A 55,594-nucleotide genomic window follows, 5' to 3' on the forward strand; every position below is an offset into this window, starting at 1 on the left:
ATTACCGTGGGACATCGAGGCCTCCTGGCGATGGTTGAACTGAACAGCTCCATCAAGCCAGGAGGCCTCTTCACACGCCCCGAAGTGTCACCAACGTCATGGCCGAGTACAGCTAGCGGCCGAGCTTGGGGGCGAAGATGCGGGCGATGAGCCGGGCGACGATGTTCAGCGCCATGACGATGAGGATCAGCACGAGCGCGCCGGTCCACGCGCGGTCCACGTAGGCGAACGCGTCGCTGCCCTGGTCGGCGTACTGCCGGAAGACGAACACCGGCAGGGTCATCATCTGGTCCTCGAAGGGGTTGTAGTTCATGCTCTGCGTGAACCCGGCGACGATGAGGAGCGGTGCGGTCTCGCCGATGACGCGGGCGATCGCGAGCATCACGCCCGTGACGATGCCGGCGAGCGACGTGGGCAGCACGATCTTCATGATCGTCAGCCACTTCGGCACGCCGAGCGCGTAGGACGCCTCGCGGAGCTCGTTCGGCACCAGCTTGAGCATCTCCTCGGCGCTGCGCACGACCACGGGGATCATCAGCACCGAGAGAGCCAGCGCACCGCCGAAGCCCAGGCGGACGCCCGGGCCGAGGAAGATGACCAGCAGCGCGTAGGCGAAGAGGCCCGCGACGATCGACGGGATGCCCGTCATCACGTCGACGAAGAACGTGATGGCGCGGGCCAGGCGGCCGCGGCCGTACTCGGCGAGGTAGATGGCCGCCATCAGGCCCACGGGGATGGAGATCACCGCGGCGATGGCCGTGACGATCAGCGTGCCGATGATGGCGTGGAGGCCGCCCCCGCCCTCGCCCACCACGTTGCGGAGGCTCGAGTTGAAGAAGAGCGGGTCGAAGCGGGCGGAGCCGTTGGTGACGGCCGTGAACACGAGCGAGATCAGCGGGATGAGCGCGAGCACGAACGCGACGGTGACGAGGATCGTGATGACCCGGTCCTTCGCCTTCCGCTCGCCCTCCACGGCGAGCGAGAAGAGGAACAGCGCGATGCCGAAGAGGATCGTGCCGAACACCGCCGTGCCGACGACGTTGAAGTCGTCCGCGGCACCCGAGAGCTCGAGCACCAGGAAGATGGCCGCCATGACGAGCCAGGACACGACGAAGATCGCGGGGGCCGTGAAGCGGTGCAGCTTCCCGGCGGTGAGGGAGTTGGGCAGGGTGCTCGCGACGGGCCGCGTGCGGGAGGGGGCTGTGGTGGCCATCAATTCGCTCTGGAGAAGGCCTTGCGGCGGCTGATGATGTAGCGGGCCAGCATGTTGACGGCCAGCGTGATGACGAAGAGCATGAGGCCGGATGCGATGAGCTCGTTGATCTTGAGGCCGTACGCCTCAGGGAAGCTCAGCGCGATGTTCGCGGCGATGGTGTTCGAGTTCGTCGACTGGAACCACGCGAAGTTCACGACCGCGGCGGGGGAGAGGACGATCGCGACCGCCATCGTCTCGCCGAGGGCGCGGCCGAGGCCGAGCATGGAGGCCGAGATGATGCCGGGGCGACCGAACGGCAGCACGGCGGTCTGGATCATCTCCCAGCGCGTGGCGCCGAGGGCGAGCGCGGCCTCCTCGTGCAGCTTCGGCGTCTGGAGGAAGACCTCGCGGGAGAGGGCGGTGACGATGGGCAGGATCATGACGGCGAGGACGACCGCGACCGTGAAGATCGTGCGGCCGGTGCCCGAGACGGGGCCGGCGAAGAGCGGGAACCACCCGAACGTGTCGGTGAGGAAGACGTAGAACGGCTGCAGGAACTTCGCCAGCACCGCGATGCCCCAGAGCCCGAAGACGACCGAAGGCACGGCGGCCAGCAGGTCGATGATGTACCCCAGGCCCTGCGCCAGGCGGCGGGGCGCGTAGTGCGAGATGAAGAGCGCGATGCCGATGGCGACGGGCACGGCCATGAGCATGGCGAGCGCCGCGGCGTAGACGGTGCCGAACATGAGCGGCCCGACGTAGGCCCAGAAGCCCCCGCCGCCGGAGACCTCGGCAGGGGGCGCCGTGAGGGCGGGGATGCTCTGCACGATGAGGAACAGCGCCACGGCCGCGAGGATCACGAGGATCAGCGTCCCGGACCCCCGGGAGAGGCCGGAGAAGACGCGGTCGCCGACGCGGGCCTTGGGCTTCGCGTCCTGGGAGCTGCGGCGAGCTGCGGGGGCGGCGGCGACGTCGCGCGGCCGATCGGACTCGGGAGCCTGGGGAGGCTGCGGGGCGGCGGTCGTCATGGGGCGGGTTCCCTACGGTCTGGATGGTGGGGCTTCGGGCGGCGGGCCGCCCGTGGGGACGCCCCCTGACCCGCGCTGGCGCGGATCAGGGGGCGGACGGGGAGTGCTACTTGATCGACTCGACCGCGGTCTTCACCTGAGCGGCGACCGTGTCGGAGAGCGGCGCGGCGCCGGCCTTCTCGGCGGCGAGCGCCTGGCCCTCGGTGCTGGTCACGTAGCCGAGGTAGGCCTTGACGAGCTCGCCGACTGCCGGCTCCTTGTACTCCTGGCAGGCGATGAGGTAGCTGACGAGGACGATCGGGTAGACACCCGACTCGGTGGTGGAGTAGTCGATGTCGAAGACGACGTCGTTCGCCTCGCGGCCCTCGGCCTCGGGCGACGCCTCGACGACGGCGGCTGCGGCCTCGGGCGAGTAGCCGACGAACTCGTCGCCGACCTTGATCTTCGCGACGCCGAGGGTGCCGGCCTTGGACGCGTCGGCGTAGCCGATGATGTTGCTTCCACCCTTGACGGCGTCGACGACGCCGGTCGTGCCCTGGGCCGCCTCGCCGCCCTGGTAGGGCCAGACGCCCTTGGGCTCCGCGTCCCAGACGTCCTTCGCGGTGGTGTTGAGGTACTTCGCGAAGTTCTCGGTGGTGCCCGAGTCGTCCGAGCGGTGCACGGCGGTGATGCCGGCGTCGGGCAGCGTGGCGTCGGGGTTGAGCGCGACGATGGCCGGGTCGTTCCACTTCGTGATGGTGCCCTTGAAGATGCCCGCGGTGGTGGCGGCGTCGAGGTTCAGGTCCTTCACGCCCTCGACCTGGAAGATCAGCGCGATGGGGGAGATGTACGCGGGGAGGTCGATCGGCTTGACGCCGTCGGCGCACTGGCCGAACGTCTTCGTGAGCTCGTCGGTCTTGAGCGCGCGGTCGGAGCCGGCGAAGGCGGCGTTCTGGCCGCCGGCCATGAACGCCTCGCGCCCGGCGCCGGAACCCTCGCCCGCGTAGGTGACGGTGACGTCGGGGTTGGCGGTCTGGAACGCGGCGTTCCATGCCTCCTGGGCGGCGCCCTGGGAGGTGGCGCCGATGCCGTTGAGCGTGCCGGACAGGGTGGACGCGGATGCGTCGCCGCCCTCGGCGGGGGCCTCGTTGGAGGCGCAGGAGGAGAGTGCGAGTGCGGTGACGGCGGCGAGCGCTGCTGCGCTGCTGAGACGCGAGATCTTCACGTGATGGAGCCTTCCGGGTATTTCTTGCTGTGAGGAGGCAGGTGCATGCCCCTCGACGAAGCTATGTCGGGCCATTGACAGGATCGGCCGGAATCGGTGAACGGGAGGTGAACAGACCGCGCGGATGGGCTCGGGCTCAGGACTTCGGGCGCATATTGGTCGGTCGCGGGTCGTGCAGGGGCACGACGATCCGCGGCCCCCGTCAGGCCGACGGCCCGTACGTCTCCACGGCGAGGATCCCCGCCTCCGGATCCGACGCCGACAGGTGCACCACCGAGAACTCGGCGGGCGAGAGCATCCCCGCCCGCGGCATGCGGCTCGCGCTGGGCGTCGCGGTGGCGAGCGCGATCTCGTGCAGGATCTCCGGCAGGACCGGGCTGTGGCTGCAGAGCACCGCGCTGCGGGCCTTGCGCACGCGCTTCGCGACGGTCTCGCGCACGGATCCGCCGTCGATCTCGTACGCGTCCTGGCTGATCCCGGCGTTCTCCTTCACCCGGCGACCGAGGGCCTCCGCGAGGGGCGCGACCGTCTGCAGGCAGCGCTCGGCCGTGCTGCTCGTGACGACCCGCGGCCCGAAGGCGAGCAGCGTCGGGACGATCGCCCGTGCCTGGTCGCGCCCGCGGGCGCTGAGCGGCCGACCCCCGTCGGGACCGTCCCACTCGTACGGCTGCACGGCGTGCCCGTGGCGCAGGGCGATGAGGGCGAACGACCGGTGCGAGCCCGTCTCCACGAGCCCGGCGAAGAGGTCGAGGATCTGCACCTCGCCCGGGTAGTCGAGGCGCTTGCGCGCGTTGGGGATGGAGATCCACTCGACGCTCTCGACCTCGTCGTCCGGCTCGAACCGGCCGGCCTCGACCATGGCGTCCGTGGCCTCGGCGGCCCAGTAGCTGACCGACTTGCGGCGGCCGCCGGAGATGCCGTACTCGATGGCGCCGAGCGGCACGCCGAGCGCGACCCGGAGCCCCGTCTCCTCGTGCACCTCGCGGACGGCGGTCTGCGGGAGCGTCTCGCCGGGATCCACCTTGCCCTTGGGCAGGCTGGTGTCGCGGCGGCGCGTGCGGTGGATGATGAGCACCCGGATCCGCCCCTCGACCACGCGCCAGACGACGGCGCCGGCGGCGAAGACGGAGGGAGCGGGGGTCACGTCGTCCACGCTAGCGGGGACGCTGCGAGCGGTGCCGCGCTCAGCGGAGCACGCGTCGCTTGCGCTTGGTCACGATGCCCATGACCGCGGTCTGCAGGTCCTCCAGCGTGGTACCGTCCGCGCCCTTGTTGCGGCGCGTCCACTCGCCGTCGGAGTCGAGGATCCACGCGGAGGTCGTGTCGGCCATGGCGCGGTCGAACAGGTCCTCGATCTCCTGCAGGTGCGCGGGATCCACGAGCCGCACGAGCGCCTCGACGCGGCGGTCGAGGTTGCGGTGCATCATGTCGGCGCTGCCGATGAAGGCGGCCTGGTCGCCGTCGTTGACGAACGAGAACACGCGGCTGTGCTCGAGGTAGCGGCCGAGGATCGACCGCACCTCGATGTTCTCGCTGAGACCCGGCTGCCCCGGCGTGAGCGAGCAGATGCCGCGCACCCAGACCTGCACGGGCACGCCCGCGTTGCTGGCCCGGTACAGCGCGTCGATGATCTTCTCGTCGACGATGGAGTTGACCTTGATGCGGATGCCGCTCGGCTTGCCGTCGAGCGCGTTCTGCGTCTCCACGGCGATGCGCTTGAGAAGGCCCTTGCGCAGGTGCAGCGGCGCCACGAGCAGGCGCTTGAACTTCTTCTCGATGCCGTAGCCGGAGAGCTCGTTGAACAGGCGCGTGAGGTCCTTGCCCACGACGTCGTCCGCGGTGAGGAGCCCGAGGTCCTCGTAGATGCGGCTCGTCTTGGGGTTGTAGTTGCCCGTGCCGATGTGGCTGTAGTGCCGGAGCACGCCGCCCTTCTCCTGGCGGATGACGAGCGCGAGCTTGCAGTGCGTCTTGAGCCCGGCGACGCCGTAGACGACGTGCACGCCGGCCTTCTCGAGCTTGCGGGCCCACGTGATGTTGGCCTGCTCGTCGAAGCGGGCCTTGATCTCCACCAGGGCCAGCACCTGCTTGCCCGCCTCGGCCGCGTCGATGAGCGCCTCGACGATGGGGCTGTCGCCGCTCGTGCGGTAGAGCGTCTGCTTGATGGCGAGCACGTGCGGATCCGCCGCCGCCTGCTCGAGGAACGCCTGCACGCTCGTGGTGAAGGACTCGTAGGGGTGGTGCAGCAGGATGTCCTGCTGCGCGATGGAGCGGAAGATGTCGGCGCGCGAGTTGTCCTCGGCCGGCTTCAGGGCGACCGCCGTCGTGGGCACGTTGTTCGGGTAGTGCAGCGCCGGCCGGTCGAGCTTGGCGAGGTCGAACAGGCCGCCGAGGTCGAGCGGGGAGGGGAGCGTGAACACCTCCTGCTCGGTGATGTCGAGCTCGCGCATGAGGAGGTCGAGCGTGACCGCGTCCATGTCGTCCGAGATCTCGAGGCGGATGGGCGGGCCGAACCGGCGGCGCAGCAGCTCCTTCTCGAGGGCCTGGATGAGGTTCTCGGTCTCGTCCTCCTCGATCTGCACGTCCTCGTTGCGCGTGACGCGGAACACGTGGTGCTCGACGATCTCCATGCCGGGGAACAGCGTCTGCAGCTGGTTCGCGATGAGGTCCTCGAGCGCGATGAAGTCGATGGGGCCGGACCGCGTGTCGGGCGTGAGCGGCATGAAGCGCGGCAGCATCTGCGGCACCTTGATGCGCGCGAACTCCTGGCGGTTCGTCTTCGGGTTGCGGATGCGCACCGAGAGGTTGAGCGACAGGCCGGAGATGTAGGGGAACGGGTGGGCGGGATCCACCGCGAGCGGCATGAGCACGGGGAACACCTGCTCGGAGAAGAGCTCGTGCAGGCGGTCCTGCTGCGCCTCGTCGAGCGAGTCCCAGCGCACGATGCGGATGCCGTGCTCCTCGAGCGCCGGACGGACGCTGTCGTTGAAGGCGGCCGCGTGACGGACCTGCAGGCGGTAGGCGGTCTCATTGATCGCGGAGAGCACCTCGGCCGGCGTGCGGCCGATGTTCGTGGGGACGGCGAGGCCCGTGGCGATGCGGCGCTTGAGGCCGGCGACGCGGACCATGAAGAACTCGTCGAGGTTGCTCGCGAAGATGGCGAGGAAGTTGGCGCGCTCGAGGACGGGCAGCTCGGGATCCTCCGCCAGCTCCAGCACCCGGCGGTTGAACGCCAGCCAGCTCAGCTCGCGGTCGAGGAAGCGCCCCTCCGGGAGGGTCCCGTCGTCCTCGAGGAGCTCATCCTCGTCGTCGAAGTCGTCCAGGGATTCGGCGACCGCCTTCGCATCGCCGATGTACGTCTCGCTGTCCATCCGCCCATCATGGCATCGCGGTGCGCGCTCCGGCCTCCGCCAGGTGAACGCAGGGTGAACCGCATCGGGGCAGCGCCGGGGGAGGCGCGGGGATCAGGCGCGGCGGTACTGGACGTCGACCGCGGCGTCGCGGAAGGCGGCCCGTCGGTACAGCGCGAGCGCCGGGGTGTTGTCCGCCTCGACGTAGAGGTCGACCTCGTCGTGGCCGCGCTCGGCGAGCAGGTCGAGGCCGGCCGCGAGGAGCGCGGATCCGAGTCCGCGGGCGGCCCGGTCGGGATCCACGCCCAGCACGTACACCTCCGCCTGGCCGCCATCGACCTTGAGCCAGTGGAAGCCGGCGAGCCGGCCGTCCGCGTCACGGGCGAGGAGCAGCGATGCCGGGTCGAACCACGCCTCGGCGACGCGGTCGTCGAGGTCGCCGCGGGTCATGCGGCCCTGCTCGGGGTGGCTGGCGAAGGCGCGCGCGTTCAGCGCGACCCAGTCGTCGGCGTCGTCTGCGGTGAAGGAGGAGAGCGCGACGCCCGCGGGCATCTGGCGTTCGCCGAGGCCCGTGCGCGCCTCGGCGACCGACGCGCGCAGCTGCAGGAGCTCGCGGGCCCGGTCGAGGCCGGTCGCGTCGGCGAGGGCGCGGGCCGCGGGGTGGTCGCCGTGCGCCCACACCGAGACGGGGGAGCCCGCGGCCTCCGCGAGCACGGCGTCGAGGAGCGCGCGGCCGACGCCCCGGCGGCGGTGGGCCGGATCCACGACGAGCTCGGCCTCGATCCCGGCATCGCCGTGCGCGACCACGGCCGCGCCGAGCGGGTCGTCGTCCGTGCCGTGGGCGAGGAGGAGGGTCGGGCCGCCGTCCGCGCCGAGCGTGAGGCGGGTCTGCTCGTTGAAGGGGGCGACGCCGTCGTCCGCGCGTGCGCGGTCGGCGAGCGCGAGGATCCCGCGGACGGCGTCGGGGGCGGGCTCGACATGGGCGACGCGCGGAGCGTCAGGCTCCGGCGGGGGCGGGAACGCGCTCACTGTCCTCCTCGTACACGTTGAAGCGGTAGCCGACGTTGCGCACGGTGCCGATGAGCGACTCGAGGTCGCCGAGCTTGGCCCGCAGGCGCCGCACGTGCACGTCGACCGTGCGGGTGCCGCCGAAGTAGTCGTAGCCCCACACCTCGCTGAGCAGCTGCTCGCGCGTGAAGACCCGCGACGGGTGGCTCGCGAAGAAGCGCAGCAGCTCGAACTCCTTGAACGTGAGGTCGAGCGGCTTGCCGTGCACCTTGGCGGAGTAGCTGGCCTCGTCGATGACCACGCCGGACGCCTGGATCTTGCTGCCCGTGTGCTCGAGGGCCGCGCGGCCGATGACGAGGCGCACGCGCGCGTCGACCTCGGCGGGGCCGGCCGAGTCGAGGATCACGTCGGTCGCGCCCCAGTCGGCGCTCACCGCCGTGAGGCCGCCCTCGGTGAGCACGAGGATGAGCGGCGTGCCGCCGCCCGTGGTGGTGAGGATCTTGCAGAGCGACTTGGCGCTGGCGAGGTCGCGACGGGCGTCGACCAGGACGAGGTCGGCCGCGGGGGCGTTCACCAGGCTCGCGGCATCGGCCTGGATGTGCCGCGTTCGGTGGCTGAGGAGCCCGAGCGCCGGGAGCACGTCGGTGTCCGCGGACGAGGTCAGGATCAACAGCTGGGCCACAGGGATCCTCCATGGATGAATTGCCCCCATGATACGTGGGGCAGGATTGCGGGGTGACCTCCCCCCTGCGCAGCCTCGTCCCCGTCTGGCTGGCCGCCGCCGTCGGCGCGGTCGTGGTGGCGATCGCGGTCGGCCCCGACGCGGCACCACGGTGGTTCCCGCTCGTGCTCGCCGTATGCGTCATCGCGACCTTCGTGATCCAGCTGGCGCTGCCCCGCAAGACCGGCTTCGTCGACCGCGCCGTCGGCAGCGTCGTCGGCGCCGTGCTCGTGCTCGCGGTCGCCACGGCCGTCGTGCTCCTGGTGCCCGTCGCCGCGTAGACCGGCCGGCCGGATCGGCCCGCCCGTGGGGTAGATTGAGGCCATGTCGTCGCTGCTTGCTCTGGAACTCTTCTTCACCGGACTGCTGGTCCTGGCGAGCCTCTCCATCGGCTGGGTGTCGCTCGTCGTGGTCTACAACCTCTTCCGCGGCCAGCGCTGACCGCGCGCCGCATGATCGAGATCCCGACCGGCCTGCCCGCCGAGCTCGTCCCCCTGTCTTGGCTCCTCGGCGTCTGGGAGGGCTCCGGCGTCGTCGAGTACGCCGTCGGCGACGAGACGGTCCGCCGCGAGTTCGGCCAGCGCATCAGCTTCAGCCACGACGGACTGCCGCACCTCAACTACTCCTCGTACGCGTGGATCGAGGGCGATGACGGCCCGGTGCCGTTCGTCACCGAGACCGGCTACTGGCGGCTGCGGCGCCGCGTCACCGACGGCGACCCGGGCCCGGCGATGCTGCCGCCCACCGACGAGCGCCCGTTCACCACGGCCGAGGAGGTCGAGACGCTCTGCAACGCGGACGGCGGCTTCGATGTCGAGGTCGCGCTCGTCCACCCCGGCGGAGTCAGCGAGCTCTACGTGGGACAGGTGAAGAGCGCGCGCATCGACCTCGCGACCGACGCGGTCCTGCGCACCGAGGGAGCGAAGTCGTACACGGGCGCGACCCGGCTCTACGGGTTCGTCGAGCGCGACCTGCTCTGGGCGTGGGACATCGCGGCGCTCGGCCAGCCGCTGCGCACGCACGCCTCCGGGCGGGTGTCGCATGTCGACTGAGCCGGATCCCGCCGTCGCCCGCTCGCCCTTCCTCGACCTGCCCGGCGCCGTCGCCGCGGATGGACCGGACGCCGGCGTGCCCGCGCACCTCGGATCCCTCGTGCAGGAGCAGCGTGCGCTCGCCGCGGGCACGGCGATAGTCGACCTGTCGCACCGCGCCGTCCTCTCCGTGACGGGGGAGGACCGGCTGACCTGGCTCGACTCCATCACCAGCCAGTCGCTCCGCGGCCTCGCGCCCGGCGACTCCGCCGAGACGCTCTTCCTCGACCAGAACGGCCGCCTCGAGCATGCGGTCGGTGTGCTCGACGACGGCGTCAGCACGTGGCTCCTGCTGGGTGCAGGAGATGCGGCGTCCCTGCTCGCCTACCTGCAGCGGATGCGCTTCATGCTCCGGGTCGAGCCCGCGGATCGCACGGCCGAGATGGCCGTCATCGGCACGCTGGGCGAGCCCGACCTCCCTGTCGCGGCCCCTGCCGGCGTGCCGCTCGTGTGGCGGGATCCGTGGGCGCACGTCGTCCCCGGCGGCCACCAGTACGCGGCGGCCGCGTCGCACCCGGGCGAGGGCTGGACGTGGAGCGAGCGCCTCGTGCCGCGCTCCGAGCTGCCGGGCGTCGCCGCGCGGGCCGCGTCCGGCGACCTTCCGGTCGCGGGCGTCCTCGCGGCGGAGGCCCTGCGGATCGCCGCGTGGCGCCCGCGCTTCGCGACCGAGGTCGACGACCGCACCATCCCGCACGAGCTCGACTGGCTGCGGAGCGCCGTGCACCTCAGCAAGGGCTGCTACCGCGGCCAGGAGACGGTCGCCAAAGTGCACAACCTCGGCCGACCGCCGCGCCGCCTCGTCCTGCTGCAGCTCGACGGGTCGGACGCGGTGCTGCCCGGCGCCGGATCCGAGGTGCGGCTCCCCGCCGCCGACGACGGCGCCCCGGGCGAGGTCGTCGGATCCGTCACCTCAAGCGCGCTGCACCACGAGCTCGGCCCGGTCGCGCTCGCGGTCGTGCGCCGCAACGTCGATCCCGCCCTCCAGCTCGAGGTCGTCGCCGACGACGTGCGCGTGCAGGCCATGCAGGACGTGATCGTGCCCACCGACGCCGGCCGATCCGCCGACGTCCCCCGCCTCCCTCGGCTCGGTGCGGTCCGCCGCTGAGCGCGCGCGGGAGCGCTCGGCCCGTGCCGCCCGCACCCTGAGGCACCGGGCGGATCCGCGCGCCGCGCTCCTGCGCCTGTGGGGATCCGCGCCCGCCGCCCTGCAGATCGCCATCGCCGCGACGGGCGGCTGGGCCTTCGCGCACCACGTGCTCGGCCACGACACCCCGCTCCTCGCGACCACCGTCACCATCACGAGCCTCGGCTTCGTCCGCGACGCCCGGCCGGTCCGGGTGCTCGAGACCGCCATCGGCATGACCGTCGGGATCACGCTCAGCGAGGTGCTCCTGCTCGGCATCGGGCGCGGTGCCTGGCAGCTGTTCGTCATCATCCTGGCGACGCTGCTCGTGGCGCGGTTGCTGTCGTCGAACGCCGCGTTCGCTGTCGCCGCCGGGGTGCAGGCCGTGCTCGTCGCCCTCCTGCCCGCGCCGCCGGGCGGGGTGTTCGTGCGCAGCGTGGACGGGCTCGTGGGCGGGGCGGTGGCGCTGCTCGCCACCGCGCTCATCCCGCGGGATCCGCGCAGGCAGGCCCTCCGCGAGGCCCGCCGCGTGTTCTCCGAGTGCTCGTACGCGCTCACCTCGCTCGTCACGGCGCTGCGGCTCGGCGACGCGACCGCCGCCGACCGCGCGCTCGACCGGCTCCGGCGCACGCAGCCGCTCATCGACGCGTGGAGCGCCGCGGCCGACTCGGCCCTCTCCATCGCGCGGATCTCGCCGTTCCTCCGCCGCCACGTGCCGGAGCTGCGCGAGCAGCGGCGCGTGCTCGACGGCATGGACCTCGCGGTGCGGAACCTGCGCGTGATCTCGCGGCGCATCGACTTCCTGGTCGTCGACGGGGTCCGCCGGCCGATGCTCGCGGAGCTGCTCGCGACCGTCTCGAACGGCGTGAACCTCCTCGGCCAGAGCCTCGCGGATCCGTCGGCCGCGCCCCTCGCCCAGCAGAACCTCGTGCTCGTGGCGGTGCGGCTGGATCCGCGCGAGCTCATCCCCGGCGCCCCCGTCGGCGAGGTGATGCTCGTGATGCTCCTCCGCCCCCTGCTCGTCGACCTCCAGGTCGCGTCGGGCATCGACGCGGACACGGCTCGACGGGCGCTGCCGGAGGTCTGAGCCGCGCTGCCGCTGCGGGTGTGCACAGACGGGCAGTCGGACGTCCGCCGGACGGTACGGTCACCCCGGTCACCCCGGTCACCCCGATCACCCCGATCACCCCGATCGCAGGTACGCCGTCCGCGCGGACTCCTCCGTGCCGACGCCCCGCGCGCCGCTCGTGCGTCGTGACGACCCTCCGACAGCGCGGCGGGCACCTCCCTCCACGCCCCGCCGGACACGACAGGACACCATGCGCATCACGAGACCCACGATCATCTGCACGCTGGCGGTGGTCGCGCTCGCCGCGGCCATGGCCGCCCCCGCCCCCGCCCAGGCGGCGGCCGCGCCGTACCGCGTCGAGGCCGCGGCGCCCAAGGGCCAGGTCGCCGTGGAGGAGGTCACGGTCGTCCTCGTCGACCCGCAGGGCGTCGCGCCGGACTACACGCGGGAGGACGTCGCGTCGAACCTCGCCAAGGTCGACGCGTACTACGCGAACGAGACCGGCGGCCGCGTGCGCGTCCACGCCACCTCGATCAGCGACTGGCAGGTCCCCGACGACCCGGGCGTGCGATGCGACGACTTCGCCTCGGTGAACGCGTTCGCTCAGCGGTACTCGGGCTTCACCCCCGGACCGGACGCGCACCTCATGGCGATGGTGCCGCACGACGACGCATGCGCGCAGTTCTCCAACGGGTCGGAGGGCGAGGGCGTGAACGACGGCGGGTTCGTGTTCATCGGACAGGACCTCCCCACCACCCTCGCGCACGAGCTCGGCCACAACATGTCGCTGTTCCACGCGTCGTCGGTGCGGTGCTCCGACTCGTGGGACTACGACGAGCGCGCCATGCCCGCCTCCTGCACGCGATCGGAGTACGGGAACGACGCCGACCTGATGGGCAACGCGTACACGTTCCTGCCGTTCACCGCGGGGACGCTCGACCGGCTCGGGCTCATCTCGCACCGCGTCGTGCCCACGTGCGGAGCCACCAGGCGCATCGACATCCAGACCATGTCGAGCGGCTTCGACGCGCAGCGGATCGTCTCCTGGGCGGACCCGGAGGATCCGTCGGTGAGCTGGTTCGTGCAGTACCGGGACGTCGTCGACGGGCAGGAGTACGCGGCCGTCGACGACTCGCCGTACGCGGACAGGGACATCCGGCCGTCGGGCGTGCAGCTGTCGCGCACCGATCCGCTGTACCCGGAGGCCACGTCCATCGCCGTCCGGCCGGGCGACACGTCGGTGACGGCCCAGCGGCTCGTGCCGGGCGACGAGGCGGACCTGCGGCACGGCATGTCGGTGAGCGTCGTGGGCATGGACGAGGACGCGCACCTCGCGACGGTCGACGTGACCGTGCCCTGCGGCGCCGGCGGCCGGACGGTCGAGCCGACGCGGTCCGATGCGCGGTCGATCCCCTCCGGCGCCATCATGCAGCAGGCGCCGGGCATGCCGTCGATGCTGGGCGAGCCGTCAGGGCGGCCGGGCGCGGCGGCGATGCCGGGCATGCCCGCGATGCCCGCGATGCCGGGCATGTCCGCGATGTCGGACATCGATCACGCCGCCATGGGCATGCAGCCTCCGGGAGCGGCCACCATCTCGGTCCCCGGACCCCGGTGGAACGTCGCGCGGATCCTCCGCGCCTCCTGACGCGACGGGATCGAGCGGCCCGACCGGCCCGACCTCGCCTCAGGGCCGGTCGGGCTGCGGCGCCACCGCCGACCACGGCACCGTCAGCTCCCCGAGCCGCCAGCGCGCGTGCCCGCCCTCGACGGGCACGCCCGCGTCGCGCATCCGCCGCACCGCGCCCAGCCACTGCTGCCGGGGACCGTAGACGCCGAGCGGCGCGCTGAGGATCCAGCTGCGGTCGAGGAGGGCGAGCACCTCGTGCACGCGCTCGCCGGGGACGTTGCGGTGGATGAGCGCCTTCGGCAGCCGCTCGGCGACGATCGAGGGCAGCTCCAGCCCCGCCAGGCGCAGCGAGACGGTGAGGCTGCGCGGCCCGTCCTCGCGCACGTCGACCCAGCTCGCGACCCGGCCGATCTCGTCGCACGTGCCCTCCACCACGGATCCGCCGGGGGCGAGCCGGGCCGCCATGCGCGCCCACGCCGCGGGCACGTCCGCCTCGTCGTACTGCCGCAGCACGTTGAAGGCGCGGATCACCGTGGCGCGCTCGCCGCCGGGCAGCGGCACCTCGAACCCGCCGCGGACGAAGGAGATCCGCTCCCGTGCGGAGGCATCGGGCCACGCGGCGAGCTGCTCGCGGGCGCGGGCGACGCGTCCCGGCTCGATCTCGATGCCCACGACGCGCACGTCGGGCCGCGTCGCGCGCAGCCGCCGGTGCATCTCGAGCGCCGTGATCCCGCTCGCGCCGTAGCCGAGGTCGACCACCAGCGGCGCGTCCGCGGTGCGCAGCGAGTCGAGGGTCGCGATCCACCTGTCCACGCGCCGGAGGCGGTTCGTGTTGGTCGTCCCGCGCGTCACGGAACCGACGGGGGAGGCGGGGACCGGCATGGGATCAGTCTCCCATCGCTCGATAGGCTGATCGCATGGCTGAACCCCGCACCCTCGTGCTGTTGCGTCACGGCAACAGCGACTGGAACCAGAAGAACCTGTTCACCGGATGGGTGGACGTCGAGCTGAGCGAGCAGGGTGTCGCGGAGGGGCAGCGCGCCGGCGAGCTCCTCGCCGAGTCCGGCATCCTCCCCGACGTACTGCACACCTCCGTCCTCATCCGCGCCATCGACACCGCCAACATCGCGCTCAAGCGCGCCGGCCGCTCGTGGATCCCCGTCCAGCGCACCTGGCGCCTCAACGAGCGCCACTACGGCGCGCTGCAGGGCAAGGACAAGGCCCAGACCCTCGCCGAGTACGGCCCCGAGCAGTTCGCCACCTGGCGCCGCTCGTTCGACGTGCCGCCGCCCCCCATCGCCGACGACGACGAGTACTCGCAGTCGGCCGACCCCCGCTACGCCGACCTCGGCGACACGCTGCCCCGCACCGAGTGTCTCAAGGACGTCATCGAGCGGATGCTGCCGTACTGGGAGTCCGACATCCAGCCCGACCTCGCCTCCGGCCGCACCGTGCTCGTCACGGCGCACGGCAACTCGCTGCGTGCGCTCGTCAAGCACCTCGACGGGATCTCCGACGCGGACATCGCGGAGCTCAACATCCCGACCGGCATCCCGCTCGTCTACCGCCTCGACGAGGACTTCCGCCCGATCGTCCCCGGCGGCGAGTACCTCGACCCGGAGGCCGCCGCCGCAGGCGCTGCGGCCGTGGCCGCGCAGGGCTCCAAGAAGTAGCCCTCCCGCCCGAACGGACGACGAGAGCCCGACCGGATCATCCGGTCGGGCTCTCGTCATCGCTGCGGGTCGTGGCCCGCCGCGGGATCAGGCGTCGGCCTGTACCCAGTCGCCGGTCGCGAGGTACTGCACGGTCTTCGCGATGGACACCGCGTGGTCGGCGAAGCGCTCGTGGTAGCGGCTGGCGAGCGTGGAGTCGACCGTGTCCACGGCCGCGCCCTTCCAGGTCTCGCCGAGCACCTTGTCGAAGACGCTGAGGTGCAGCTCGTCGATGCGGTCGTCGTCGTTGCGGATCTCCTCGGCGAGCTTCGCGTCCTCGGTCGTGAGGAGGTCCGTGAGCTTGCGGGCGATCGCCACGTCGAGCTGACCGAGCTCGAGGAACGTCGGGCGCAGCGACTTCGGGACCACCTTGTCCGGGAAGCGGTAGCGCGACAGCTGCGCGATGTGCTCGGCCAGGTCACCCATCCGCTCGAGCGACGCGCTGATGCGCAGCGCGCTGACGACGATGCGCAGGTCGCGCGCGACGGGCTGCTGGCGGGCGAGGATGTTGATCGCCAGTTCGTCGAGGCTCGTGGCGAGCTCGTCGATACGGCGGTCCTGCTCGATGACGGTCTCGGCGAGGCTGACGTTCGACTCGTTGAACGCGCGGGTCGCGTTCTCGATGGAGATGGCGACGAGCGCGGAGATCTCGATGAGACGCTCCTGGACCTCGTGGAGCTCCTGCTGGAACACTTCGCGCATGGGGGACGTCCTTTCAGGCCGCCCCGCTGCGAGGGGCGGGGTGGTTCTCGGGCAGAGCGGGCCCTGGTGGCGGGCCCACGTCCTCCGACTCTGGTCATGCGAGGTTAACGCACGGTGCCGACGAGCTGAATTCGCGGCCCCGTGGGGCCTCTGCGGCGGTCGGACGGCCGGGAGACCCCGATGCCGTCTCCTAGTGTGGGCGCATGGACACCGGTGCGTTGGTGCTCGTCTGCCTCCTCATCGGATTGGCGGTCGGCGCGGGATTCGTGTGGCTGCTGCACCACGCGGCGGACCGCGGCGACCGCGCCGTCGAGATCACGAACCCGGTGGTCCCCGACGGCGTCGACGAGGTGCTCGAGGCGCTCGAGTCGGCGGGCATCGTGCTCGACCCGTCCAACAACGTGATGAAGGCGTCGCCCGGCGCCATCTCCTCCGGCCTCGTCTTCCACCAAGCGCTCGTGCATCCCGAGCTCGTCACGATGGTCGACCGCGTGCGCCGATCCGGTGAGCCGCTGGCGGAGGAGGTGTCGCTCGCACGCGGGCCCTTCGGCGCTGCGGAGTTCCAGATGCACGTCCGCGTCGCCCGGCTCGGCACCCGCTATGTCCTGCTCCTCGCGCAGGACCGCACCGAGTCGCACCGGCTCGACCAGGTGCGCCGCGACTTCGTGGCGAACATCAGCCACGAGCTGAAGACGCCCATCGGCGCGGTCGGGCTCCTCGCGGAGGCGCTCGACTCCTGCGCCGACGACGCCGTCCAGGTGCGGCGGTTCGCGGCCCGGCTCACCACGGAGTCGGCCCGGCTGGCGCGCATCACGCAGGAGATCATCGAGCTGTCGCGGCTCGAGGCGGCCAACGCGCTGGAGAAGGCGGAGCCCGTCGACGTCGACCACGTGATCAGCGTCGCGCTCGACCAGGTGCGGCTCGGGGCGGAGCTCCGCGGGATCGAGCTCGCCCGGGGCAAGCGGTCGCGCTCCACCGTCTACGGCGACGAGGCCCTCCTCGTGGTCGCGGTCGCCAACCTCCTGAGCAACGCCGTGAACTACTCGCCCGACGGATCCCGCGTCGGCATCGGCGTCATGGTCGACGACGGCGCCGTCGAGGTCGTGGTCGCCGACCAGGGCATCGGCATCCCGGAGGACGAGCAGAGCCGGATCTTCGAGCGCTTCTTCCGCGTCGACCAGGCCCGCGCCCGCGACACCGGCGGCACGGGACTCGGGCTCAGCATCGTCAAGCACGTCGTGCAGAATCATGGCGGCGACGTACGTGTCTGGTCCCGTCCTGGCCGCGGCTCGACCTTCACCATCCGCCTCCCCGAGGCATCGCAGACCCCGGCGCTCGCCGGTACGGACATCGGAGAACCCACGTGACACGCATCATGCTCGTCGAGGACGAGGCGTCGCTCAGCGAGCCGCTCGCCTTCCTGCTCCAGCGCGAGGGATACGAGGTGGACGTCGTCGAGGACGGCCCCGCCGCGGTGGCCGCGTTCGAGAAGGACGGCACCGACCTCATCCTTCTCGACCTCATGCTCCCCGGCCTCCCCGGCACCGAGGTGTGCCGGGAGATCCGCACGCGCTCGGCCGTGCCGATCATCATGCTCACCGCCAAGGACTCCGAGGTGGACATCGTGGTGGGCCTCGAGCTGGGCGCCGACGACTACGTGACCAAGCCGTACTCGACGCGGGAGCTGCTGGCCCGGATCCGCGCGGTGCTCCGCCGCCGCGTCGAGGTCGACGACGAGCCGCTCAACGTGCTCGAGGTCGGCTCCGTGCGCATGGACGTGGAGCGGCACACGGTCGAGGTCGACGGCCGTGAGATCGCGATGCCGCTGAAGGAGTTCGAGCTGCTCGAGCTGCTGCTGCGGAACGCGGGGCGCGTCCTCACGCGCGGCCAGCTCATCGACCGGGTGTGGGGGTCCGACTACTTCGGCGACACCAAGACGCTCGACGTGCACATCAAGCGGATCCGCTCCAAGATCGAGCGCGAGCCGTCCGACCCCGTGCTCCTCGTGACCGTCCGCGGGCTGGGCTACCGCTTCGAGGCGTAGGCCGCCGACCGGCCGGCATGACAAAGGCCCCGTCCCCCTGGGGGGGGCGGCCTTCGTCGCGAGAGGCCGCGAGCGCGACCGGCGGACTAGTTCGTGCTGTCCTCGAGGCCCTCGTCGCCCTCGGTGGTGCCGGGCGTCGTGGTGACCTTCGTGTCCGGGGTGGAACCGGTCTCGCCGGGCACCAGGTTCGTGTACGTCTCCTGGTCGCCATTGAGCACGGGGACGTCCATCTCGACGCCCTCGGCGTCGCCGTACTGGATGTAGATCTTGGTGAGCGAGCCCGGCGTCGGGTCGACCGAGTCGAAGGTGATGCGCTGGGAGTCCTCGGCGCCGAACTTGGTGAGGCCGGGGGCCGCCGTGACGGTGCGCGTCTCGCGGTCCGCGCTGCCCTCGGTGAGCTCGTGCTGGAAGGCGACGCGCAGGCTGTCGCCGGAGTTGTTGACGAGCGTCACCACGAGGCTCGCGCCGGCCGACGATCCGCCCTCGGTGAGGAGGATCGCGTTGCGCACCTCGATGTCGCCGACCGTGGCGTCGAAGCCGTCACTCGGGAAGTAGGAGATCTGCGTGGCCTGGGGCGTGATGAACGTGCACGACGACGTGCCGACCGCGATCAGGGCCGCGAGGACGATGGGCGATGCGGTACGCGCTCTCACGGGACCCTCCGGTTGTCGCGCGGGCCGGCGCCGGGGCGTCCGGAGGCGTCCGCGCTGGATCAGCTGACCCGCTCAGCCTACGGGATCGGCTGGCGCGCGGCCGCCCGAGGGCGCGCGGGACCCGGCTGGTATCCTGGAGACCACGTCCACAGAACGGGGAACCCATTGCTCTTCGAGGTCGGCGAGACCGTCGTGTACCCGCATCACGGTGCCGCGACCATCATCGAGGTGAAGAAGCGCGTCATCCGGGGCGTGGAGAAGCTGTACCTCAAGCTCGACGTCAACCAGGGCGGCCTGCAGATCGAGGTGCCCGCGGAGAACGTCGACATGGTCGGTGTCCGCGACGTCATCGGGCGCGAGGGCGTGGAGAGCGTGTTCGCGGTGCTGCGCGCCGAGTTCACCGAGGAGCCCACCAACTGGTCGAGGCGCTACAAGGCGAACCTCGAGAAGCTCGCGTCGGGCGACGTGCTGAAGGTGGCCGAGGTCGTGCGCGACCTGTGGCGCCGCAACCAGGACCGCGGCCTGTCCGCCGGCGAGAAGAGCATGCTGCAGAAGGCGCGCGGCATCCTCGTGGGCGAGCTCGCTCTCGCGGAGAAGACGGACGAGGAGCACGCGTCCACGCTGCTCGACGAGGTCCTCGCCTCCTGAGGTCGTCGCCTCGTGACCCGTCCGCCGTGGGCGCACGTCGCCGCCGGTAGCCTGACGGCATGAGCCACGACCCCGTCGTCCCGTCCGCCTCCGTGCCCGCGGACGGTGCGCAGGACGGGCCCCGGCTCGGCGTCGTCGTCGTGGCCGCGGGCAGCGGCACGCGGCTCGGGGCCGGGATCCCGAAGGCGCTCGTCGAGGTCGGTGGGGCCACTCTGCTCGCCCGCTCCCTGGGATCGGTCCTCGGCCTGGCGGAGGAGGCGCACGTCGTGGTCGTCGCTCCGGAGACGCACCTGGCCGAGACGACCGCCGTCGTGGACGCCGTCGCGGGCGTGGCGCGGGGCTCCGTCGCGGTCGTCGTCGGGGGAGCCACCCGGCAGGGCTCGGTGGCGGCCGGCCTCGCCGCGCTCGCCGGATCCGTCGACACGGTCCTCGTGCACGACGCCGCCCGCGCGCTCACGCCCGCCGCCCTCTTCGCCGCCGTGGCCGTCGCCGTCCGCGCCGAGGGTGCAGGCATCGTCCCCGGCCTCCCCGTCACCGACACGGTCAAGCGCCTGGACCCGGACGGGGAGTGCCTCGGCACCGTCGACCGCAGCGACCTGGTCGGGGTCCAGACCCCTCAGGGCTTCCCGCGCGCCGCCCTCGACGCCGCGTACGCCCGCGCCGACGCTGAGCACACGGACGACGCCGCCCTGTTCCAGGCGTCGGGCGGCCGCGTCCGCGTGATCCCCGGCGACGCGCTCGCCTTCAAGGTCACCACCGCGTGGGACCTCCGGCGCGCGGAGGAGCTCGTCGCCCGGGATGCGGGCACCGGATCCGCCGCATCGCGCCTCCGCTCCGGCATCGGCACCGACGTGCATGCGACGGACGCGACCCAGCCGCTCTGGCTCGCCGGGCTGCACTGGCCGGGCCAGCCGGGTCTCGCCGGACACAGCGACGGCGACGCGGTCAGCCACGCGATGTGCGACGCGCTCCTCTCCGCCGCGGGCCTCGGGGACATCGGCGGCGTCTTCGGCACCGACGACCCCGAGCTCGACGGCGCGCACGGCGAGGTCTTCCTGCGGCGGACGGCGGAGCTCGTGCGCGGCGCGGGGTACCGCATCGTCAACGTGGCCGTGCAGGTCATGGCCGTCCGCCCCAAGCTGTCGCCGCGGCGGGCCGAGGCCGAGCGGATCCTCTCGGCCGCCGTGGGCGCGCCCGTCTCGCTCGCCGGCACCACCACGGACGGGCTCGGCTTCACGGGTCGCGGCGACGGCGTCGCGGCGGTCGCGACGGCCCTCGTCGAGCGCGTCTGACTGCGTCGTCGCCGGCGCCGTCGGGCGCCGTCCCCGCCCGTCATCCGGCGGGGGCGCGGATGCGCGCTGACTAGGATCTCTCTGTGACCCTGCGCCTCCATGACTCCCGGACGCAGTCCCTCCGGGACTTCGTGCCGCTCGTCGACGGCAGGGTCGGCATCTACGTCTGCGGTCCCACCGTGCAGTCGGCGCCGCACATCGGACACCTCCGGAGCGCGCTCGCGTACGACCAGCTGCGCCGATGGCTCGCGTACCGCGGGCTCGACGTCACGCTCGTCCGCAACGTGACGGATATCGACGACAAGGTGATCGACAACGCGCGCCGGGGCCAGGAGGCCGGCGGCACGGAGGAATGGTGGGCGCTCGCCTACCGCGTCGAGCTCGAGTTCTCCCGCGCGTACGCGGCCCTCGGGATCCTCCCGCCGAGCTACGAGCCCCGCGCCACCGCGAGCATCGGCGAGATGCAGGCCATCATCGGGCGCCTCGTCGAGCGCGGGCACGCGTACCCGGCCGACGACGGATCCGGCGACGTCTACTTCGACACCGCGTCCTGGCCCGAGTACGGCGAGCTGACCCGCCAGCGCGCCGCCGACATGGAGGCCGCCGCCGACGCGGATCCGCGCGCCAAGCGCGACGTGCGCGACTTCGCCCTCTGGAAGGGCGCGAAGCCCGGTGAGCCCGCGAGCGCGTCGTGGCCGTCGCCGTGGGGCGCCGGCCGTCCGGGCTGGCACATCGAGTGCTCCGCGATGTCCACGCGCTACCTCGGCGCCGAGTTCGACATCCACGGCGGCGGCCTCGACCTCCGCTTCCCGCACCATGAGAACGAGCTCGCGCAGTCCCGCGCGGCGGGGGATCCGTTCGCGCGCTACTGGCTGCACAACGGGCTCGTCGCCGTCGCCGGCCAGAAGATGAGCAAGTCGCTCGGCAACTCGCTGTTCGCCGCCGACCTGCTCGCCTCGGCCCGGCCGGTCGTGGTCCGCTACTTCCTCGGATCCGCGCACTACCGCTCGACCCTCGAGTTCCACGACGGCGCGCTCGCCGAGGCCGAGGCGGCCCTCGACCGCATCGAGACCTTCCTCGACCGCAGCGCCCGCCGCCTCGCCGGCACGCGCTTCCAGGCCGAGCCCGCGGCGACGGACGGCGCGCCCGCCGCCGTGCCCGACGAGTTCGCCGAGGCGATGGACGACGACCTGAGCGTGCCGCAGGCCCTCGCCGTGCTGCATGACGCCGTGCGCGCGGGCAACGCCGCCCTCGATGCGGGCGACCTCCAGGAGGCCGCGTCGCTGCGCGCCGACGTCTCCGCGATGGTGGCCGTGCTCGGGATCGACCCGCTGGCCGACGAGTGGCGCACCGCGTCCGACCAGCCCGCGCGCCGTGCGCTGCAGGCGCTGGTCGAGCACCGCATCGCCGAGCGACAGACCGCGCGGGAGGCCAGGGACTTCGCCCTCGCCGACCGCATCAGACAGGAGCTGGCCGAGGCCGGCATCACGATAGAGGACTCGCCTGGCGGGTCGCATTGGAGCATCGATGGCGAATAAGCCCAGCCGCTCAGGCGCGGTACGGAAGACCAAGAAGGGCCCGCTCAAGGGATCCGGAGGGCAGGGCAGGCAGGCCCTCGAGGGCAAGAAGCCCACGCCCAAGGCCGAGGACCGGCCGTACCACCCCGCAGGCAAGCGCAAGCTCGCGAAGGACCGGTACGAGGCGGCGTCCGCGGGTGCCAACCGCGGCCGTGACGAGCGCGCCGAGCGCTCGGCCGCACCCCGATCCGCGGCGCCCCGCGCCCGCGCGACTGACCGCCCCGCCGGCGCCGACGCCCCGCGCGCCCGCCGCGCGAAGCAGCAGGACGAGTCCGAGGTCGTCACCGGCCGCAACTCGGTGGTCGAGGCGCTCCGGGCCAAGATCCCCGCGACCGCGCTCTACATCGCGTCGCGCATCGAGTACGACGACCGCGTCAAGGAGGTGCTGTCGCTCGCCACCGGGCGCGGGATCCCCGTGCTCGAGGTCATGCGCCCCGAGCTCGACCGCATCGCCGGCCACGACGCCGTGCACCAGGGCCTCGCGCTCAAGGTGCCGCCGTACGAGTACGCGGACGCGATCGAGCTGCTCGACAAGACCATCTCGCGCGGCCAGGTGCCGCTCATGGTCGCGCTCGACGGCATCACCGACCCGCGCAACCTCGGGGCGATCATCCGCTCGGTCGCCGCGTTCGGCGGCCACGGCGTGATCGTGCCGCAGCGCCGCTCGGTCGGCCTCACCGCCAGCGCGTGGAAGACGTCGGCCGGCGCCGCAGCGCGCACGCCCGTCGCCATGGCGTCGAACCTCACGCAGATGCTCAAGGCGCTCAAGCAGCGCGGCGTCTTCGTGGTCGGCCTCGACGGCGGCGGCGACATGTCGCTGCACGAGTTCACGCTCGCCGACCGGCCGATCGTGGTCGTCGTCGGATCCGAGGGCAAGGGCCTGTCTCGCCTCGTCACCGAGACCTGCGACACCATCGTCTCCATCCCGATCGGCGCATCCACCGAGTCGCTCAACGCCGGCATCGCCGCGAGCGTCACGCTCTACGAGATCGGCAAGCTGCGGGCCGCCGCGCGCCGGAAGTAGCACGTCGCACGCACAAAGGAGCCGGGACCCCATGGTCCCGGCTCCTTCGTCGTCGAGGCCGCAGGGGCCCGGCGGTCAGACCTTGGTGCGCCAGTCCTCCGCGGCCTCGGCCTCGGTGATCGGCACCTCCGACTCGTCCTCGATCACGCCGATCGACTCGGTCGGCGGGTCGATGACCGTCGCCTCGTCGCGGCGGTGCCGGAGGATGTCCTGCACGTACGCGGTCACGGCCTCGGCGAGCGGGATGTCGCGGTTCGTCTTCTGCGACATGTACCAGCGGTGCTCGAGCAGCTGGTGGAACACCTCGGCCGGCTCGAGCTTGCCGCGGAGGTCCCGGGGGATTGCCCGCACTACGGGCTCGAACACGCGCGCCAGCCACTCGTGCGCGACCATCTCCTCGTCGAGGTCCTGCTTGTCGGCCGCCGCGGTGTACGAGTCGAGGTCGTTCAGCAGCCGACGCGCCTGGTTCTCCTGCGCGTCCACGCCCGTGAGGCGCAGAAGTCGGCGCTGGTGGTGCCCGGCGTCGACGACCTTGGGCTGGATCCGCACCTGCGAGCCCTCCGCGGTCGTCCGGATCGCGAGCTCCTCGATGTCGAAGCCGAGGTCGTTGAGGCGGTCGACGCGCTCGTTGATGCGCCAGCGCTCCGAGGTGGGGAACTCCTCGCGGCCGGTGAGCTCCTTCCAGAGCGTGCGGTACTGCGCGACGATCCGCGTGCTCGTCTCGAGCGGGTCGAGGCCCTCCTCGATGCGCCCGCCGGCCTCGAGGTCCATGAGCTCGCCGGCGATGTTGACACGGGCGATCTCGAGGTCGTTCTCGCGCTGGCCGTTGGAGAGGCCGCCGTTGAAGAGCTTGCCGGTCTCCGCGTCCACGAGGTAGGCGGCGAACGCGCCCGCGTCCCGGCGGAAGAGCGTGTTCGAGAGCGAGACGTCACCCCAGAAGAAGCCGATCATGTGGAGCCGCACGAGCAGGACGGCCAGGGCGTCGACGAGGCGCGTCGCCGTGTCCGGCCGCAGCTGCTGCGAGAAGAGCGCCCGGTAGGGGAGCGAGAACTTGAGGTGCCGGGTGACGAGCACCGACTTGAGCGGGTCGCCGTCCTCGTCGGTGCGGTTCATGATCACGGCGACGGGCTCGACGCAGGGGATCTCGAGCCGCTGCAGCGTCCGCAGCATGTCGTACTCGCCGCGGGCCATCTCGTCCGTCGTCTCCTTGATGGCGATGACGTAGCCGGAGAGGTTCGCGAAGCGCACGAGGTGGCGGGAGATGCCCTTGGGGAGGGTCGCGATGGCCGAGGACGGCCACTCGTCGAGCGGCAGCTGCCAGGGCAGGTCGAGGAGCGCGGGGTCGACCGTCGCCGCGGTGATGTTCAGGGATCCGGCCATGCTGCGACCCTACCCGACCCCGGAAACGCTGCTGCCGCGGCCCCGGCGCTCCCGGCGAGGGGAGCGAAGGGGACCGCGGCAGCGGTGGTGGGACGGCTCGATCAGCCCGCGGCGACCGGCGCGTTGAGGCGGAGGCCGCTCTCGGCGTCGAAGGCGTGGAGGTGGCCGGGCTGCGGCGTGATGAAGACGGTGTCGCCGGCGTTCGGGTGCAGGCGGCCGTCGACGCGCGCGACGAGGTCGGTGCGCTTGCCCTCGATGTCGGTGTGGCCGTAGAGGTAGCCGTCCGCGCCGAGCTCCTCGACGAGGTCGACCGTGACCGAGAGGCCCTGGCCCTGCGAGGTGCTGACGACGACGTCCTCGGGACGCACGCCGATGGTGACCGCTCCGCCGGTGGCGTTGGTGAGGACGTCGCGCTCGACCGGCACCACGGCGGTGCCGAACTGCACGCCGCCGTCGACAACGTTCGCCGTGAAGAGGTTCATCGCGGGCGAGCCGATGAAGCCGGCGACGAAGACGTTCTGCGGCTTCTCGTACAGGTCGCGCGGCGTGCCGACCTGCTGGAGGACGCCGTCCTTGAGGACCGCGATGCGGTCGCCCATGGTGAGCGCCTCGGTCTGGTCGTGCGTGACGTAGACCGTGGTGACGCCGAGGCGGCGCTGGAGCGACGCGATTTGCGTGCGGGTCTGGACGCGGAGCTTGGCGTCGAGGTTCGACAGCGGCTCGTCCATGAGGAACACCTGGGGCTGGCGCACGATGGCGCGGCCCATGGCGACGCGCTGGCGCTGGCCGCCGGAGAGGGCCTTCGGCTTGCGGCTGAGGTACGGCTCGAGGTCGAGCAGCTTGGCTGCCTCGAGGACGCGGGTGGCGCGCTCGTCCTTGCCGACGCCGGCGATCTTGAGCGCGAAGCCCATGTTCTCGGCCACCGTCATGTGCGGGTACAACGCGTAGTTCTGGAAGACCATCGCGATGTCGCGGTCCTTCGGCGGGACGTCCGTGACGTTGCGGTCGCCGATGAAGATGTTGCCGTCGTTGACCTCCTCGAGGCCCGCGAGCATGCGGAGGGTGGTCGACTTGCCGCAGCCGGAGGGGCCGACGAGGACGAGGAACTCGCCGTCGGCGACCTCCAGGTCGATCTGGTCGACCGCGGGGCGCGTCGAGCCCGGGTAGAGGCGCGTGGCCTTGTCGAAAGTTACTGATGCCATTTCGGTGTTCTCCTTCACGGGCAGGTACGTGCCCGACGATCCGTGGTGATGGATGTGATGCATATGGCTCATCGCTGTGGGCGACGACGACCACCCGTTGAGTATTGCACGCGGGTCTGTGGGCGGGAAGCCCGGCATGATGCGGATCGGCGGCTATTCCCCACCCGAGGACGGGGTGTCGCGGGCCTGTATCGTCTCCTGCGGCGATGTACCCGCGCCCGCCGCGTCACCGCTTTCCCAGACTGGCCGCCTAGAGTCCTGAGGTCGTCCGGGAGCCCGCCCGCACCCGACTCCCATCCCTTGAGCGAGGATCCATGAGCGGCACGCCGCCCGCGCACGAACCGCACGGCGGTCACCGACGACGCCGCGAGGCCGCGCGCGAGAAGGCGCGGCTCAACCGGATGAAGCAGCGCCGCCGCGACGTCGTGGGCCGGTACGCGATCCGCGGCGGCATCGCCGCGGCCCTCGTCGCCGTGGTCGTCGTAGTCGGCCTCATCGTCGTCCAGGGCGCGCGGCCCGCGGGGCCCGGGCCCCAGAACATGGCGAGCGACGGCATCCTCATCGGCAAGGACCTCGCCGCGTCCCCCACGCAGGCCCTCGACCCCGAGCAGGATCCCGTGCCGACCGAGTCGCAGGCCGCGGGCGTCGCCCACATCCGCGTCTACGTCGACTACCTCTGCACCGCGTGCAAGGAGTTCCAGGACACGAACGGCGCGCAGATGGAAGGCTGGCTCCAGTCCGGCGCGGCCACCGTCGAGATCCACCCGGTGGCGATCCTCACCAGCAAGTCGCAGGCCTACTCGCTGCGAGCGGCCAACGCGGCCGCGTGCGTCGCCGACACCGCACCCGACGACTTCTGGGCCTTCAACTCGGCGCTGTTCGCCGAGCAGCCGGCCGAGCAGAGCACGGGCCTCAGCGACGACCGCATCGTCGAGCTCGCCGGGCAGGCGGGCGCCGGCTCGTCCGACGTCGCGAAGTGCATCTCCGACCAGCGGTTCCAGTCGTGGGTCAACGCCGCGACCGACCGCGTCCTGGACGGCGACATCCCCGACTCGAACGTCGACAAGGTGGTGGGCGCGCCGATCATCGTGGTGGGCGACCGCCAGTACACGGGCCAGCCCGACGACGCGAAGGCGTTCGCCGCGTTCGTGCTCCAGGCCGCCGGCCAGGACGCCACGACGACTCCCACGCCGACGCCCTCGCCCAGCGAGACGCCGACCACCGCGCCGTAGCGCGGCTCGTATGATGGGTCGACGGTCCGCGAGGTCCGTCGGCCGGCCTGGCGCAATTGGTAGCGCACCGCACTTGTAATGCGGCGGTTACGGGTTCGAGTCCCGTGGCCGGCTCTCGACGCCGCGCCTCACTCGAGGACGGTGATCATCCGCTCGCCGTCCACGGTCGGACGGGGTCCCTTGTCGTCGGCGACCGCATCGCCGACGTAGAGCCAGCCGAGCAGGTCCTCGCCGTCGCGCAGGCCGTGCATCCGTCGCACGGGTTCGCTGCGCGTCAGGCTGCCGGTGCGCCAGAACACGCCCCAGCCCTGCTCCTCGAGCAGGAGTGTGAGGGCGTGCGCGACACCGGCGGCGACCGCCTCCTGCTCCCACTCCGGCACCTTGCGGCTCGGGGTGCGGCACACCACGACGGCGACGAGGAGGCTCGCGCGATGGGTCTTCTTGCGGTGCTTGCCCGATCCGGGATCGCCCGCGGCCTCGTCCATCGCCGCGCCGAGGCGATCACGTGCTCCTCCGCGGATCTCGATGATCCGCCATGGCCGGAGCGCGCCGTGGTCCGCCAGCCGCGAGGTCGCTGCGACGAGCGGGACGAGCTCCTCGTGCGTCGGAGACGCGGCGCCCACGGACGAACGCGAGCGCCGACCGCGGAGCGCCTCCAGCACGGGTCGCTCGCGCGCGTGTGTGCCGGGCTCGGACGGGTCGGCGGTACCGCCCGCCCGATGCCGCGGCACGTCGGTCACTCCGCGGTGCGGAACGACATGGAGACCGAGTTCATGCAGAACCGGTCGCCGGTGGGCGTCTGCGGCGCGTCGTCGAAGACATGCCCGAGGTGCGATCCGCAGCGGGCGCAGACGACCTCGACGCGCTTCATGCCGAGGCTCGTGTCGGTGTACAGCTTGACGGCGTCGCTCTCCTTCGGCGCGTAGAAGCTCGGCCACCCGCAGTGGGAGTCGAACTTGGTGTCGCTCGTGAAGAGCTCGGCGCCGCAGGCCTTGCAGCCGTAGACGCCGGTGCGCTCCTCGTCCAGCAGCTCACCGGTCCAGGGGCGCTCGGTGGCCTGCTGGCGCAGCACCGCGTACTCCTCCGGGGAGAGCTCCTGGCGCCACTCGTCGTCGGTCTTCTCGATCTCGTAGGCCATGGTGCGGGTCCTTTCTCGCTGGTCGATCCTAGGGGCGGCATCCCAGCGCGCCTCCATGGTCAACCGCTCCGGGGCCTCGTCGATTCCTGCATCCGGGGGAAGATCCGGCCCGGCATGCGAGCGGATGAGAGGCGGCACCCGCCCTGCCGTCGAGCTGCGGGGACACTCCGGGGGCCTGCGCCAGGTGCTCAGCGAGGCGCACCTAGTATGTGGTGGATGTCGGGGAAGGAGCATGCCGTGGACCAGCGCGAGACCAGCCCCGCCACCGCTCCGACGACCGGGCCGCATCCCGCCGTCGAGCTCGACGCGCGCGACCGCGCCGTCCTCGACTTCGAGCGGGACTGGACGCGGCATGCCGGGGCGAAGGAGGAGGCCATCCGCCACACCTTCGGCCTCTCCGCCACGCGCTACTACCAGCTGCTCGGTTCGCTGCTCGAGACGCGCCAGGCCCTCGCCTACGACCCGCTGCTCGTGGGGCGCCTCCTGCGCCTCCGCGAGACGCGCGCCGCCGCGCGCGCGGCCCGCGCCCTGCCCACCGGTCTCCCGCATCGACCGACCGCACGCTGACCCCGCGCCCCACCGAGGAAACACGAGACCCGCATGCTCTCCCACGCTCCCGACCGCTTCGACGAGGTCCCCGGCGACCTGAGCCGCGTCGGCGCGCATCGCGCGCCCCGACCGCGCCACCACCGCCTCCGCGCCTTCGCCTGGGCGGCGCTCGCGACCGGCCTGCTCGTGGGCCTCGGTGTCGTCGGGCTCTTCGTCATCGACGACCGCGTCTCGTTCACCGACATCATCCCGAGCGGGGGATCCTCCGAGGAGGCGGCGCCCACGGAGGAGCCGACCGTCGCTCCCACCACCGTCCCCGGCATGGTCGTGACGGTCCTCAACGGCACGAGGACCTCGGGTCTGTCCGCCCGCGCGGCCACCATGCTCCAGTCGAGCGGCTGGGCGATCGGATCGCGCTTGAACGCCAGCTCCACCGACATCGCCACCACGACCGTCTACTACTACGACGCCGCGGACGAGGGCGCCGCTCGCGGCCTCGTCGCGCAGCTGGGCGTGGGCGAGGTCGCCCAGTCCGACCAGTTCCGACCGGCGGCGGGCGTGCCGGCCGCCCAGGCGTCGAAGCTCACGGCCGTGCTCGGCGCGGACTACGCAGCCAAGCGCTGAACCGCCTCCGCATCGGCCCCCGGCATTCGGCCGCCGCGCCCGTGCCCGTGGAGTAACCCGGCGGCGCAGCGTCCGCTCTGTCTATCGTGCTGCCTGGTCGCACGCCCGCCGCGTACCAGGTGCTGTGCGCCGTACGTCCCGAGGGCGTGGCGCGGGGCCGATGCAGGGCTCCGCGGTCGACCCGGGGGTGGCGGCACCGCGCTCCCGACACCGCGCATTCGCACATGGAGAAGCACATGGCCAACGGCACCGTGAAGTGGTTCAACGGGGAGAAGGGGTTCGGGTTCATCACCGTGGACGCCGTCGAGGGCGGTCCTGCCCAGCAGGACGTCTTCGTCCACTACTCGGCGATCGAGATGTCCGGCTACAAGGTCCTGGAGGAGGGGCAGCGCGTCGCCTTCGAGATCGGGCAGGGCTCCAAGGGCCTGCAGGCGGAGAACGTCACGCTGGCCTAGCGAGCTGCCCACCACGACGCCGCCGCCCGTCCGGGGGGCGGCGTCGTCCTGTCCATGCCGGGGTCGTGCCTGTGAGCGGCTCGCTTGCACTCCCGTAGGGCGAGTGCCAGAATCGTCCCTGGCACTCCCTCACGGGGAGTGCTAGACGACTGCTTTTTCCTGACGTCCGGGAGGGACGAGAGATACACATGGCTAAAATCATCGCTTTTGACGAAGAAGCCCGCCGCGGCCTCGAGCGCGGCCTGAACATCCTGGCCGACGCGGTCCGCGTGACCCTCGGCCCGCGTGGCCGCAACGTCGTCCTGGAGAAGAAGTGGGGCGCCCCCACCATCACGAACGACGGCGTGTCGATTGCCAAAGAGATCGAGCTCGACGACCCGTTCGAGAAGATCGGCGCGGAGCTCGTCAAGGAGGTCGCCAAGAAGACCGACGACGTCGCCGGTGACGGCACGACCACCGCGACCGTCCTCGCGCAGGCCCTGGTCCGCGAGGGCCTCCGCAACGTCGCCGCGGGCGCCGACCCCATCAGCCTCAAGCGCGGCATCGAGAAGGCCGTCGCGGCCGTCACGGAGGAGCTCAAGGCCGCCGCGAAGGAGATCGAGACGAAGGAGGAGATCGCCGCCACCGCGTCCATCTCCGCCGGCGACTCCACCATCGGCGCCATCATCGCCGAGGCGATCGACAAGGTCGGCAAGGAGGGCGTGGTCACCGTCGAGGAGTCCAACACCTTCGGCACCGAGCTCGAGCTCACCGAGGGCATGCGCTTCGACAAGGGCTACCTGTCGCAGTACTTCGTCACCGACCCGGAGCGCCAGGAGGCCGTGTTCGAGGACGCGTACATCCTGATCGTCAACTCGAAGATCTCGAACATTAAGGATCTGCTGCCGATCGTCGACAAGGTCATCCAGTCGGGCAAGCAGCTCCTCATCATCGCCGAGGACGTCGACGGCGAGGCCCTGGCCACGCTCGTCGTCAACAAGATCCGCGGCATCTTCAAGTCGGTCGCCGTCAAGGCCCCCGGCTTCGGCGACCGTCGCAAGGCGCAGCTGCAGGACATCGCCATCCTCACCGGTGGCCAGGTCATCGCCGAGGAGGTCGGCCTCAAGCTCGAGAACGTCACCCTCGACCTGCTCGGCACGGCCCGCAAGGTCGTCATCACCAAGGACGAGACCACGATCGTCGAGGGTGGCGGCGACGCCACCGAGATCGCGGCCCGCGTGCAGCAGATCCGCAACGAGATCGGCAACACGGACAGCGACTACGACCGCGAGAAGCTCCAGGAGCGCCTCGCGAAGCTGGCCGGCGGCGTGGCCGTCATCAAGGCCGGCGCCGCGACCGAGGTGGAGCTCAAGGAGCGCAAGCACCGCATCGAGGACGCCGTCCGCAACGCGAAGGCCGCCGTCGAGGAGGGCATCGTCGCCGGTGGTGGCGTCGCCCTCATCCAGGCCGGCAAGCTCGCGTTCGAGAAGCTGCAGCTCGAGGGCGACGAGGCGACGGGCGCGAACATCGTCCGCGTCGCGGTCGACGCTCCGCTCAAGCAGATCGCCCTCAACGCGGGCCTCGAGCCGGGCGTCGTGGCCGAGCGCGTCCGCAACCTCCCCTCGGGTCACGGCCTCAACGCCGCCACGGGTGAGTACGTCGACATGCTCGCCGCGGGGATCAACGACCCGGTGAAGGTCACGCGCTCGGCTCTGCTGAACGCCGCCTCCATCGCGGGTCTGTTCCTCACGACCGAGGCCGTCGTCGCCGACAAGCCCGAGAAGAACCCGGCCCCGGCCGGCGACCCCACGGGTGGCATGGACTTCTAGTCCGACCGGGCGGGGCGGAAGCGCCCCGCCCACCAGCACGAACAGCACCGACAGCACGACGAAGCGGGCGGTCCCTCACCGGGGCCGCCCGCTTCGTCGTGCTCCGGTCGTCCGACCGCGAGGCCGGATGACGGGTGCAGCTAGTGCGCGAACATGCGGGCGTTGCCCTCCTCCACCTCCGCGTACTGACGGGCGGCGGCGCTCAACGCCTGGTTGATGCTCGCCAGCGCCTCCTCGACGCGCTGCTGCGTGCCCTTCCACTCGGCGACCACGCCCTGGAACGCCGTCGCCGCGCTGCCGGACCACGACCCCTGCAGCTCGGCGAGCTGGCCGTGCAGGCCCGCCACCTCCGCCTGGATGCGGCCGATGCTGCCCTGGACGGCCGCGGTGGCCGACAGGACGGCCTCGCTGTCCACCTGGTACCTCGTCATGCGTCTCCTCCTTCTCGTCGTGGGACGGGCGGAGGCTACGCGGCGATCAGGATGCGGGGGCCGGCGGGACGCTGGGCGTGGAGGTCGCGGGGTTCTCCGCGCTGGGGAGGAGGGGCAGGATCACGCGGAAGGTCGCCCCGCCGCCCTCCGTCTCGACGACGTCGACCCGTCCGCGGTGCGCGGCGACGATGGCCGACACGATGGCGAGGCCGAGCCCGCTGCCGCCGGTCTCGCGCGTGCGCGACGTGTCGGCGCGCCAGAAGCGCTGGAAGATCTTCTCCCGGATCTGCGGGGGCACGCCGTCCCCGTGGTCGCGCACCTCGATGCGCGCCTCCCGCGCGGCCTCGTCCACGACGGTGGCCAGCTCGATCGGGCTGCCCGCGGGAGTGAACCGCACCGCGTTGCCGATGAGGTTGGTCACCACCTGCCGGATCTTGTTCTCCTCCGCCTGGACCATGGCGAAGCCCTCGGCGGGGACGCGCGCGTCGTCATCGCCGGGGCGGGCGGGGGAGAGGGCATCCGTCGAGGTCTCTCCGGGGCGGCGCGAGCGGCGGGCACGGAACCGGGAGAGCGTGGCGCCGGCGAAGGCGATGGGGCCGGTCGCGTCGTTGCCCGCCGTCGTCCCAGAGCCGCGCGGCGCCTCCGGCGACAGGTCCTGGGTGGACTCGAGGCCGTCGGCGTCGAGCATCGGGCCGACCGGGTTCACAAGGACGGGCGGCAGCGCCGTGACGGTGCGGGTCTGGGAGGAGGCCATCGCGTCGAGGGCGGCGTCGCGGGCGATGGGGTAGAGGTCCACCGGCGCGAGCTGCAGTGGCTTCGTCTCGTCGAGCCGCGCGAGCTCCAGGAGGTCCTCCACGAGCCCGCCCATGCGGATGGCCTCCTTCTCGATGCGCTCCATGGCCTGCGAGACGTCCTCGGGCGTCTGCAGCGCCCCCATCCGGTACAGCTCGGCGTAGCCGCGCACCGAGACGAGGGGCGTGCGGAGCTCGTGGCTGGCGTCGCCGACGAAGCGCCGCATCTGGTCGATGGTCTTGGCGCGGTCGGCGAAGGCGCGGTCGATCCGGCTGAGCATCATGTTGAGGGAGCGGTTCAGGCGACCGACCTCGGTGTTCGGGGTGGCGCCTCCGAGGCGCTGGCTGAAGTCGCCGCCCGCGATCGCGGCCGCGGTGCGCTCGACCTCGCGCAGGGGGCCGAACGTGCTGGTCACCAGCATGCGGGTCACCGCGGCGCCGAGGACGACCACGGCGAGGCCGAAGCTCGCGAAGATCACGATGTACGTGGCGACGAGGTCGTCGACCTGCTCGAGCGGCCGGGCGACGACGAGGGTCGAGTACTCCATGGCGTCCGGCGAGGCGTTCTGCGACACCCGGACGATGCCGTGCCACGCCTTCTTGCCGGAGTTGTCCGAGAAGACGACGATCTCGTTGTTGATCTGGGAGGCGCGCGCCAGGTCGAGGCCGAAGACGCGCGGGTGCTCGGCGGAGTCGCCCGTCCAGTTGTCGGCGAGGACGTCGCCCTGGGCGTCGAGCAGCACGACGAACCAGGCGGGATCCGCGGTGGCCACGTCGTCCTGCGTGAAGGTGTCCGGCATCGTCGCGTCGGTGTTGAGCACCTTCGGGAGCTGCGTGATGGTGACCCGGAGCTGCGCGTCGAGCTGGCTCACCATCTGCTGCCGCAGCAGGTACATGGTGCCGGCGCCCGAGACGAGGAGGCCCAGCAGGAGCAGGAGCACCGTGACGCTCGTGATCTTGGTGCGCAGGGAGACGTTGTTCCACTTGTCCGACACGTAGTCGTGCACTGGCCGCACCTCGTGTTCCCGTCTCGCTGACCTGAATCATGAGGATAGGCGACCCAGCATGTGCGAACGGCCGGGCGCTCGTGGAGCGACCGGCCGTTCGGATCGAGCGGACCCCTCAGGGGCCCCCGAGGGTCAGGACTTGGCGGCCTTGAGCATGTAGCCGAAGCCGCGCTTGGTCTGGATGACGGGCTCCGAGGAGTGCTGGTCGAGCTTGCGGCGCAGGTAGGAGATGTACGACTCGACGATGCCGGCGTCGCCGTTGAAGTCGTACTCCCACACGTGGTCGAGGATCTGGGCCTTCGACAGGACGCGGTTCGGGTTGAGCATGAGGTAGCGCAGGAGCTTGAACTCGGTGGGGCTCAGCTCGATGGGCTCCTCGCCGACGAGGACCTCGTGCGTGTCCTGGTCCATCGTGAGCTCGCCCGCGCGGATGATCGCGTCCTCGTCGGCGTGCATCGTGCGGCGCAGGATGGCCTTGATGCGCGCAACGATCTCGTCGAGGCTGAACGGCTTGGTGACGTAGTCGTCGCCGCCGACGGTGAGGCCCGTGATCTTGTCCTCGGTGTCGTCCTTCGCCGTGAGGAAGAGGATGGGCGCCGTGTACCCGGCGGCCCGCAGGCGCTTGGTGACGCCGAAGCCGTTCATGTCCGGCAGCATCACGTCGAGGATGATGAGGTCGGGCTCCTCCTCGAGGACGGCCGAGATGGCCTGGGCGCCGTTGCCGACGGCGCGGACCGCGAACCCGGCGAACCGGAGGCTCGTGGTCAGCAGGTCGCGGATGTTGGGCTCGTCATCGACGATAAGGATCTTCGGGCCATCGCTCATGGGATGAAGTATCTGCGCGCTCGCTGGGAGCCACCTGGACGTGCGAGCCGGGCTGTCGCGCGCGTGCGGTCTGGGGGTCAGGCGGCGATGCCGGCCGCGTCGAGGATCGTGTAGCTGTAGCCCTGCTCGGCCAGGAAGCGCTGGCGGTTCTGGGCGAAGTCCTGGTCGACGGTGTCGCGGGAGACGAGCGTGTAGAAGCTCGCGGACAGCCCGGACGCCTCGGGGCGGAGCAGGCGGCCGAGGCGCTGGGCCTCCTCCTGCCGGGAGCCGAACGAGCCGGACACCTGGATCGCGACGGTGGCGTCCGGCAGGTCCACCGAGAAGTTGGCGACCTTGCTCACGACGAGGACCCTCTCGGTGCCGTCGCGGAACGCCTGATACAGCCGCTCGCGCTCGGCGACGGGCGTCGCGCCCGTGAGCTTCGGGGCGCCGAGCGCCTCGGAGAGCTCGTCGATCTGCTCCAGGTACTGGCCGATGACGAGGATGCTCTCGCCGCGGTGCCGCTCGACCAGGGCGCGCGTCACGTCGAGCTTCGCGGGCGCGGTGGCGGCGAGGCGGTAGCGCTCGTCGTCCGCGGCCGCGGCGTAGACGAGCCGCTCGTCGTCGGGCAGATCGATGCGCACCTCGAAGCACTCGGCGGGGGAGATGAAGCCCTGCGCCTCGATCTCCTTCCACGGCGCGTCGAACCGCTTGGGGCCGATGAGGCTGAAGACGTCGCCCTCGCGGCCGTCCTCCCGTACGAGCGTGGCGGTGAGGCCGAGGCGGCGGCGGGCCTGGAGATCCGCGGTCAGCTTGAAGACGGGAGCGGGCAGCAGGTGCACCTCGTCGTAGACCACGAGGCCCCAGTCGAGCGCGTCGAGGAGCGCGAGGTGGGCGTACTCGCCCTTCCTCTTGGCGGTGAGGATCTGGTAGGTCGCGATGGTGACGGGCTTGACCTCGCGCGACTGGCCCGAGTACTCGCCGATCTCGTCCTCGGTGAGCGTCGTGCGCTTGAGGAGCTCGGAGCGCCACTGGCGGGCCGACACCGTGTTCGTGACGAGGATCAGGGTCGTGGTCTTCGCCCGGGCCATGGCGGCCGCGCCGACGAGCGTCTTGCCGGCGCCGCAGGGGAGGACGACCACGCCGGATCCCCCGTCGAGGAAGTGGTCGACCGCGTCGTTCTGGTAGCCGCGCAGCGTCCAGCCGTCCTCCACGAGCGCCATGTCGTGGGGCGTGCCGGGCGTGTAGCCGGCCAGGTCCTCGGCGGGCCAGCCGATCTTCACGAGCTCCTGCTTGAGCTGCCCGCGCGCCCAGGCCTGCACGCGGTAGGTCGTCGCGTCCACGCGCTCGGTGAGCAGCGGCGCGATGCGGCGGGAGCTCGCGACCTCGGAGAGGACCGCGGATTCCGTGCTCGAGATCTGCAGCTCGCCGTCGGCGTCGCGCCCGATGACCAGGCGGCCGTAGCGGCCGACGGTGTCCGTCACGTCCACCGTCACCGACTGCGGCACGGGGAAGCGGGAGTAGCGCTCGAGCGTCGCGAGCATGTCCTCGGCCGTGTGGCCGGCCGCGCGCGCGTTCCAGAGGCCGAGCCGGGTGATCCGGTACGTGTGGATGTGCTCCGGTGCGCGCTCCAGCTCGGCGAAGACGGCGAGGTCGTGGCGCGCGTCCTCGGCGTCTGCGTGGGCGACCTCGAGGAGGACGGTGCGGTCGCTCTGGACGATGAGGGGGCCGTCGGGCATGCCCGCCAGCCTAGGCGCGCTCACGCGGTCGCCGGCCCGGGCGAGACGGCGACGATGCTGGAAAGGGGCAGGGTGCGCTCGACGTCGGCGACGCGGTCGCGGGCGCGCAGCCGGCCGCCGGCCACGCTGGAGGGCTCGAGCACGTGATCCACCTCGCGGCCGTCCGGCATGCGCACGCGGACGTGGAGCGCGGCCTTGGCGCGGATCGCCACCTCGAGCTGGCGCGTCGTCCAGGCAGCGCCGTCGTCGGGGCCGTCCGCCGCGCGGACGCGGGACACGAGGGCGTCCGCCGCGTCGGGCTCGGGATGCGCGTCGGCATGCGGCGTCGGGGTGGTCGGCGGGGCGGGCGCGAGGCGGCGCCCCTCGGCGTCCTCTCGGACAGGGGCGAGCCGGGCGGCCGCGAGCGCGCGCTCGACGGCGTCGGGCGACGCGGCGGAGGTGAGCACGGAGTCGCCCGCGCGCACGAGCCGGAGCGGCGCGAGGTCGCGGTCGACCAGGAGGGTGGCGAGCAGCGGCCCGTCCTCGGAGACGACCGCGGTCCGGGCGTCCGGGGCCGCGTCGGAGGGCGACGCCGGGCGGACGCGGAGGCGGCCGAAGCGCGCGGCGGCCTCGTCGATGAGGTAGTCGAGGGGCTGCGGGATGCCGGTCAGAGCGACCTCCGCGAGCAAGGAGCGGATGCCCTCGACCGTCGCCCCGGACGCGAGGGCCCGCGTGACGGACGCCGCGGAGATCCGGTACGTGGCCGCCAGTCCCCGCCCCTCCGCGTCGGCGACGGAGAGGAGGCGCGACTCGACCGCGGCGTCGAGCGGGCCGGGCGAGACGACCGTGAGGTCGTGCTGCAGGTAGACCCGGTCGACCTCGGCGGGCAGGTGCGGCGCGAGGGCGGCGGCCGCGGCCGCGGATCCCGTCGTGAGGAGCGCGCGGCCCGCGGAGCTGGGGACGTCGCCCGTCGTGATGCCGAGGAGCCCGGCGTCGCGCGTGAAGGCGGTGATGCGCTCGCCGATCCAGGCGGATCCGCCGGGGAAGCGCCAGAGGACGCTGTCGACGAGGCCCGCTCCCCAGGACGCGTCGGTGCGCTCGGCGAGGATGACGCGGGTGGCGGGCGCCAGCGCGTCCAGCCAGGCCGCGGAGAGCGACTCCCACCGCTCCACGGTCGGTCGACCCGACCACGCGGCCGATGCCGCCGCAGCCGACCAGGTGCGGCCGGACCGGGCCACGAGCGCCGCGCGGCCAGCGAGCGACAGGTAGACGGGGACGTCGTCGAGGTCGACGCCGAGCGCGCCCGCCAGGCGGCGGGCGTCGGGCAGGGACATGCCGCCGCGGCTCAGCTCGCGTGCCGGCTCGCGCGTCAGCTCGTCGATGAGGGCGGCGACGGCGACGACCGAGCGGAAGGCGCTCTCGCCCGCGTGCGCGTCGACCTCCTCGGGGTCGACGCGCGGCACGGCGGCGAGCGGGGCGGGCGGTGTCAACCGCGCCAGCTCGTCCGTCCCGGGCAGGCCGGCAGCCGGCCATGCCGCGAGGGCGACCGCGACCTCCTGATGCGTCGTGAGGCCCGCGTCGCCGAGCGAGGCGAGGAGCGTGTCCGCGGCGCGGCGGGCGGCGCCCGTCAGACCCGCGGGATCCAGCGGGTCCTCGCCCGAGCGGCGGGCCAGCGAGTCACGGATCGCGTCGAGGGGGACGGGCCTCGTGGGAGCCCCCTCCTCTGCGGCGACCGCGAGGACGGCCAGCGCCGTGCGGTCGAGCTGCTCCAGCGCGCCCGCGACGGCGTCCGGGCTGAGCAGGGCGTCCGCGAGGTCGAAGAGGTCGGCGATGCGCGCGGCGTCGATGCCGCGGTCGCGGACGAGGGCGGCGAGCGATGCGTCGCCGAGCGCGCGGAGGCGGGCCGCGAGCACGAGGGCGTCGGTCATGGTCGTCCCGCTAGCGGGACGTGCCGTCCATGCGACGACGGCGACGGACGCTGATGATCAGGATCGCGATGAAGAGGAGCGCGGCGATGGGGATCCCCACGGCCGGGAGCAGCAGGATGACCTGCCACATCGGGGTGCTGTACTGCGACGCGTCGACGGCGATGAGCGGCGCCAGCAGGATCGCGAGGATGCTCAGCACGGCGATCAGGAGGATGCCGGCGAGCATGTAGGCGAGGATGCGCTCGACCCGTCCCTCGCTCGGTGCGGTCTCGGATGCCATCCGCTCAGACTACGCCGTGGCGTGCACCCGGGCGCGTCGGGCGGGACCCGGCGAATAGACTGGACCGCCCACCAGCACATCGAGCCCCTCCGGGGCGAGGGAAGAGGATCGCATGCCCACCGGCAAGGTGAAGTTCTACGACGAGGACAAGGGGTTCGGGTTCATCAGCTCGGACGACGGCCAGGAGGTCTTCCTGCACGCGTCGGCCCTGCCCTCGGGCGTCGCCGGCGTGAAGGCCGGCACCCGGCTGGAGTTCGGCATCGCGGACGGCAAGCGCGGCGCGCAGGCCCTCTCCGCGCGGATCCTCGACGCCCCGCCCTCGCTGGCCCGCATGTCCCGCAAGCCCGCCGACGACATGGCCGTCATCGTCGAGGACCTCGTGAAGGTGCTCGACGGGATCGGCACCGGCCTCAAGCGAGGCCGCTACCCCGACGAGGCCCACGGTCGGAAGATCGCGGCGCTGCTGCGCCGGGTCGCGGAGGAGCTCGATGCCTGAGCCGCGGGAAGACGAGGTGACGATGACGGACGAGACGACGGCGGATGCCGCCGCGACGGACGACGACGTGACCGCGGCCGACGTGACCGACGTGACCGCGGCCGACGTCACGGTGGCGGACGCGACCGGGGAGGTCACCGCCCCCGCGACGGAGGTCGCCGCGCCCGCCGAGCCGGCCGTGCCCGACGCCGAGCTCCTCGCGGCCGTGGACCTCGCGCGTGCCGCCCTGCTCGAGATCACGCCGGCCGACACCGTCGGCGAGCCGGCCGGGTCGATCGTCGAGGGAGACCGCGTGCTGTCGCTGCTCTTCGCGAACACGATGCCCGGCTACCCCGGCTGGTTCTGGACCGTGACGCTGGCCCGGGTCGACGACGCGGCCCCGACCGTGCTCGAGGCCGAGCTGATGCCCGGCGAGGGCGCGCTGCTCTCACCCGAGTGGCTTCCGTGGTCCGACCGGCTCGCCGGCGTCGAGGCCGAGCAGGAGGCCGAGCGCCTCGCGGCGGAGGGCGCCGAGGACGACGACGACGACCCCGCGGAGGACGCGGAGGACACGGACGACGTCCTCGACGGTGTCGACTTCGAGGCCCCGGCCTCGGACGATCACGACGACGACGACGACGATGACGATGACGATGACGATGACGACGATGACGATGACGACGATGACGATGACGACGATGACGATGACGATGACGACGACACGAGCTTCGACGGTGCCGATCGCTGACCCTCATGCCGCATGACGACGGCGGCGGTCCCCTCGGGGGCCGCCGCCGTCATCGTCTCCGGGGCGTGATCAGCCCGCGCCCTGCTCCACCACGAACTCGATGCAGCGCACCAGGGCGCGCACGTCGTCCGGCTCGATGGCCGTGAAGGTCGCCACCCGCAGCTGGTTGCGCCCGAGCTTCCGGTACGGCTCCGTGTCGACGATGCCGTTGGCGCGGAGCGTCTTGGCGACCCCGGCGGCGTCGATCGAGTCGTCGAAGTCCATGGTCACCACCACCTGCGAGCGGTGCGCGGGATCCGTCACGAACGGCCGCGCGTACTCCGCGCGCTCCGCCCAGTCGTAGAGGACGGAGGACGACTCGCGCGTGCGCGCATCCGCCCACGCCAGCCCGCCGGCGCGCTCGATCCAGTCCAGCTGGTCCTCGAGCATGAGGAGCGTGGCGAGCGCCGGGGTGTTCAGCGTCTGGTCCAGGCGCGAGTTGTCGACGGCGTTCTTCAGGCTGAGGAACTCGGGGATCCACCGGCCGGACGCGGCGATGCGCTCCACGCGCTCGAGGGCCGCGGGGGAGAAGAGCGCGAGCCAGACGCCGCCGTCGCTCGCGAGGTTCTTCTGCGGGGCGAAGTAGTAGACGTCGGCCTGCGCGGCGTCGAAGTCGATGCCCCCGGCCGCGCTCGTCGCGTCGACGACGGTGAGGGCGCCCTCGTCGCCGTGGACGCGCGTGACGGGCGCCATGACGCCGGTCGAGGTCTCGTTGTGCGGCCACGCGTAGACGTCGACGCCCTCCACCGGGTTCGCGGAGGCGCGGCTGCCGGGCTCGGCGCGGATCACGTCGGGCGCCTCGAGGAAGGGCGCCGTGGCGGCCTTCGCGAACTTGCCCCCGAACTCGCCGAACACGAGGTTCTGGCTGCGGCGCTCGATGAGGGAGAAGGCCGCGGCGTCCCAGAACGCGGTCGAGCCGCCGTTGCCGAGGACGACCTCGTAGCCGTCGGGGAGGCGGAAGAGCCGGGAGAGCCCGGCGCGGACGCGTCCGACCATGTCCTTCACGGGCGCCTGGCGGTGGGACGTGCCGAGGATCTGCGCCCCGGCCAGCGCGAGGTGGTCGAGCTGCGCCTGTCGGACCTTGGACGGGCCGCAGCCGAATCGTCCGTCGAGGGGCAGCAGTTCGGTGGGGATCGTCGTGGCTGGCATGCGGCAATGGTAGGGGGCCGTCCGCCGCCGCCCCGGGCCGTCCCGGACCGCGCCGGTCATCCGGCACCCGGGGAAGTAGGCTGGTCCCTGGCGCAAGGGAGGCCCGATGACTGATCTCGTGGACACGACGGAGATGTACCTCCGCACCATCCTCGACCTCGAGGAGGAGGCCATCGTCCCCCTGCGGGCGCGCATCTCCGAGCGCCTCGGGCACTCGGGCCCCACCGTCTCGCAGACCGTGGCGCGCATGGAGCGCGACGGCCTCGTGATCGTCAGCGGTGACCGCCACCTGGAGCTCACCCCGGAGGGGCGCAGCAAGGCCGTCCACGTGATGCGCAAGCACCGCCTCGCCGAGCGCCTCCTCAGCGACGTGATCGGCCTCGAGTGGGAGTTCGTCCACGACGAGGCCTGCCGCTGGGAGCACGTGATGAGCGAGCAGGTGGAGCGGAAGATCCTCGACCTGCTCGGGCACCCCACCGAGTCGCCGTACGGCAACCCCATCCCCGGGCTCGACGAGCTGGGCGACTCGCCCGCCGTCGCGTTCATGGCCGGCGTCGTGAGCATCGTGGAGGCGTCGCTCGGCACGACCGAGGACGCTCCCGCGCGCGGGGTGATCCGCCGGCTGGGCGAGCCCGTGCAGTTCGACCCCGAGCTCCTCTCGCAGCTCAAGCAGGCCGGCGTGCTGCCGGGCGCGACCGGGTCCTTCTCCCGCGAGGGCGCCTACGTCCTGGTGCGGGTGGACGGCGCGGGGCCCGGGCTCGAGCTGCCGCTCGAGGTCGCGGGACACATCTTCATCGAGCGCTGAGGCCGGCGCCGAGGCCGACGCTGGCGCCGGGCTCCTCGACGTCGACGGTGGGCGGATCCCCAGGACCACCCCCGGACGGGGCACACGAGCGGGGCGCGCCGCGCTCACCGGGGGTTCTGTCCCGCATCCGTCGTGAGGATGACGTCCGCCGTTATGGATTCGTTAGAAATATGGTCCCTCAGGATGACAAACGGGTGCGCGTCCCTTACTCTCGAACAGGCCCGACCGACCACCACAGAGGTTCCGGGCCCGGTGCAGGGCGTCTCGACACCCGTCCCCTGCATGAGTAGCCCTCGACGACCTTGGAGGGACGGGGCGCCAGCATGTCCGGCGTCGAGACGCAGGAGGTTGACAACTTGGCCCATGGTGACATCAGCGGTTCCGTCGGGAACCCGTCCGACCCGACTCGACCGCCCGCACCCGGGATGGATCGTCTGCCCACCCGCCGCGAGCTCCGCGCCGCCGAGACCGCGAAGGCCGTCCGCCCGCGTCGCGACTCCGCGACCCGCACGCTGCAGGCCCCCGCACCGCGCCTGAGCCCGGCTCCGACGCCCGCAGGCCGCTCGCGCCGCACGAAGGCCGCCAACGCCGTCGTGATGACCTTCGTCACCGGCCTCGTCGGCGTCATGGCCATCCCGGCCTACGCCGCCGGGACCTCGCTCGAGCACACCTCCTCCGCCGAGGGCACCTCGCTGCAGGACTACACGGCCGCCAACGCGCAGGTCGTCACCGCCCACAACGCGTCGTCCGCCCCCGTCGAGGAGGAGGGCTTCACCGCCACCTCCGTCGCCGACCTCAACGCGCAGAAGGCCGCCGCCGCGCGCGCCGCCCTCGCCGAGCAGCGCCGCACGCAGCTCGCGTCCTCGGCCACGAGCTACACGGGCGCATCCGCCAACCAGCTCGCGCAGAACCCGATCTACCAGGGCACCTCGGCCAGCGGCGTCGCCGCCGTCGCTCGCCAATACATCGACGTCCCTTACGTCTTCGGCGGTGAGACCCCGGCCGGTTTCGACTGCTCGGGCCTCGTCAAGTACGTCTTCGCCCAGTTCGGCCTCAACCTGCCGCACTCCGTGCGGGCGCAGCACAACGCCGGCACCGTGGTGTCGCGCGAAGACGCCCGCCCCGGCGATATCGTGGTCTGGAACGACTTCAGCCACGACGGCATCTACACCGGCAACGGCATCTTCATCGACGCGCCCAAGCCGGGCGACCAGGTCAAGGAGCGCCCGATCTGGAGCACCAACGTGCACTTCGTCCGCCTCCTGGGCTGACGACCGGCACCAGCTCGACCCGAGAGGCCGGCGGCACGCATCCTGTGGGATGCGCCGCCGGCCTCTCGCATTCCCCGGGACAAACGAGGGGTGCTGGGCTACCCTGGCCGGTGAGACGTCCCTCGACCCGCCCGGGAGCCCCGATGACCACCGCACCTGACATCCGCACCATGGATGCGCACGTGCGCCACGGCCATCGGCACCATCCCCGGGTGGGCATCCACCTGGTCCACCCGAGCGGTCACCCGCTCTCCTAGAAGGCATCGCCGAGCACTCGGCGGTGCCTTCGCGTGTTCTGCGGGGGCGGGACGCCTCATTCGGATTCCTGGAAGCCGTCCAGGCCGGTCTGAGAGGGATGTCGTGCGCACACTGGTACTCAACGCGGGCTTCGAGCCGCTCGCCGTCGTGTCGTTCAAGCGGGCCCTGGTGCTCGTGCTGAGCGGCAAGGCCACCATGCTCGCCCAGGACGAGGAGCACCCGATCCTCGGGAACGGCGGCGCGTGGGGACGCCCGTCCGTGATCCTGCTCACGCGGTACGTGCGGATCCCGCACGCGCGCCGCGTGCCCGTCTCGCGCCGCGGGGTGCTGCGACGCGACGGGGGCCGGTGCGCGTACTGCGCCCGGAACGCGACCACCATCGACCACGTCCTCCCGCGCTCCCGCGGCGGCAAGGACACGTGGGAGAACCTCGTGGCCTGCTGCCTGTCGTGCAACAACCGCAAGAGCGACCGCACGCCCGAGGAGATGGGCTGGACGCTGCGCACGCCGCCGCGGGCGCCGCAGGGGAGCGGCTGGGTGGTCAGCGGGATGGAGCGGCCCGCGCCCGGATGGGACGAGTTCCTGGCGCCGGCGGCCTGATCGGGGCGGCCGGCCCCTCCGTAGGCTGAGGGGATGACCGCCGACGCTCGCGCATCCGACGCCCCCGACGACCCGTTCCTCTGGCTGGAGGAGATCCACGGCGACCGCGCTCTCGCGTGGGTCCGCGCCGAGAACGAGCGCACGCTCGGGCGGTCGCCGGAGGCATCCCGGGCCGGGCTCACGACCGAGCTGCTCGAGGTGCTCGAGTCCGACGAGCGGATCCCGTACGTGACCCGTCACGGGGAGCACCTCTACAACCTCTGGCGCGACGCCGAGCACGTCCAGGGGCTCTGGCGCCGCACGACGCTGGACGAGTACCAGGCGCCCGCGCCCGAGTGGGAGGTGCTGCTCGACCTGGACGCGCTGGGCGAGGCCGAGGGGATCCCCTGGCAGTTCTCCCGCGCGCAGCTGCTGTCGCCGGCGCGCGACCGGGCGCTCGTGTCGCTGTCGCCCGACGGCGGGGACGCGGTCGCGGTCCGCGAGCTCGACCTGACCACGGGGCGCTTCGTCGAGGGCGGCTTCGAGGTGCCGGTCGCGAAGACGATGGTGTCGTGGATCGACCGCGACACGGTCTTCGTCGGCACCGACTTCGGGCCGGGCAGCCTCACCGAGAGCTCGTACGCCCGGACCGCCCGCCGCTGGAGCCGCGGGCAGGCGCTGGCGGACGCGCCGGAGGTGCACGCGGTCGCACCCACCGACATGCTCGTGCACGTGACGCACGACCCCACGCCCGGATTCGAGCGCGACGTGGTGCGCGAGGTGCCCGACTTCTTCACGTCGCGCACGCTGCTGCTGACGGCCGCGGGCACGGTGTCGATCGAGGTGCCCGAGGACGTGGACGTCGACCTGCACCGCGAGTGGCTCGTGCTGCGACCGCGCACCGACATGGCGATGGGCGGCGTCGTGCACCCCGCGGGATCGCTGCTGGCGGCGCGCCTCGACGACTTCCTCGCCGGATCCCGTGAGCTCGCGGTGCTCTTCGCGCCGACCTCCTCGCGCAGCCTCGAGGACTGGGCCTGGACCGCGGGGCACCTCGTGCTGACGCTGCTCGAGGACGTGGCGAGCCGGATCCGCGTCCTGACCCCGCCGACCGCCGACGGATCGGGCGGCTGGCGCGAGGAGGACGTGCGCGTGGGGACGCCGTTCGCCTCCGTCTCCGTCGTCGCGACCGACCGCGACACCGACGAGTACTGGCTCGCCGTGACCGGGTTCCTCACGCCGCCGACGCTGCTGCACGGTGTGGTCGGCGAGGGCGCGCCACGACCCGTGAAGGAGCAGCCGGCCACGTTCGACGCCGAGGGGCTCGAGGTGCAGCAGCACTTCGCCGTCTCGGACGACGGCACGCGCTTGCCGTACTTCCAGGTGGGGCCGCGCGACCTGCCGCTCGACGGATCCGCGGCCACGCTGCTGTCCGGCTACGGCGGCTTCGAGAACAGCCTGCTGCCGTCGTACAGCGGCGTCAGGGGGCGCGGCTGGCTGGCGCGCGGCGGCGTGTACGTGCTTGCCAACATCCGCGGCGGCGGCGAGTACGGGCCGGCCTGGCACCGCGCTGCGCTGCGGAAGGACCGCCATCGCGCGTACGAGGACTTCGCGGCCGTCGCGCGCGACCTGGTGACCCGCGGCGTGACCGTGCCCGCTCGCCTCGGCTGCGAGGGCCGGAGCAACGGCGGGCTGCTGGTCGGCAACATGCTCACGACCTACCCGGAGCTGTTCGGCGCCGTGGTCTGCGGCGTGCCGCTGCTCGACATGCGGCGGTACACGCGGCTGTCGGCCGGGGCGTCGTGGATCGCCGAGTACGGGGACCCGGACGTGCCGTCCGACTGGGACTTCATCCGGACGTTCTCGCCGTACCACAACGTCCGCGCCGGGGTCGAGTACCCGCCGACGCTGGTCTACGCGGCCACGAGCGATGACCGCGTCGGCCCGGTGCAGGCCCGGAAGATGGTCGCGCTGCTGCACGAGACCGGGGTCGAGGACGCCTGGTACTACGAGAACACGGCGGGCGGCCACGGCGGATCCGCGGACAACCCCGCGACGGCGCGGCTGCAGTCGCTCATCCACGCGTTCCTCTGGGAGCGGCTCGGGGGCGTCGCGGCAGGCGGGTCGGTCGACGACGGCCGGGAGGCCTGACGGGCGGAGGTGCCGGCGGTCAGCCGTCGCGGCGGGCGGCGGGCCGGGCGCGCAGGCCGGACACGAGGTCGGTGAGCATCGCGGTCGGCTCCAGGCCCACCTCGCGGTCGAGGCGCGTGCGGTAGATCTCGTAGGCGCGGATGGCGTCGGACCGGTTGCCCGCGGCGACGTGCACGGCGATGAGGCAGCGCTGCGCGGTCTCGCGGAGCGGATCTACGTCGATCGCCCGACGTGCCGCCGCGGCCGCCTCGTGCAGGCGCGACCGGGCGAGGAGCGCCTGCGACTGGGCCTCGAGCGCGTTGACGCGCAGGTGCCGCCACTCCTCGGCCGCGGGCTCCAGCCAGGCGTCGAACCAGTCGGGCAGGAGGTCGGCGCTGAAGAGGGCGACCGCCGCAGGGGAGATGTCCGCGTCGTCCGGTTCCTCCTGCCTCGGCTCGAGCAGGCGGGCGGCCGTCGCGCGGGCGGTCCTGAGGTCGACGGCGACCGCGTCGTGCAGCACGAGCCCGCCGGGTGCCGAGCCGACGATCTCGCGACCCCCGTCGCCGAGGCGGGCGATGGCCGAGCGGAGGCTCGACGCGGCGCGGCCGTCCAGCGCATCGGGCCACAGCTGGCTGGCGAGGGTGCTCCGGTCTGCGGGGCGGGCGCGGATCGCGAGCGCGGCGATGAGCCGCCTGGTGCCGTCGGAGAGGGCGGCTCCGGCCGGATCGGGCCCGGTCGAGGCGGATGCCGCATCGGCGCCCAGGCCCGCGACGCGGAAGCCGCCGAGCACGTCGACGCGGATCACGACGGCGCTACGGCGTGAGCCGCGGGGCCGGCGGGAGGGCGGGCGGAGGCGGGTGGGAGGCGCGCCGGGCGGAAGGATCCGCCGTCGTCTCGCTCATGCATCCTGCACCCCCCATCGCGGCCACCGTATCCGTTGGGACGCGAAAGCCCACCATGGGAGTGCTTTTGGGGCTACGCGTGACGGAGAGCCCGACGACGCGTCGTCGGGCTCTTCGTCATGCGATCCGCTGGGCGGCTACCGCTGGGCGGCTACCGCTGGGCGGACCGGCGTCGGGCGTTCCATCCCATCCCGAGCGCACCCAGGACCAGGGCGGCGAGGCCCCAGCCGATGGTGGGCGTGGGGTCGTAGCCCGTCACCGGCAGCGATCCGCCGGGCGTCGTGCCGCCGGGGACGATCGGGGCCGCGGTGGTGCTGGTCGGTCGGGGCGTCCCGGCGGTCGGCGTGGGCGTGCCCGCGGTCGGGGTCGGCGTGCCGACCGTCGGCGTGGGCGTCGGGGCCGTGGCGGTGGGCGTCGGGACGGTCGGCGTCGGGGTCGGCGCGGTGGCAGTCGGCGTCCGGACCGTCGGGGTGGGCGTCGGCGCCGTCGGCGTCGGGGTCGGCGCGGTGGGCGTCGGGGTGGGCGCCGTGGGCGTGGGCGTCGGAGCCGTTGCGGTGGGCGTGGGGACCGTCGGGGTGGGCGTCGGTGCCGTGGGCGTCGGGGTCGGCGCGGTGGGCGTCGGCGTCGGGACCGTCGGGGTGGGGGTGGGCGCCGTCGGGGTGGGCGTCGGCACCGTGGGCGTCGGAGCGGGCGTGGTGGGCTCGACCGTGGGGGTCGCGGTGGGCGTCGCTGTCGCCGTCGGAGTCGGCGTCACGACCGCGGTGACGAAGTTGCTGATGTTCGTGGCGCAGGTGACGGTCGCGCCGCCGCCGCCGCCGCCGTTGCCGGAGCCGTTGCACTGCGTGACGTCGGCGCCCGTCGTGTCGGAGACGGGCGAGCAGGCGGTGCCGCCCGCGGCGCCGTCGGTCGCGGAGCCGATGCACTGGTTCACCGTGGCGGGCGTGGTTGTGCTCTCGCCGACGATGTTGTTGGTGATGTCGACGTTGCAGATGACATTGCTGCCGCCGCCGTTGGCGACGCCGTTGCACTGCTCGACGGCGGTGATGATGATCCCGTCGCGCTGCGACACGGTGGTGTTGCAGAGGGGGGGCCGCTCCCGCGGCGCCGGCGCATACGCGGGTGGTGACCGTCGAGGATCCCGTCTGCGAGGCGACGTTCAATTCGTTGACGACCGTCACGTCGCATTCGACCTGGTCGCCTCCGCCGTTCGGGGTGTCGTTGCACTGGGACGTGGTCGTGGGGGAGACGGCGGCGGATGCGGACTGCACCTGCCCGGTCATGCCGACGACGGCGACGAGCGCGATGAGCGCAGCTCCCGCGGAGGCGAGGACGCGCGCCCGGATGCGGCGTCCCGGACGGCGGGCGGGAATTGTGGTCTCGGGTGATGCGAGGTGTTTCGGCACGGTGCTCCTTCTTCCCGGCAAGCGTGCTCGCGCCCCCGCGACCGACCCGCGACACGGGCGTGACGCGCGCGTGACACCCGGCGCGCCGCGCGCCCCCCGCCCCGTTATTCCGGGGCTGCGTAATTCATTACGGGGCACCCGTGGGACGACGAAGAGGGCCGATCCGCTGGCGGATCGGCCCTCTTCGCACGTGCTGCGCGCGATGCGCGCGTCGTGTCGCCTACTTGTTGGCGCGGTACTCCTCGAGCAGGTCGGCGGAGATGCGGCCGCGCTCGGAGACCTTGTGGCCGTGCTCGCGCAGCCACTCGCGGGCGGCACCGAGGTCCTCCTTGGGGGCGCTGGAGGAGGAGCGGCGCGTGCCGGTCGAACGGCCGGTGGATGCACGGCCGACGCGGCGGGCGCGGTCGACGTACGTGTCGAGCGCCTCGCGGAGCTTCGCGGCGTTGGCGTCGCTGAGATCGATCTCGTAATTCACGCCGTCGAGCGCGAACGGGACGGTCTCGCCCTTTCCCTCTTCGATGACGACGCCGTCGATGTCGTCGACGAGCGTGGTGACAACCTTGCGAGCCACGTCTGTTCCTCTCATTGCAGATGATGCATCAGATGATGCGACGGGGGCCACGATACCTGTTCCGTCCGCAAAATCCGACATCGTCCGTGAATCGGCGACGGAATTGTCCGACAATCCACGGGCAGGTCGTCTCCTGATACGTCCGCGCGCCCTCATCGCGCGCATTCCGTCTCGTCCGACGGGTGTCGGCGGCGCTGTTTCCGGAGCGTGCGGGCGACCACGGTCGGCATATCGCGACGGAATGCGGCGCCGTCTCCTCACCTAAGGAATTGGAGGGGCGCACCACGGATCAAGGCGCGCACATGCGGGAGGGCCCGCGGAGACGTGCTCCGCGGGCCCCCCCTCGGGTGCTGATCCGGACGGGATCAGTAGTACTCGCCGTGGCGGTAGTCCCACGACGGGAACGACCGGGCGAGCGCCGACATGATGACGTCCACCGCGAGACCGCGGCGGATGAGCGTCGGGTTCGGGGTGACCGAGCGCTCGCCGCGCTGCTCGGGGATGAGCGCGCCGGACGCGTCGACCATGGACACCATGACTCCCTGCTCGTGGCGGCTCGTCTCGTCGAGGCCCGGCTGGATGGAGGCGACGTAGTCGTCTGCCGCCACGATGACGTCGGCCTGCTGCTCGATGCGCTCCCCGATGCCCTCGACGCGCCCGCGGTTGCCCTTGCCCGACGGGTTGGCGGAGCTCGCGAACGACAGGCGGCCGCTCGCCCACAGGCGCTCGGCGAGCTGCTCGGCGGGGCGGCCGAAGCGGATCACGAAGCAGCTCGTGCCGCGGCGGTCCATCGCGAGCTCGCCCGCGACCTCGTCGGGGATGAGGTGCTTCGCGTCCTCGCGCCACGGGAGGATGCAGCCGAGGAGCACGTCGGCGTCCCAGTGCTCCTGGTAGAAGGCGAGGATCTCGTCGTTCAGCACCGCGAGCTGCTCCAGCTGCTCGATGCTCGTGCAGAGCACCACGCCCGGCTTGTCGCGGTTGCGCTGCTTGGCGTCGAACTTGCGCTCGAGGCCGACGCCGTCGGTCGTCATGAGGATGTAGCCGACCTTCGTGGCGGCGACCACGAGGCCGCCTGGCGCCTCGAGGGCCTGGGCCGCGCGCTCGTCGAGCGTGCCATCCCAGGGGATCATGCGGGTGGTGTCGGTCATGTGGGCGTGCCTCTCGTGCGTGTCGTGGTGGATCCGCCGGGGCGCACCTGCGTCGGGCCGGGGTGCGCCTGGCCGCGCGTGCGGCGGGAGAGCGGTGGTCTCGACGGTAGGCGCGGTGGCCGGGCGGAGCGGGCGAGCGTCCACATGGGGCGCGGTCGTCGCCTCGAACGGGGGCTCCTGGCAGCGGGGGCGGCTGCCTAGCCTGAGGGGATGAGCGCTGCCGCCGGCTGGTACGACGACCAGGATCCCCGCTACGTCCGCTGGTGGGACGGCGCGCAGTGGACCGAGCACGTGCAGCCGAAGCCCGAGGTCACCCCGACGGAGCCGGAGCCGGTGCCGGTCGCGCCCGCCGCGCCGCCCGTCGACCGCCTCTCGAAGCGCGAGGCCCGGGAGCGCGCGGCGGCCGCTGAGGCGCACATCGCCCAGCTGGAGGACCTGGTCCGGCGGCACGGCATGCGCGAGTACGCCGAGGTGGACGACTACCGCCAGCGTGCCGAGGCGGAGGCCGAGGCCGCCCGGCGGACCGGTGCCGAGGCCGCGTCCGCGCTGGTCGCGGCGGCGCGCGAGGAGCGCGATCGGATGCTGGCGGAGGCCGGGGCCGAGCGCCGACGGGCGGAGGCCGATGCGGGAGCGGTGCGCGACCGTGCCGAGGCGGACGCCCGAGCGGCGCGCCTGCGGGCCGAGGCCGAACTCCACGCCGTGGACGAGGCCGTGCACGAGCGGATCGAGACCCGTCGCGCCCTCGACGCCGAGCTCGCAGCGGCCCGCGCCGAGCTCGTCGACGTGACCACGACGGCGGAGCTGCAGGGCGTCGGCCTGTTCGACTACGACCATCCGGCGGAGTCCTCAGCCGAGCTCGCGTCGCGCCTGGAGGCGCTGCGGTACACGATCAAGAACGCGGTCCGGGACAAGCGGGCCGTGACCGCCACGTCCGGGTTCACGTTCAACGGGTCCGAGGCGCAGGGGCGGCGGTTCGTGAGTGACATGTCGAAGGTGCTGCTGCGCGCCTACAACGCCGAGGCGGAGAACGCCGTGAAGGCGACGAAGGCGGGCAACCTGCACGTCGCGCAGAACCGGCTGACCAAGGCGGCGGAGCAGATCGCCCGGAGCGGCACGATGATCGACCTGCGCATCGAGGACGGGTACCACGAGCTGCGTCTCGAGGAGCTGCAGCTCGCGAGCGCGCACCTGCGCGTGCTGCAGGCCGAGAAGGAGATGGAGCGCGAGCGCCGGGCGGAGCTCCGCGAGCAGGCGAAGGCGTCCGCCGAGCTGCAGGCCGAGCACGACCGCCTCGACAAGGAGCGCGCCCACTACGCCGCGACCCTGGCGGCGCTGGAGAACAAGGGCGACCTCGAGGGCGCGGCGCGCATGCGGGACCGGATCGAGGACGTCGACCGCGCGCTCGTGGAGGTGGACTACCGGGCGGCGAACGTGCGCGCCGGATACGTCTACGTGATCTCCAACGTCGGGGCGTTCGGGGAGCGCATGGTGAAGATCGGCATGACCCGGCGGCTCGAGCCGATGGACCGGGTGGTCGAGCTCGGCGACGCGTCCGTGCCGTTCCGCTTCGACGTCCACGCGCTGTTCTTCGCCGACGACGCGGTGGGTGTCGAGGCCATGTTGCACCGGACCTTCGCGGACCACCGCGTGAACCGGATCAACCTCCGACGCGAGTTCTTCTACGTCACGCCCGACGAGGTGCTCGACGCCCTGAAGGCGCACGCGGTGGAGATCGTCGAGTTCGCCCTGCACCCGGCGGCCGAGGAGTATCGCGCCAGCCGCGCGCTCGACGGGGCGGAGGCTGTGCCGGCCTCCTGACGCCCGGCCCTACGCGCCCGCCGCCAGCACCGTGCGGCAGGCGAGGTGCAGGGCGAGGCGCGTCTTTGCGTCCTGGAGGTCGACCTGCAGGATGCGCTGCACGCGCTGGATCCGCTCGGCCACCGCCGCGACCGCGATGTCCGTGGTCGTGAGGGTGTCGCCGCCGAAGACGAGGGCGCGGCGGCCGAGCTCGTAGCCGACCGAGTCGGGGCCGACCAGGTCGCCGTCGCCGCGCACCAGGGATCCGCCGCCGATGCCGATGGAGAGCACGTCCGGCATGCGGAAGTTCGTGCGGACGCCGGCCACGCTGATCTCCGCAGTGGCCTCCCGCGGGAACCCGCCGGCGAGCACGCCCACGTCGCTCGTGGTGCCGCCGATGTCGACGACCGCGCACGTGCCGAGTCCGGAGAGCAGGGCGGCGCCGCGCATCGAATTGGTGGGGCCGCTGGCGAAGGTCGCGACCGGGTAGCGGCGCGCGAAGTCCACGCCCATGAGCGTGCCGTCGTTCTGTGACAGGTAGAGGGGAGCGGTGATCCCGTGCCCACGCACCGCGCGCTCGAGCCCGCCCACGATCTGGTCGGCCAGCTCGCGCAGCGGCGCATTGATGATCGTCGCGTTCTCGCGCTCCAGCAGGCCGATGCGGCCGATCTCGTGCGAGAGCGAGATCGCGACGTCCGGCCCCAGCTCGGCGGCGAGCACCGCGGCCGCCTCCACCTCGAACTCGCTGTTCACGGGCGCGAAGACGCTGGAGATCGCCACGGACCGGAGCCTGCGCGCGGCGATGTCGGCCGCGTGCCGCTTGAGCTCGTCGTGGTCGAGCGGCGCGATGACCCGCCCGTCGAACTCGTGGCCGCCGTGCGCGAGGTAGCCCGTGCCGCGCACCGCGGCCACGAGCTCCTCGGGCCAGTCGACGAAGGGCGGCAGCGAGGCGGTGGCCGGCAGCGCGAGCCGCACGGCCGCCGTGGGTGCCAGCCGCCTGGCCTCGACGAGCGCGTTGATGAAGTGGGTCGTGCCGATCATGACCGCGTCGATGCCAGCGGGATCGAACGGGTGCTGCCGGTCGAGCTCCGCGAGCGCGCCGACGATGCCGCTCGTCACGTCCTGCGTGGTCGAGGACTTGATGCCGACGACCACGCGGTCGCCGTCCATGAGCACGGCGTCCGTGTTGGTGCCGCCGACGTCGATGCCGATCCTCATCGGGTCGCCACCTTCCCCGCGGTCGCCGCATCCGGCGCCGCGACGCCGGGGGCGGGCTGCGCCACCGCCTCGGTGCACACCTCCCCGACGCCGCGGATCAACCCGGCCTTGCCGAGCACCGCGTAGAGCACGAAGGCCGTGATGACGGCGTTGAGGCTGCCGAGGCCGAAGGTGGCGAAGTAGCCGACGAGCGCCGAGACGACCCAGATCGCGAGGCTCACGGGGACCCAGCGCGGTGCGCTGGCCGGCAGCGCGCCGTTCTCGCGCGACGCGTCGAGCGCCGGCCGCCAGTTCTTCACGACGAAGTACTCGGCGATCATGATCCCCACGATGGGCGGGAACGCCACGCCCAGCAGGGTGAGGAACGCGGTGAACTGCCCGAGGATCCCGGCCGCCGCGAGCACGCCGACCACGACCGTGACGAGCGCCCGGTTCACGCGCCGCCCGAACACCGTGTCGATGAAGTTCACGATCCCGAGGCCCGACGAGTAGAGGTTCCAGTCGTTGATCTTGATGGTGCCCAGCAGGATCACGAGCACGCCCACCCAGCCGACCGACGACAGGATGATGGCCGACACGTCGGCCGTGCGCACAGCGTGCGCGAGCAGCACGCCGGACAGGCCCGTGAGGTACTCGCCGACCGTGATGCTCACGATCGTCTGCTTCACGACGTCCGCGGCCGACCGGTTGTAGCGCGTCTGGTCGGGCGAGATGAGCGCGCCGACGATGAATCCGCCGGCCACGATCGACGCGCCCGCGATGATCGACATCTGCGGCCCCGGAGCCGACTGCGTCACGAGCTCCGAGATGTCGTGCTTCTGCAGCTCGATGACGACGGCCCAGCCGACCAGCAGCAGGAAGAGGGGCACGGCGACGTTCGCGACCCACTGCATCCCGTGGAAGCCGAGCATCACGACCGCGGTGATGATGAGGCCGAACGCGAGCGACCAGGCCCACACCGGGAGCCACGGCATGATCGAGTTGAGGCCCGACGCGGAGACGCCCGACTGGATCCCGAACCAGCCGATGAGGCTGATGCCGACGGCCAGGCCGATGAGCGCCGACCCGTTGTGCCCGAAGCCCGTCCAGCGCGACAGCACCGAGGTGTTGAGACCCTCGCGCATCCCGATGAGACCGGTGAAGATGCAGACGACCTCGAGGATCACGGCGCCGATGGTGATCGCCCAGAAGGCGTCCCAGAAGCTCATGCTGAAGCCGAGCGTGGCGGCGACGACGAAGGCGCTCAGCGCCGAGAGCTGGCCGACCCGCTGCGTGGCGATCGGGAACCAGTGGTAGCGCGCCTCCTGCGGGACCCGCGCGAGTGCGTAGTCGTCGGGTGCGGTGGATGCCATGGAGTCTCCTCGGGTGTGGCGACGGGGTGCCACAGCGTAGGGATCCGCACGCCGAGGGCGCCATGTGCAGAGTGCCGTGTCGGGGGTGTGAAGCGGGGCGGTGTGCTGATTGAGGGGGGGGCAGGGGCGAGGTCGCCGTTGAGGGCGGGCAACCTGTGCAATGTGTGCTTTTCGCACGGCTGTTCTTCGGCATCCTGCTACGCGAGCAGGGCAGCGGTGTCCGCAGGCGGGAGGAATTGGCAGATGAACAGTGGCAGGCGGACGAGAGCGCGCTTGGTTGCGGGCGCCGTCGTCACGACGATCAGCGTGACGGCTTCGGCGGCCCTGATGGCGACTCCGACCCCTCATGCGACCGGTGCGGCGCGGTCGCACCTTTGTCCCATCGACGACGACTGCGCTTCTCGGCACCAGCACCAAGGCGGTCAGTGCGTCCCGAGCGACGTCTGATGCTCAGGACGATCAACTTGGTCAGATGCTGTCGCTTCTGGAGTCCCTCCCCGAGGATCTGAAGCAGGCCGACCCTCGGACGACTCCGAACTACGCTGACAGGCTTGACGCCGAGATCAAGGCGCGAAGCGGCGGTGCCTACGAGGGCTCGAGCGTTGCCTCTGACAGCCCTGTCCTCAGTACAGCTCTCTTCGCACGGGACTCGGGAGGCCCTCGCGCGTCCACGACTGGCCCGCGCATCGAACTGGCCGTCAACTGGGTCGCTTGTGCGACTGACATCGTCGGGCTGATCGTGCAATATGGCGTTCCCGTCGGGAAGGTCATCGGCTGGATCAAGGATGCACGCGCCATCTACGGCTCTGTCCGCGCCATCGCGGCCGCCATCAGGCGAGGCGACTTCGGTGTGACCGAGGGAGAAGACGCCGCTCAGGTGCTGGAGGGTCTTCTGGGCATCGACGGTGTCATCGCGGATTGCTTCACATGAATCTGGAGGGCAGCCAAATGGGCAACGAACGAGCACGCAACTCAGAGACGTGGGAACCGCCCGGGTTCGGTGCCGCGATGTCCGGACACCTACTGTTCGGGGTCCTCAAAGCGCCGGGGGTCCTACTGGCCCTATGGCTTCTCACGACATTCTTTTTCGACGCCGACGTGAGCTTCGGCGGCATGGTCGCCGGCGTGGCGGCGGCGACCATCGCGGCGGGACTGGTCGAGGTCCTGGTCGAGGACCGTTTCTCACGCGCACGTCGGCTGTCGTCGCCGGGTGGGTGGGATTTCGCCCTCGTGCCGGCGCTCGCCGCCCTCCCGCCAATAGTCCTCTTGGGCTGGTCGGTGACCGGGGCACTCGCCGGCGGCCTTGCCCTCGCCGGGGCGTGGGCGCTCGTCGAGGC

At 72.2% G+C, this 55,594-nt stretch carries 52 protein-coding genes, 1 tRNA gene and 2 pseudogenes (1 of these 55 cut by a window edge); 27 read left to right on the plus strand and 28 right to left on the minus strand.

The features are described from left to right. Positions 1 to 112: 112 nt before the first annotated feature. From pstA to HDR73_RS01760, 7 genes are all read right to left on the minus strand, one after another. Complete coding sequence (gene pstA, locus HDR73_RS01730) at positions 113 to 1,213, minus strand: phosphate ABC transporter permease PstA (protein ID WP_041464715.1); 1,101 nt, start codon at positions 1,211 to 1,213, stop codon at positions 113 to 115. Then, positions 1,213 to 2,223: a phosphate ABC transporter permease subunit PstC gene (pstC, locus tag HDR73_RS01735; RefSeq protein WP_012299967.1), complete on the minus strand. Its 1,011-nt coding sequence runs from the start codon at positions 2,221 to 2,223 to the stop codon at positions 1,213 to 1,215. Before pstC ends, pstA begins: the two co-directional genes overlap by 1 nt. Before the next feature lie 106 nt (positions 2,224 to 2,329). Then, positions 2,330 to 3,427, minus strand: coding sequence for a phosphate ABC transporter substrate-binding protein PstS (locus HDR73_RS01740; RefSeq protein WP_012299968.1), 1,098 nt, complete (start codon positions 3,425 to 3,427; stop codon positions 2,330 to 2,332). A 202-nt stretch (positions 3,428 to 3,629) separates the two neighbouring features. Beyond that, on the minus strand, positions 3,630 to 4,580 hold the full coding sequence (locus HDR73_RS01745) for an NUDIX hydrolase (RefSeq protein ID WP_012299969.1): 951 nt from the start codon (positions 4,578 to 4,580) through the stop codon (positions 3,630 to 3,632). A gap of 31 nt (positions 4,581 to 4,611) precedes the next feature. Next, on the minus strand, positions 4,612 to 6,795 hold the full coding sequence (locus tag HDR73_RS01750) for an RNA degradosome polyphosphate kinase (protein WP_012299970.1): 2,184 nt from the start codon (positions 6,793 to 6,795) through the stop codon (positions 4,612 to 4,614). Between the two features lie 93 nt (positions 6,796 to 6,888). Beyond that, on the minus strand, positions 6,889 to 7,803 hold the full coding sequence (gene mshD, locus HDR73_RS01755) for a mycothiol synthase (RefSeq protein WP_012299971.1): 915 nt from the start codon (positions 7,801 to 7,803) through the stop codon (positions 6,889 to 6,891). Next, entirely contained in the window at positions 7,772 to 8,464 is a 693-nt protein-coding gene (locus HDR73_RS01760) for a response regulator transcription factor (protein ID WP_012299972.1), read from the minus strand. The genes mshD and HDR73_RS01760 overlap by 32 nt, the downstream gene beginning before the upstream one ends. A 53-nt stretch (positions 8,465 to 8,517) precedes the next feature. Here HDR73_RS01760 and HDR73_RS01765 point away from each other — a divergent pair, with 53 nt between their 5' ends. The 5 genes from HDR73_RS01765 to HDR73_RS01785 all read left to right on the plus strand — a co-directional run bounded on the left by HDR73_RS01765 (position 8,518) and on the right by HDR73_RS01785 (position 13,431). Continuing rightward, a complete protein-coding gene (locus HDR73_RS01765) occupies positions 8,518 to 8,784 on the plus strand; it encodes a hypothetical protein (protein ID WP_012299973.1) in 267 nt (88 codons plus the stop codon). Between the two features lie 171 nt (positions 8,785 to 8,955). After that, positions 8,956 to 9,555, plus strand: a complete 600-nt coding sequence (locus HDR73_RS01770; protein ID WP_012299974.1) for a heme-binding beta-barrel domain-containing protein — start codon at positions 8,956 to 8,958, stop codon at positions 9,553 to 9,555. Further along, positions 9,545 to 10,699, plus strand: a complete 1,155-nt coding sequence (gene ygfZ / locus HDR73_RS01775) for a CAF17-like 4Fe-4S cluster assembly/insertion protein YgfZ (RefSeq protein WP_012299975.1) — start codon at positions 9,545 to 9,547, stop codon at positions 10,697 to 10,699. The genes HDR73_RS01770 and ygfZ overlap by 11 nt, the downstream gene beginning before the upstream one ends. Then, entirely contained in the window at positions 10,683 to 11,804 is a 1,122-nt protein-coding gene (locus HDR73_RS01780; RefSeq protein ID WP_012299976.1) for an FUSC family protein, read from the plus strand. The genes ygfZ and HDR73_RS01780 overlap by 17 nt, the downstream gene beginning before the upstream one ends. Before the next feature lie 232 nt (positions 11,805 to 12,036). Next, positions 12,037 to 13,431 (plus strand): zinc metalloprotease, encoded by a 1,395-nt coding sequence (locus HDR73_RS01785; protein WP_012299977.1) that lies wholly within the window; start codon positions 12,037 to 12,039, stop codon positions 13,429 to 13,431. 39 nt (positions 13,432 to 13,470) lie between these two features. On the opposite strand, the gene HDR73_RS01790 is transcribed toward HDR73_RS01785, so the two are convergent. After that, positions 13,471 to 14,295, minus strand: a complete 825-nt coding sequence (locus HDR73_RS01790) for a class I SAM-dependent methyltransferase (protein WP_012299978.1) — start codon at positions 14,293 to 14,295, stop codon at positions 13,471 to 13,473. A gap of 35 nt (positions 14,296 to 14,330) precedes the next feature. Here HDR73_RS01790 and HDR73_RS01795 point away from each other — a divergent pair, with 35 nt between their 5' ends. Then, positions 14,331 to 15,086, plus strand: a complete 756-nt coding sequence (locus HDR73_RS01795) for a phosphoglyceromutase (protein WP_012299979.1) — start codon at positions 14,331 to 14,333, stop codon at positions 15,084 to 15,086. Positions 15,087 to 15,173: 87 nt separating this feature from the next. Here HDR73_RS01795 and phoU read toward each other — a convergent pair whose 3' ends face one another. Then, positions 15,174 to 15,827: a phosphate signaling complex protein PhoU gene (gene phoU / locus HDR73_RS01800; protein ID WP_015491088.1), complete on the minus strand. Its 654-nt coding sequence runs from the start codon at positions 15,825 to 15,827 to the stop codon at positions 15,174 to 15,176. Positions 15,828 to 16,030: 203 nt separating this feature from the next. On the opposite strand from phoU, the gene HDR73_RS01805 reads away from it, so the two are divergent. Continuing rightward, positions 16,031 to 17,194 (plus strand): sensor histidine kinase, encoded by a 1,164-nt coding sequence (locus HDR73_RS01805; RefSeq protein WP_041464716.1) that lies wholly within the window; start codon positions 16,031 to 16,033, stop codon positions 17,192 to 17,194. Then, on the plus strand, positions 17,191 to 17,871 hold the full coding sequence (locus HDR73_RS01810; RefSeq protein ID WP_012299982.1) for a response regulator: 681 nt from the start codon (positions 17,191 to 17,193) through the stop codon (positions 17,869 to 17,871). Before HDR73_RS01805 ends, HDR73_RS01810 begins: the two co-directional genes overlap by 4 nt. Before the next feature lie 86 nt (positions 17,872 to 17,957). Here the strand turns inward: HDR73_RS01810 and HDR73_RS01815 are convergent, their stop codons facing one another. Further along, positions 17,958 to 18,524 carry a hypothetical protein gene (locus HDR73_RS01815; RefSeq protein ID WP_012299983.1) on the minus strand — a complete coding sequence of 189 codons (567 nt, stop codon included), beginning with the start codon at positions 18,522 to 18,524 and terminating at the stop codon, positions 17,958 to 17,960. A gap of 165 nt (positions 18,525 to 18,689) precedes the next feature. On the opposite strand from HDR73_RS01815, the gene HDR73_RS01820 reads away from it, so the two are divergent. From HDR73_RS01820 to rlmB, 4 genes are all read left to right on the plus strand, one after another. Beyond that, positions 18,690 to 19,172: a CarD family transcriptional regulator gene (locus tag HDR73_RS01820; RefSeq protein WP_012299984.1), complete on the plus strand. Its 483-nt coding sequence runs from the start codon at positions 18,690 to 18,692 to the stop codon at positions 19,170 to 19,172. A gap of 59 nt (positions 19,173 to 19,231) precedes the next feature. Beyond that, positions 19,232 to 20,464, plus strand: coding sequence for a bifunctional 2-C-methyl-D-erythritol 4-phosphate cytidylyltransferase/2-C-methyl-D-erythritol 2,4-cyclodiphosphate synthase (locus tag HDR73_RS01825; protein WP_012299985.1), 1,233 nt, complete (start codon positions 19,232 to 19,234; stop codon positions 20,462 to 20,464). 83 nt (positions 20,465 to 20,547) lie between these two features. Then, positions 20,548 to 22,002 (plus strand): cysteine--tRNA ligase, encoded by a 1,455-nt coding sequence (gene cysS / locus HDR73_RS01830; RefSeq protein WP_012299986.1) that lies wholly within the window; start codon positions 20,548 to 20,550, stop codon positions 22,000 to 22,002. Further along, positions 21,992 to 23,065 carry a 23S rRNA (guanosine(2251)-2'-O)-methyltransferase RlmB gene (gene rlmB, locus HDR73_RS01835; RefSeq protein WP_287136200.1) on the plus strand — a complete coding sequence of 358 codons (1,074 nt, stop codon included), beginning with the start codon at positions 21,992 to 21,994 and terminating at the stop codon, positions 23,063 to 23,065. Before cysS ends, rlmB begins: the two co-directional genes overlap by 11 nt. A gap of 75 nt (positions 23,066 to 23,140) precedes the next feature. On the opposite strand, the gene HDR73_RS01840 is transcribed toward rlmB, so the two are convergent. Together HDR73_RS01840 and HDR73_RS01845 are read right to left on the minus strand one after the other, a co-directional pair. Further along, complete coding sequence (locus HDR73_RS01840) at positions 23,141 to 24,445, minus strand: DUF4032 domain-containing protein (RefSeq protein WP_012299988.1); 1,305 nt, start codon at positions 24,443 to 24,445, stop codon at positions 23,141 to 23,143. Between the two features lie 101 nt (positions 24,446 to 24,546). Next, positions 24,547 to 25,647 (minus strand): ABC transporter ATP-binding protein, encoded by a 1,101-nt coding sequence (locus tag HDR73_RS01845; RefSeq protein ID WP_045529457.1) that lies wholly within the window; start codon positions 25,645 to 25,647, stop codon positions 24,547 to 24,549. 314 nt (positions 25,648 to 25,961) lie between these two features. Here HDR73_RS01845 and HDR73_RS01850 point away from each other — a divergent pair, with 314 nt between their 5' ends. Beyond that, a complete protein-coding gene (locus HDR73_RS01850; RefSeq protein ID WP_012299990.1) occupies positions 25,962 to 26,879 on the plus strand; it encodes a DsbA family protein in 918 nt (305 codons plus the stop codon). Between the two features lie 41 nt (positions 26,880 to 26,920). Then, a tRNA-Thr gene (locus tag HDR73_RS01855) sits at positions 26,921 to 26,993 on the plus strand. A gap of 14 nt (positions 26,994 to 27,007) precedes the next feature. On the opposite strand, the gene HDR73_RS01860 is transcribed toward HDR73_RS01855, so the two are convergent. Both HDR73_RS01860 and msrB read right to left on the minus strand, forming a co-directional pair. After that, positions 27,008 to 27,610 (minus strand): nitroreductase family protein, encoded by a 603-nt coding sequence (locus HDR73_RS01860; protein WP_086935967.1) that lies wholly within the window; start codon positions 27,608 to 27,610, stop codon positions 27,008 to 27,010. 5 nt (positions 27,611 to 27,615) lie between these two features. Next, positions 27,616 to 28,017 carry a peptide-methionine (R)-S-oxide reductase MsrB gene (msrB, locus tag HDR73_RS01865; protein ID WP_012039170.1) on the minus strand — a complete coding sequence of 134 codons (402 nt, stop codon included), beginning with the start codon at positions 28,015 to 28,017 and terminating at the stop codon, positions 27,616 to 27,618. A gap of 237 nt (positions 28,018 to 28,254) precedes the next feature. Between msrB and HDR73_RS01870 the strand changes: the two genes are divergently transcribed. From HDR73_RS01870 to groL, 4 genes are all read left to right on the plus strand, one after another. Beyond that, the gene (locus tag HDR73_RS01870; RefSeq protein WP_012299993.1) at positions 28,255 to 28,584 is read left to right on the plus strand and encodes a DUF3263 domain-containing protein; all 330 of its coding nucleotides are present in this window, start codon (positions 28,255 to 28,257) and stop codon (positions 28,582 to 28,584) included. Positions 28,585 to 28,617: 33 nt separating this feature from the next. Beyond that, positions 28,618 to 29,190: a LytR C-terminal domain-containing protein gene (locus tag HDR73_RS01875; RefSeq protein ID WP_012299994.1), complete on the plus strand. Its 573-nt coding sequence runs from the start codon at positions 28,618 to 28,620 to the stop codon at positions 29,188 to 29,190. A 236-nt stretch (positions 29,191 to 29,426) separates the two neighbouring features. Beyond that, positions 29,427 to 29,645, plus strand: coding sequence for a cold-shock protein (locus HDR73_RS01880; RefSeq protein WP_012039167.1), 219 nt, complete (start codon positions 29,427 to 29,429; stop codon positions 29,643 to 29,645). Between the two features lie 188 nt (positions 29,646 to 29,833). Continuing rightward, on the plus strand, positions 29,834 to 31,453 hold the full coding sequence (gene groL / locus HDR73_RS01885) for a chaperonin GroEL (protein ID WP_012039166.1): 1,620 nt from the start codon (positions 29,834 to 29,836) through the stop codon (positions 31,451 to 31,453). 140 nt (positions 31,454 to 31,593) lie between these two features. Here groL and HDR73_RS01890 read toward each other — a convergent pair whose 3' ends face one another. From HDR73_RS01890 to HDR73_RS01915, 6 genes are all read right to left on the minus strand, one after another. Then, a complete protein-coding gene (locus HDR73_RS01890; RefSeq protein ID WP_012299995.1) occupies positions 31,594 to 31,884 on the minus strand; it encodes a WXG100 family type VII secretion target in 291 nt (96 codons plus the stop codon). 46 nt (positions 31,885 to 31,930) lie between these two features. Next, entirely contained in the window at positions 31,931 to 33,691 is a 1,761-nt protein-coding gene (locus tag HDR73_RS01895) for a sensor histidine kinase (RefSeq protein ID WP_012299996.1), read from the minus strand. A gap of 123 nt (positions 33,692 to 33,814) precedes the next feature. Continuing rightward, entirely contained in the window at positions 33,815 to 34,507 is a 693-nt protein-coding gene (locus HDR73_RS01900) for a response regulator transcription factor (RefSeq protein WP_012039163.1), read from the minus strand. 77 nt (positions 34,508 to 34,584) lie between these two features. Further along, positions 34,585 to 36,225, minus strand: a complete 1,641-nt coding sequence (locus tag HDR73_RS01905) for a DNA repair helicase XPB (RefSeq protein ID WP_012299997.1) — start codon at positions 36,223 to 36,225, stop codon at positions 34,585 to 34,587. A gap of 20 nt (positions 36,226 to 36,245) precedes the next feature. After that, on the minus strand, positions 36,246 to 38,132 hold the full coding sequence (locus tag HDR73_RS01910; RefSeq protein ID WP_041464717.1) for a helicase-associated domain-containing protein: 1,887 nt from the start codon (positions 38,130 to 38,132) through the stop codon (positions 36,246 to 36,248). A 10-nt stretch (positions 38,133 to 38,142) separates the two neighbouring features. Further along, positions 38,143 to 38,412 (minus strand): hypothetical protein, encoded by a 270-nt coding sequence (locus tag HDR73_RS01915; RefSeq protein ID WP_012299999.1) that lies wholly within the window; start codon positions 38,410 to 38,412, stop codon positions 38,143 to 38,145. 112 nt (positions 38,413 to 38,524) lie between these two features. On the opposite strand from HDR73_RS01915, the gene HDR73_RS01920 reads away from it, so the two are divergent. Beyond that, on the plus strand, positions 38,525 to 38,908 hold the full coding sequence (locus HDR73_RS01920; RefSeq protein ID WP_012300000.1) for a cold-shock protein: 384 nt from the start codon (positions 38,525 to 38,527) through the stop codon (positions 38,906 to 38,908). After that, the gene (locus HDR73_RS01925; RefSeq protein ID WP_094146290.1) at positions 38,901 to 39,635 is read left to right on the plus strand and encodes a DUF3027 domain-containing protein; all 735 of its coding nucleotides are present in this window, start codon (positions 38,901 to 38,903) and stop codon (positions 39,633 to 39,635) included. Before HDR73_RS01920 ends, HDR73_RS01925 begins: the two co-directional genes overlap by 8 nt. A 69-nt stretch (positions 39,636 to 39,704) precedes the next feature. On the opposite strand, the gene serC is transcribed toward HDR73_RS01925, so the two are convergent. After that, positions 39,705 to 40,823 carry a phosphoserine transaminase gene (gene serC, locus HDR73_RS01930; protein WP_012300002.1) on the minus strand — a complete coding sequence of 373 codons (1,119 nt, stop codon included), beginning with the start codon at positions 40,821 to 40,823 and terminating at the stop codon, positions 39,705 to 39,707. Positions 40,824 to 40,929: 106 nt separating this feature from the next. Here serC and HDR73_RS01935 point away from each other — a divergent pair, with 106 nt between their 5' ends. The 4 genes from HDR73_RS01935 (at position 40,930) to HDR73_RS01950 (ending at position 45,887) form a co-directional block, all read left to right on the plus strand. After that, positions 40,930 to 41,628, plus strand: coding sequence for an iron-dependent transcriptional repressor DtxR (locus tag HDR73_RS01935; RefSeq protein ID WP_012039156.1), 699 nt, complete (start codon positions 40,930 to 40,932; stop codon positions 41,626 to 41,628). Positions 41,629 to 42,053: 425 nt separating this feature from the next. Then, positions 42,054 to 42,899: a C40 family peptidase gene (locus HDR73_RS01940; RefSeq protein ID WP_223842665.1), complete on the plus strand. Its 846-nt coding sequence runs from the start codon at positions 42,054 to 42,056 to the stop codon at positions 42,897 to 42,899. Between the two features lie 360 nt (positions 42,900 to 43,259). After that, a complete protein-coding gene (locus tag HDR73_RS01945; RefSeq protein ID WP_012039154.1) occupies positions 43,260 to 43,757 on the plus strand; it encodes an HNH endonuclease in 498 nt (165 codons plus the stop codon). A 33-nt stretch (positions 43,758 to 43,790) separates the two neighbouring features. Beyond that, positions 43,791 to 45,887 carry a prolyl oligopeptidase family serine peptidase gene (locus tag HDR73_RS01950; protein ID WP_012300005.1) on the plus strand — a complete coding sequence of 699 codons (2,097 nt, stop codon included), beginning with the start codon at positions 43,791 to 43,793 and terminating at the stop codon, positions 45,885 to 45,887. A gap of 19 nt (positions 45,888 to 45,906) precedes the next feature. Here the strand turns inward: HDR73_RS01950 and HDR73_RS01955 are convergent, their stop codons facing one another. The 5 genes and pseudogenes from HDR73_RS01955 to HDR73_RS01970 form a co-directional block, all read right to left on the minus strand. Next, positions 45,907 to 46,671: an AfsR/SARP family transcriptional regulator gene (locus HDR73_RS01955; protein ID WP_012300006.1), complete on the minus strand. Its 765-nt coding sequence runs from the start codon at positions 46,669 to 46,671 to the stop codon at positions 45,907 to 45,909. A gap of 248 nt (positions 46,672 to 46,919) precedes the next feature. Beyond that, positions 46,920 to 47,840, minus strand: a pseudogene (locus HDR73_RS01960) (hypothetical protein); the annotation flags it as partial. 25 nt (positions 47,841 to 47,865) lie between these two features. Beyond that, a pseudogene (locus HDR73_RS16670) lies at positions 47,866 to 48,048 on the minus strand (hypothetical protein); the annotation flags it as partial. 343 nt (positions 48,049 to 48,391) lie between these two features. After that, the gene (locus HDR73_RS01965) at positions 48,392 to 48,742 is read right to left on the minus strand and encodes a histone-like nucleoid-structuring protein Lsr2 (RefSeq protein WP_012300007.1); all 351 of its coding nucleotides are present in this window, start codon (positions 48,740 to 48,742) and stop codon (positions 48,392 to 48,394) included. Between the two features lie 365 nt (positions 48,743 to 49,107). Next, positions 49,108 to 49,890, minus strand: a complete 783-nt coding sequence (locus HDR73_RS01970) for an L-threonylcarbamoyladenylate synthase (protein WP_012300008.1) — start codon at positions 49,888 to 49,890, stop codon at positions 49,108 to 49,110. Between the two features lie 210 nt (positions 49,891 to 50,100). Here HDR73_RS01970 and HDR73_RS01975 point away from each other — a divergent pair, with 210 nt between their 5' ends. Beyond that, a complete protein-coding gene (locus HDR73_RS01975) occupies positions 50,101 to 51,708 on the plus strand; it encodes an SNIPE associated domain-containing protein (RefSeq protein WP_012300009.1) in 1,608 nt (535 codons plus the stop codon). 9 nt (positions 51,709 to 51,717) lie between these two features. On the opposite strand, the gene HDR73_RS01980 is transcribed toward HDR73_RS01975, so the two are convergent. Both HDR73_RS01980 and HDR73_RS01985 read right to left on the minus strand, forming a co-directional pair. Then, positions 51,718 to 52,905 (minus strand): hydantoinase/oxoprolinase N-terminal domain-containing protein, encoded by a 1,188-nt coding sequence (locus HDR73_RS01980; protein ID WP_012300010.1) that lies wholly within the window; start codon positions 52,903 to 52,905, stop codon positions 51,718 to 51,720. Then, the gene (locus HDR73_RS01985) at positions 52,902 to 54,257 is read right to left on the minus strand and encodes a purine-cytosine permease family protein (protein ID WP_012300011.1); all 1,356 of its coding nucleotides are present in this window, start codon (positions 54,255 to 54,257) and stop codon (positions 52,902 to 52,904) included. Before HDR73_RS01985 ends, HDR73_RS01980 begins: the two co-directional genes overlap by 4 nt. 472 nt (positions 54,258 to 54,729) lie before the next feature. Here HDR73_RS01985 and HDR73_RS01990 point away from each other — a divergent pair, with 472 nt between their 5' ends. Continuing rightward, the gene (locus tag HDR73_RS01990; protein WP_012300012.1) at positions 54,730 to 55,188 is read left to right on the plus strand and encodes a hypothetical protein; all 459 of its coding nucleotides are present in this window, start codon (positions 54,730 to 54,732) and stop codon (positions 55,186 to 55,188) included. After that, positions 55,185 to 55,594: the 5' portion of a hypothetical protein gene (locus HDR73_RS01995; RefSeq protein WP_012300013.1), read on the plus strand. It continues 217 nt past the right edge of the window; the window shows 410 of its 627 coding nt (coding positions 1-410); its start codon is at positions 55,185 to 55,187; the stop codon falls past the right edge of the window. The genes HDR73_RS01990 and HDR73_RS01995 overlap by 4 nt, the downstream gene beginning before the upstream one ends.

The sequence above is a fragment of the Clavibacter sp. genome (assembly GCF_014802555.1).
Taxonomy (GTDB): domain Bacteria; phylum Actinomycetota; class Actinomycetes; order Actinomycetales; family Microbacteriaceae; genus Clavibacter; species Clavibacter sepedonicus.

Excerpts from the sequence above, each read along its gene's own strand:
- HDR73_RS01795 (WP_012299979.1), top strand. The coding sequence starts at position 14,331 with ATGGCTGAACCCCGCACCCTCGTGCTGTTGCGTCACGGCAACAGCGAC.
- HDR73_RS01905 (WP_012299997.1), bottom strand. The coding sequence starts at position 36,225 with ATGCCCGACGGCCCCCTCATCGTCCAGAGCGACCGCACCGTCCTCCTC.
- HDR73_RS01940 (WP_223842665.1), top strand. The coding sequence starts at position 42,054 with ATGGATCGTCTGCCCACCCGCCGCGAGCTCCGCGCCGCCGAGACCGCG.
- HDR73_RS01970 (WP_012300008.1), bottom strand. The coding sequence starts at position 49,890 with ATGACCGACACCACCCGCATGATCCCCTGGGATGGCACGCTCGACGAG.
- rlmB (WP_287136200.1), top strand. The coding sequence starts at position 21,992 with ATGGCGAATAAGCCCAGCCGCTCAGGCGCGGTACGGAAGACCAAGAAG.
- HDR73_RS01845 (WP_045529457.1), bottom strand. The coding sequence starts at position 25,647 with ATGGCATCAGTAACTTTCGACAAGGCCACGCGCCTCTACCCGGGCTCG.
- HDR73_RS01975 (WP_012300009.1), top strand. The coding sequence starts at position 50,101 with ATGAGCGCTGCCGCCGGCTGGTACGACGACCAGGATCCCCGCTACGTC.
- HDR73_RS01985 (WP_012300011.1), bottom strand. The coding sequence starts at position 54,257 with ATGGCATCCACCGCACCCGACGACTACGCACTCGCGCGGGTCCCGCAG.
- HDR73_RS01920 (WP_012300000.1), top strand. The coding sequence starts at position 38,525 with ATGCCCACCGGCAAGGTGAAGTTCTACGACGAGGACAAGGGGTTCGGG.
- HDR73_RS01950 (WP_012300005.1), top strand. The coding sequence starts at position 43,791 with ATGACCGCCGACGCTCGCGCATCCGACGCCCCCGACGACCCGTTCCTC.
- pstA (WP_041464715.1), bottom strand. The coding sequence starts at position 1,213 with ATGGCCACCACAGCCCCCTCCCGCACGCGGCCCGTCGCGAGCACCCTG.
- HDR73_RS01825 (WP_012299985.1), top strand. The coding sequence starts at position 19,232 with ATGAGCCACGACCCCGTCGTCCCGTCCGCCTCCGTGCCCGCGGACGGT.
- msrB (WP_012039170.1), bottom strand. The coding sequence starts at position 28,017 with ATGGCCTACGAGATCGAGAAGACCGACGACGAGTGGCGCCAGGAGCTC.
- HDR73_RS01875 (WP_012299994.1), top strand. The coding sequence starts at position 28,618 with ATGCTCTCCCACGCTCCCGACCGCTTCGACGAGGTCCCCGGCGACCTG.
- groL (WP_012039166.1), top strand. The coding sequence starts at position 29,834 with ATGGCTAAAATCATCGCTTTTGACGAAGAAGCCCGCCGCGGCCTCGAG.
- phoU (WP_015491088.1), bottom strand. The coding sequence starts at position 15,827 with ATGCGCGAAGTGTTCCAGCAGGAGCTCCACGAGGTCCAGGAGCGTCTC.
- HDR73_RS01925 (WP_094146290.1), top strand. The coding sequence starts at position 38,901 with ATGCCTGAGCCGCGGGAAGACGAGGTGACGATGACGGACGAGACGACG.
- HDR73_RS01935 (WP_012039156.1), top strand. The coding sequence starts at position 40,930 with ATGACTGATCTCGTGGACACGACGGAGATGTACCTCCGCACCATCCTC.
- HDR73_RS01890 (WP_012299995.1), bottom strand. The coding sequence starts at position 31,884 with ATGACGAGGTACCAGGTGGACAGCGAGGCCGTCCTGTCGGCCACCGCG.
- HDR73_RS01785 (WP_012299977.1), top strand. The coding sequence starts at position 12,037 with ATGCGCATCACGAGACCCACGATCATCTGCACGCTGGCGGTGGTCGCG.
- pstC (WP_012299967.1), bottom strand. The coding sequence starts at position 2,223 with ATGACGACCGCCGCCCCGCAGCCTCCCCAGGCTCCCGAGTCCGATCGG.
- HDR73_RS01990 (WP_012300012.1), top strand. The coding sequence starts at position 54,730 with ATGCTGTCGCTTCTGGAGTCCCTCCCCGAGGATCTGAAGCAGGCCGAC.
- ygfZ (WP_012299975.1), top strand. The coding sequence starts at position 9,545 with ATGTCGACTGAGCCGGATCCCGCCGTCGCCCGCTCGCCCTTCCTCGAC.
- HDR73_RS01910 (WP_041464717.1), bottom strand. The coding sequence starts at position 38,132 with ATGACCGACGCCCTCGTGCTCGCGGCCCGCCTCCGCGCGCTCGGCGAC.
- HDR73_RS01805 (WP_041464716.1), top strand. The coding sequence starts at position 16,031 with ATGGACACCGGTGCGTTGGTGCTCGTCTGCCTCCTCATCGGATTGGCG.
- HDR73_RS01900 (WP_012039163.1), bottom strand. The coding sequence starts at position 34,507 with ATGAGCGATGGCCCGAAGATCCTTATCGTCGATGACGAGCCCAACATC.
- HDR73_RS01880 (WP_012039167.1), top strand. The coding sequence starts at position 29,427 with ATGGCCAACGGCACCGTGAAGTGGTTCAACGGGGAGAAGGGGTTCGGG.
- HDR73_RS01915 (WP_012299999.1), bottom strand. The coding sequence starts at position 38,412 with ATGGCATCCGAGACCGCACCGAGCGAGGGACGGGTCGAGCGCATCCTC.
- HDR73_RS01840 (WP_012299988.1), bottom strand. The coding sequence starts at position 24,445 with ATGGCCGGATCCCTGAACATCACCGCGGCGACGGTCGACCCCGCGCTC.
- HDR73_RS01850 (WP_012299990.1), top strand. The coding sequence starts at position 25,962 with ATGAGCGGCACGCCGCCCGCGCACGAACCGCACGGCGGTCACCGACGA.
- HDR73_RS01980 (WP_012300010.1), bottom strand. The coding sequence starts at position 52,905 with ATGAGGATCGGCATCGACGTCGGCGGCACCAACACGGACGCCGTGCTC.
- HDR73_RS01770 (WP_012299974.1), top strand. The coding sequence starts at position 8,956 with ATGATCGAGATCCCGACCGGCCTGCCCGCCGAGCTCGTCCCCCTGTCT.
- serC (WP_012300002.1), bottom strand. The coding sequence starts at position 40,823 with ATGCCAGCCACGACGATCCCCACCGAACTGCTGCCCCTCGACGGACGA.
- HDR73_RS01790 (WP_012299978.1), bottom strand. The coding sequence starts at position 14,295 with ATGCCGGTCCCCGCCTCCCCCGTCGGTTCCGTGACGCGCGGGACGACC.
- HDR73_RS01750 (WP_012299970.1), bottom strand. The coding sequence starts at position 6,795 with ATGGACAGCGAGACGTACATCGGCGATGCGAAGGCGGTCGCCGAATCC.